Annotated in this window: 42 protein-coding genes, 1 tRNA gene and 2 pseudogenes; 21 read left to right on the forward strand and 24 right to left on the reverse strand. The window is 61.2% G+C overall.

Annotation, left to right across the window (positions count from 1 at the left end; genetic code table 11):
• Window positions 1–256 precede the first annotated feature (256 nt).
• The 4 genes and pseudogenes from hisG to dinD form a co-directional block, all read right to left on the reverse strand.
• The gene (gene hisG, locus BMZ36_RS13020) at window positions 257–907 is read right to left on the reverse strand and encodes an ATP phosphoribosyltransferase (protein ID WP_091197594.1); all 651 of its coding nucleotides are present in this window, start codon (window positions 905–907) and stop codon (window positions 257–259) included.
• A gap of 53 nt (window positions 908–960) precedes the next feature.
• Window positions 961–2211, reverse strand: coding sequence for a UDP-N-acetylglucosamine 1-carboxyvinyltransferase (murA, locus tag BMZ36_RS13025; RefSeq protein WP_091197597.1), 1251 nt, complete (start codon window positions 2209–2211; stop codon window positions 961–963).
• A 10-nt stretch (window positions 2212–2221) separates the two neighbouring features.
• The gene (locus BMZ36_RS13030) at window positions 2222–2401 is read right to left on the reverse strand and encodes a hypothetical protein (RefSeq protein ID WP_091197600.1); all 180 of its coding nucleotides are present in this window, start codon (window positions 2399–2401) and stop codon (window positions 2222–2224) included.
• A 149-nt stretch (window positions 2402–2550) separates the two neighbouring features.
• Window positions 2551–3219 (reverse strand): annotated as a pseudogene (gene dinD / locus BMZ36_RS13035) (DNA damage-inducible protein D).
• Between the two features lie 19 nt (window positions 3220–3238).
• Here dinD and BMZ36_RS14885 point away from each other — a divergent pair.
• On the forward strand, window positions 3239–4441 hold the full coding sequence (locus BMZ36_RS14885) for an HNH endonuclease (protein WP_091197603.1): 1203 nt from the start codon (window positions 3239–3241) through the stop codon (window positions 4439–4441).
• Window positions 4442–4446: 5 nt separating this feature from the next.
• The gene (locus tag BMZ36_RS13045; RefSeq protein ID WP_091197606.1) at window positions 4447–4815 is read left to right on the forward strand and encodes a hypothetical protein; all 369 of its coding nucleotides are present in this window, start codon (window positions 4447–4449) and stop codon (window positions 4813–4815) included.
• A gap of 116 nt (window positions 4816–4931) precedes the next feature.
• Here BMZ36_RS13045 and BMZ36_RS13050 read toward each other — a convergent pair whose 3' ends face one another.
• From BMZ36_RS13050 to BMZ36_RS13090, 9 genes are all read right to left on the reverse strand, one after another.
• Complete coding sequence (locus BMZ36_RS13050; RefSeq protein WP_091197609.1) at window positions 4932–5456, reverse strand: REP-associated tyrosine transposase; 525 nt, start codon at window positions 5454–5456, stop codon at window positions 4932–4934.
• 97 nt (window positions 5457–5553) lie between these two features.
• On the reverse strand, window positions 5554–6306 hold the full coding sequence (locus BMZ36_RS13055; RefSeq protein ID WP_091197613.1) for an ABC transporter permease: 753 nt from the start codon (window positions 6304–6306) through the stop codon (window positions 5554–5556).
• An 89-nt stretch (window positions 6307–6395) separates the two neighbouring features.
• Complete coding sequence (locus tag BMZ36_RS13060) at window positions 6396–7289, reverse strand: ABC transporter ATP-binding protein (protein WP_091197617.1); 894 nt, start codon at window positions 7287–7289, stop codon at window positions 6396–6398.
• Entirely contained in the window at window positions 7286–8092 is an 807-nt protein-coding gene (locus BMZ36_RS13065) for an MlaA family lipoprotein (protein ID WP_091197620.1), read from the reverse strand. The genes BMZ36_RS13060 and BMZ36_RS13065 overlap by 4 nt, the downstream gene beginning before the upstream one ends.
• A 49-nt stretch (window positions 8093–8141) precedes the next feature.
• Window positions 8142–8414 carry an STAS domain-containing protein gene (locus BMZ36_RS13070; RefSeq protein ID WP_091197625.1) on the reverse strand — a complete coding sequence of 91 codons (273 nt, stop codon included), beginning with the start codon at window positions 8412–8414 and terminating at the stop codon, window positions 8142–8144.
• Window positions 8411–9034 (reverse strand): MlaC/ttg2D family ABC transporter substrate-binding protein, encoded by a 624-nt coding sequence (locus tag BMZ36_RS13075; protein ID WP_245747941.1) that lies wholly within the window; start codon window positions 9032–9034, stop codon window positions 8411–8413. The genes BMZ36_RS13070 and BMZ36_RS13075 overlap by 4 nt, the downstream gene beginning before the upstream one ends.
• Before the next feature lie 5 nt (window positions 9035–9039).
• Window positions 9040–9525, reverse strand: coding sequence for an outer membrane lipid asymmetry maintenance protein MlaD (mlaD, locus tag BMZ36_RS13080; RefSeq protein WP_091197628.1), 486 nt, complete (start codon window positions 9523–9525; stop codon window positions 9040–9042).
• 165 nt (window positions 9526–9690) lie between these two features.
• Window positions 9691–10485, reverse strand: coding sequence for a lipid asymmetry maintenance ABC transporter permease subunit MlaE (gene mlaE, locus BMZ36_RS13085; protein WP_091197631.1), 795 nt, complete (start codon window positions 10483–10485; stop codon window positions 9691–9693).
• Window positions 10478–11299, reverse strand: coding sequence for an ABC transporter ATP-binding protein (locus BMZ36_RS13090; RefSeq protein WP_245747943.1), 822 nt, complete (start codon window positions 11297–11299; stop codon window positions 10478–10480). Before BMZ36_RS13090 ends, mlaE begins: the two co-directional genes overlap by 8 nt.
• Before the next feature lie 238 nt (window positions 11300–11537).
• On the opposite strand from BMZ36_RS13090, the gene BMZ36_RS13095 reads away from it, so the two are divergent.
• From BMZ36_RS13095 to BMZ36_RS13145, 11 genes are all read left to right on the forward strand, one after another.
• The gene (locus BMZ36_RS13095) at window positions 11538–13442 is read left to right on the forward strand and encodes a pilus (MSHA type) biogenesis protein MshL (protein ID WP_091197633.1); all 1905 of its coding nucleotides are present in this window, start codon (window positions 11538–11540) and stop codon (window positions 13440–13442) included.
• A 174-nt stretch (window positions 13443–13616) separates the two neighbouring features.
• Window positions 13617–14375, forward strand: a complete 759-nt coding sequence (locus tag BMZ36_RS13100; protein ID WP_091197636.1) for a tetratricopeptide repeat protein — start codon at window positions 13617–13619, stop codon at window positions 14373–14375.
• Window positions 14376–14514: 139 nt separating this feature from the next.
• A complete protein-coding gene (locus BMZ36_RS13105; protein ID WP_091197639.1) occupies window positions 14515–16224 on the forward strand; it encodes a GspE/PulE family protein in 1710 nt (569 codons plus the stop codon).
• Window positions 16224–17417, forward strand: coding sequence for a type II secretion system F family protein (locus BMZ36_RS13110; protein ID WP_218142736.1), 1194 nt, complete (start codon window positions 16224–16226; stop codon window positions 17415–17417). Before BMZ36_RS13105 ends, BMZ36_RS13110 begins: the two co-directional genes overlap by 1 nt.
• Entirely contained in the window at window positions 17414–18859 is a 1446-nt protein-coding gene (locus tag BMZ36_RS13115) for a hypothetical protein (RefSeq protein ID WP_091197645.1), read from the forward strand. Before BMZ36_RS13110 ends, BMZ36_RS13115 begins: the two co-directional genes overlap by 4 nt.
• Window positions 18856–19470 carry a hypothetical protein gene (locus BMZ36_RS13120; RefSeq protein ID WP_091197650.1) on the forward strand — a complete coding sequence of 205 codons (615 nt, stop codon included), beginning with the start codon at window positions 18856–18858 and terminating at the stop codon, window positions 19468–19470. Before BMZ36_RS13115 ends, BMZ36_RS13120 begins: the two co-directional genes overlap by 4 nt.
• Complete coding sequence (locus BMZ36_RS13125) at window positions 19467–19760, forward strand: hypothetical protein (RefSeq protein ID WP_091197653.1); 294 nt, start codon at window positions 19467–19469, stop codon at window positions 19758–19760. The genes BMZ36_RS13120 and BMZ36_RS13125 overlap by 4 nt, the downstream gene beginning before the upstream one ends.
• A complete protein-coding gene (locus tag BMZ36_RS13130) occupies window positions 19757–21031 on the forward strand; it encodes a hypothetical protein (protein ID WP_091197656.1) in 1275 nt (424 codons plus the stop codon). Before BMZ36_RS13125 ends, BMZ36_RS13130 begins: the two co-directional genes overlap by 4 nt.
• A gap of 8 nt (window positions 21032–21039) precedes the next feature.
• Window positions 21040–21852: a type II secretion system protein gene (locus BMZ36_RS13135; protein ID WP_177187887.1), complete on the forward strand. Its 813-nt coding sequence runs from the start codon at window positions 21040–21042 to the stop codon at window positions 21850–21852.
• 68 nt (window positions 21853–21920) lie between these two features.
• Window positions 21921–22652: a pseudouridine synthase gene (locus BMZ36_RS13140; protein WP_091197665.1), complete on the forward strand. Its 732-nt coding sequence runs from the start codon at window positions 21921–21923 to the stop codon at window positions 22650–22652.
• 9 nt (window positions 22653–22661) lie between these two features.
• Window positions 22662–23405, forward strand: a complete 744-nt coding sequence (locus tag BMZ36_RS13145; RefSeq protein ID WP_091197669.1) for a TlyA family RNA methyltransferase — start codon at window positions 22662–22664, stop codon at window positions 23403–23405.
• 1 nt (window position 23406) lies between these two features.
• Here the strand turns inward: BMZ36_RS13145 and BMZ36_RS13150 are convergent, their stop codons facing one another.
• From BMZ36_RS13150 to BMZ36_RS13190, 9 genes are all read right to left on the reverse strand, one after another.
• Window positions 23407–23823, reverse strand: a complete 417-nt coding sequence (locus BMZ36_RS13150) for a bacteriohemerythrin (protein ID WP_091197672.1) — start codon at window positions 23821–23823, stop codon at window positions 23407–23409.
• 11 nt (window positions 23824–23834) lie between these two features.
• Window positions 23835–25433: a methyl-accepting chemotaxis protein gene (locus tag BMZ36_RS13155; RefSeq protein WP_091197678.1), complete on the reverse strand. Its 1599-nt coding sequence runs from the start codon at window positions 25431–25433 to the stop codon at window positions 23835–23837.
• Between the two features lie 128 nt (window positions 25434–25561).
• Complete coding sequence (gene ychF, locus BMZ36_RS13160) at window positions 25562–26653, reverse strand: redox-regulated ATPase YchF (protein ID WP_091197683.1); 1092 nt, start codon at window positions 26651–26653, stop codon at window positions 25562–25564.
• Window positions 26654–26801: 148 nt separating this feature from the next.
• Window positions 26802–27389 carry a 50S ribosomal protein L25/general stress protein Ctc gene (locus BMZ36_RS13165; protein ID WP_091197687.1) on the reverse strand — a complete coding sequence of 196 codons (588 nt, stop codon included), beginning with the start codon at window positions 27387–27389 and terminating at the stop codon, window positions 26802–26804.
• A gap of 103 nt (window positions 27390–27492) precedes the next feature.
• Window positions 27493–28443, reverse strand: coding sequence for a ribose-phosphate pyrophosphokinase (locus tag BMZ36_RS13170; RefSeq protein WP_091197690.1), 951 nt, complete (start codon window positions 28441–28443; stop codon window positions 27493–27495).
• 61 nt (window positions 28444–28504) lie between these two features.
• Window positions 28505–28581 (reverse strand) — tRNA-Gln (locus BMZ36_RS13175).
• A 19-nt stretch (window positions 28582–28600) separates the two neighbouring features.
• Complete coding sequence (gene ispE / locus BMZ36_RS13180) at window positions 28601–29467, reverse strand: 4-(cytidine 5'-diphospho)-2-C-methyl-D-erythritol kinase (protein WP_245747945.1); 867 nt, start codon at window positions 29465–29467, stop codon at window positions 28601–28603.
• Window positions 29446–30009, reverse strand: coding sequence for a lipoprotein insertase outer membrane protein LolB (gene lolB / locus BMZ36_RS13185; protein ID WP_091197696.1), 564 nt, complete (start codon window positions 30007–30009; stop codon window positions 29446–29448). The genes ispE and lolB overlap by 22 nt, the downstream gene beginning before the upstream one ends.
• A gap of 1 nt (window position 30010) precedes the next feature.
• Entirely contained in the window at window positions 30011–31753 is a 1743-nt protein-coding gene (locus BMZ36_RS13190; protein WP_091197700.1) for a tetratricopeptide repeat protein, read from the reverse strand.
• 83 nt (window positions 31754–31836) lie between these two features.
• Here BMZ36_RS13190 and mutM point away from each other — a divergent pair, with 83 nt between their 5' ends.
• The 3 genes from mutM (at window position 31837) to BMZ36_RS13205 (ending at window position 35290) form a co-directional block, all read left to right on the forward strand.
• Window positions 31837–32652 carry a bifunctional DNA-formamidopyrimidine glycosylase/DNA-(apurinic or apyrimidinic site) lyase gene (gene mutM / locus BMZ36_RS13195; RefSeq protein WP_091197704.1) on the forward strand — a complete coding sequence of 272 codons (816 nt, stop codon included), beginning with the start codon at window positions 31837–31839 and terminating at the stop codon, window positions 32650–32652.
• A 121-nt stretch (window positions 32653–32773) separates the two neighbouring features.
• Window positions 32774–34774, forward strand: a complete 2001-nt coding sequence (locus BMZ36_RS13200; protein ID WP_177187888.1) for a dynamin family protein — start codon at window positions 32774–32776, stop codon at window positions 34772–34774.
• Window positions 34775–34837: 63 nt separating this feature from the next.
• Window positions 34838–35290 (forward strand): GNAT family N-acetyltransferase, encoded by a 453-nt coding sequence (locus BMZ36_RS13205; protein WP_091197707.1) that lies wholly within the window; start codon window positions 34838–34840, stop codon window positions 35288–35290.
• Window positions 35291–35457: 167 nt separating this feature from the next.
• Here the strand turns inward: BMZ36_RS13205 and BMZ36_RS13210 are convergent, their stop codons facing one another.
• On the reverse strand, window positions 35458–36066 hold the full coding sequence (locus tag BMZ36_RS13210; protein ID WP_143086068.1) for a hypothetical protein: 609 nt from the start codon (window positions 36064–36066) through the stop codon (window positions 35458–35460).
• A gap of 117 nt (window positions 36067–36183) precedes the next feature.
• Here BMZ36_RS13210 and hemB point away from each other — a divergent pair, with 117 nt between their 5' ends.
• From hemB to BMZ36_RS13235, 5 genes are all read left to right on the forward strand, one after another.
• The gene (gene hemB, locus BMZ36_RS13215; RefSeq protein WP_091197714.1) at window positions 36184–37185 is read left to right on the forward strand and encodes a porphobilinogen synthase; all 1002 of its coding nucleotides are present in this window, start codon (window positions 36184–36186) and stop codon (window positions 37183–37185) included.
• A 129-nt stretch (window positions 37186–37314) separates the two neighbouring features.
• A complete protein-coding gene (locus tag BMZ36_RS13220; protein ID WP_091197737.1) occupies window positions 37315–37782 on the forward strand; it encodes a GNAT family N-acetyltransferase in 468 nt (155 codons plus the stop codon).
• Window positions 37783–37937: 155 nt separating this feature from the next.
• Window positions 37938–39230, forward strand: a complete 1293-nt coding sequence (locus BMZ36_RS13225; RefSeq protein WP_091197718.1) for an Nramp family divalent metal transporter — start codon at window positions 37938–37940, stop codon at window positions 39228–39230.
• Between the two features lie 72 nt (window positions 39231–39302).
• A complete protein-coding gene (gene purE / locus BMZ36_RS13230; protein ID WP_091197722.1) occupies window positions 39303–39788 on the forward strand; it encodes a 5-(carboxyamino)imidazole ribonucleotide mutase in 486 nt (161 codons plus the stop codon).
• Between the two features lie 296 nt (window positions 39789–40084).
• The gene (locus BMZ36_RS13235; protein WP_091197742.1) at window positions 40085–41233 is read left to right on the forward strand and encodes a 5-(carboxyamino)imidazole ribonucleotide synthase; all 1149 of its coding nucleotides are present in this window, start codon (window positions 40085–40087) and stop codon (window positions 41231–41233) included.
• Window positions 41234–41303: 70 nt separating this feature from the next.
• On the opposite strand, the pseudogene BMZ36_RS13240 reads toward BMZ36_RS13235, so the two are convergent.
• A pseudogene (locus BMZ36_RS13240) lies at window positions 41304–41585 on the reverse strand (hypothetical protein); the annotation flags it as partial.

Consider the following 41585-nt stretch of genomic DNA (forward strand, 5'->3'; position numbering starts at 1 on the left):
GAGAAGCACAGCAAGGCGCGGGAATTCGGCGAGCACTGTCTGAGGCCGCAGGCCGAGTTGCGCAGCCGCCGCGTCTTGCGAGCATCGCAGGGAACCCTGCAGGGGCGCCGGAGCGGGCTCGCCTAGGGGTGAAGGGGATTTGGCGAGACAAATCCCTTTCCCGCCTGCCGGGCGGAACCGGCTGTACACCCTGCGCCGCAGGCGCATAAAAATTCTTAAGTGAACGACATTACGGTGCTTGCCGGGGTTTGTTTTGTCAGCGCTGTTGCCGCGCCTGCACCGTGGCAGTAAACGTATCGATGATCGGCTGGATACGATCATGCTTGAGCTTGAGCGCGGCCTGATTCACGACCAAGCGTGAGCTAATTTCGCGGATATGTTCGACGGCGACCAGATTGTTGGCCTTCAGCGTTCCGCCGGTGGACACCAGATCGACAATCGCATCGGCCAATCCCACCAGCGGGGCCAGTTCCATCGAGCCATAGAGCTTGATCAGGTCGACGTGCACGCCCTTGGCCGCAAAGTGCTCGCGCGCGCACTGGGTGTACTTGGTCGCCACGCGCAGACGTGCGCCCTGTTTGACCGCACCTTCATAGTCGAAACCGTTCTGCACTGCGACCATCAGCCGGCACTTGGCGATTTCCAGATCCAGCGGCTGGTACAGGCCGGCGCCACCATGCTCCAGCAGCACATCCTTGCCCGCCACGCCGAGATCGGCCGCGCCGTACTGCACATAGGTCGGCACGTCGGAAGCGCGCACGATAATGAGGCGCACGTCGTCGCGATTGGTGCCGATGATTAGCTTGCGCGAGGATTCCGGGTCTTCGTTCGGCGTGATGCCGGCCGCAGCCAGCAGCGGCAGGGTTTCTTCAAAAATGCGACCTTTGGAAAGGGCGATGGTGATCATGAGGCTTTCCTTGTTTTTCGCGGGTTACGGCCTCAAGCCTAACCCGCGCTACATCAACTGATTCTTTCGATCTGTGCGCCAACACCGTTGAGCTTGGCCTCGATGTGTTCGTAACCGCGGTCCAGATGGTAAATGCGGTCCACGATGGTTTCGCCCTCTGCCACCAGACCGGCAATCACCAGCGAGGCCGAGGCGCGCAAGTCGGTCGCCATCACGGTCGCGCCGGAGAGCTTCTCGACCCCGGTCACGATGGCGGTATTACCTTCAGTTTCGATCTTGGCACCCATGCGGATCAGTTCCGGTGCGTGCATGAAGCGGTTCTCGAAAATGGTTTCCGTCACCACCCCGGTGCCTTCGGCCACGCAGTTGAGCATCATGAACTGCGCCTGCATGTCGGTCGGGAAAGCAGGGTGCGGCGCGGTGCGCACGCTGACCGCCTTGGGGCGGCGCGGCATGTCGAGCGCGATCCAGGTATCGCCCGCTTCGATGACGGCGCCGGCTTCCTGCAGCTTGTCGAGCACGGCATCGAGCAGCCCGGCGCGCGTATTGCGCAACACGATCTTGCCCCGCGCTGCGGCGGCGGCCACGAGGAAAGTGCCCGTTTCGATGCGGTCCGGCATCACGGCATGGTCGGCACCGTGCAACTCCTTCACGCCCTCGATCGTGATCGTGTCAGTGCCGTGACCGTGGATTTTGGCGCCCATCTTGATCAGGCATTCGGCCAGATCAACGATTTCCGGCTCGCGCGCCGCGTTTTCCAGTACGGTCACACCGTCGGCCAGCACTGCGGCCATCATCAGGTTCTCGGTGCCGGTCACGGTCACCATGTCGGTCACGATGCGCGCACCCTTGAGGCGGCCCTTGGCCTTGACGTAGCCATGCTCGATCACGATCTCGGCACCCATCGCGCGCAAACCCTTGATGTGCTCGCCCACCGGCCGTGCACCGATGGCGCACCCGCCCGGCAATGAAACCGAGGCTTCGCCGAAGCGTGCCAGCGTCGGCCCCAGCACCAGGATCGACGCACGCATGGTTTTCACGAGCTCGTACGGGGCGACGAGGTTGTTGACCGTGCTGCCGGTCAGTTCGAATTCGTGCACGTTGTCGGTCATCACGCGCATGCCCATGCCCTGCAAGAGCTTCTGCGTGGTGAGCACGTCGCGCAGTTGCGGCACGTTGGTCAGCCGCAGCGTATCGGCGGTCAGCAGGCTCGCGCACAGGATCGGCAGCGCGGCATTCTTGGCGCCGGAAATGCTGATTTCGCCGTTGAGCGGCAGGCCGCCGGTGATTTTGAGTTTGTCCATTTCTATCCAGTTATTTCTTCAGCCACCAGATGATGAAGGCGACAGCCAGCACGACCCACGGCAGGTTGACCAAGGCGCGACCGAGGCTGGAAAAGCCGTCTTGCGGCAAGGGCGCCGGCTTGTTGGCTTCTTCGACAGCCCGCTTTTGCCGCTCGACACCGTCAAGACCGAAGCGTTCTTCGGGTTTCATTCCCTATCCCCGGATGGAGCGGCAACAGATGGATCGTCGCCTTGATTCTTTGAGAGGGCCGATTGGTCTTGGCGCCTTGATTTGAAGGCGGATTTTAGCACGTCCACACCCACCCTCCAGATGGAATTTCCTTGAACTTCCTTATCCGCTCAGTCATCGGGGAGCATTTTGCTTTTCTTCTGGCGGCTTTCGATTTGCTTGATGCTTTGTCCGGGCGAGGGCAGATCTTTCGGCATCGCGCCGCCTAGCTCGCGAATCGTTTCGCGCACTTTCTTGCCAACCTCATAATGCGTCTTGTTGGCGCGCTGTTTGCCTTGCACGCCCTCGCGACGCAGCTTCTCTTAGGCCTGCGTAGCGCGGAACAGGTTGGCCGCCAGTTCCGTGCTGCCCATGTGGTCCAGAATTTTCTGGCTTTTCTTCAGCCGCTTGCGCGCATGAATTTCCTTTACTCCGAGACCTCCGTACAGCCCCTTGTAGCCGTGGTCCTGGAAAATCGCATAATCCATTGGCATTTCCACGCCAGCGACCTTTGCCGCTGCAGCCAGATACGTGTTGTGCTGCGCCAGCTCATTGCGAATGGCAAGCCGTTTTTCATCTTCGCTTAACCGGGCAAAGCTTGTATCGTCGGCCAACTCCTGCCGCCGCGTCTGCATGGCAAAGTAGGTTTGGCCGTTGGCAATGACCGGCTTCCCAGGATCGCCGTTCTGCACGATCAGGTAGCAGGCATAACGCGAGAGGCGTATATCCGGTAGCTCACGTTTTACTCCGGAACCGATCTCGACCATTTCGAGGACATCCTCGAAATGGTCTTCCTCCATCTATCCACTGTTTTGTGAAATGCGCCACATCCTGCACAACACCGACGGCAGCGAGCCGAAGCTCGCACACGATGGCGACACCTACTTCGACCACAAGGCCAAGGGCAACGGCTTCGGCTTCGGTTTCGGTTTCGGGCTGGTTTACCCGGACAGCATCGCCCGCACCTTGTCCGCCCGTTATTACAAGGACGGCTCGGAAATTCTGGTCTGGCAGGGCGAAGGCAAAAACCCGCGCCGCCTCACCCCGCGCGAATGTGCCCGGCTGATGGGCTGCCCGGACGATTTCCGGATTCCGGTGTCGGATACGCGGGCTTATCGGCTATTCGCCGATGCGGCAATGCCACCGATGATGGCAGCGATAGCGAAACTGGTTTGTCAGCCAAACAAGCCTTCCGCTACAGTGATCGCTTCTTCGGCTGCTTTGCCTGCGGGGTTGATCGTGACGAGTAAAAATTGGACGCGCGAACAGGTGTTGATTGCTCTCAACCTGTATTGCCAGTTGCCGTTTGGCAAACTGCACAAAGGCAATCCACTGATCATTGAAACAGCCAAGCTTATCGGCAGAACGCCAAGCTCGCTGGCCATGAAACTCACAAACTTAGCCAGCCTTGATCCCGCCATTATCGAAACAGGCCGCAAGGGGCTACCGGGTAGTTCTTCGCTGGATAAAGAGATTTGGCAGGAGTTTCAGGCCAATCCGGATGCGGTTGGTTATGAAAGTCAGTTGCTCATGGATGCATTGGCAAAAACAGACCGCATCATCGAACCGTTATCCAGCGAGGCAGAGCCGGATGATGTCCTACCAAGCTTCTTTGCCGAGAACACAACCGCACGAGTACAAATTCGCGTTAGGCAGTCATTCTTTAGAAAAACCATCCTGAGCAGCTATGAGGGACGTTGCTGCATGACAGGGCTGGCCGATCCACGCCTTCTCGTTGCTAGCCATATCGTGCCATGGGCCAAAGATGAGAAAAACCGCCTCAACCCAGCCAACGGCTTGTGTCTATCTTCGCTGCACGACAAGGCCTTTGATCGCGGCCTGCTTACCGTTACTCCCGACTTTGTGATCAAGGTATCACCGCAACTCAATACGCTGGGCGACAACCCATTTACGAAAGACTATTTGATTGGGCTTGAAGGCAGAAAAATTGCCTTGCCCAAAAAATTCTGGCCTTTGCGCGAATTTCTCGATTACCACCACGATGAACTGTTTCTGAGATAAGCCCGATGAATTATTCCGTCTTCGAGTACCTATACCGCGATGCAGGCAATTACAAAGCTTGGGGCGCGTTACTTTTGGAAGGAGAAACGACCGAGGCAGAAATGGCCCGTATACGACGGCATCTTCTGGATAACGAATTTTTTATCGCCGAACAAATTGGTGTTCCAGTGCTTTACGAGCAGCTTTGGCAACAGTGCCAAAGCGAGCCTTCCGAAGAGTTGGATCATGTGTGGCATGAATTCTGCCGCATCCGAGAAGCAACAGCGGAAGACCGCATTCAACTGCCAACTTTTGGAACGACCGCAGCGTTAGTGGCTGCTTTTGAAGCTGTCGGCAAGTGGGATTGGGCACTTTCTCGGAACTACGAACTATAGGCCTGGGCCTGAATTAGTAGCGTAGCCCGGATGGAGGTCATTGACCGGAATCCGGGAATGCTGGTTGAGCGGCACCTCCCCCGGATTTCGCTGCGCTGCATCCGGGCTACGGGGAATTATTCGGGGATGCCGATCTCGTCCTGCAAACCGCCTGCCCAGTCGATGGGCAAAATATGGCGGGCGAGGTACTGGTGGAAACTGGAATATGGCCAATCGGCCACGTGCTGCGCATGCCCGTGCTTTACCGGGTTGAAATGGATGTAGTCTACGTGACGGGCGTAATCCGCCTCGTCGTGAATGGTGTGTTCCCAGAATCGGCTTTGCCACAATAAGGCGTTGCCTTTCCCATCAAGCAATAACGCTTCCCCTTCCTTGCGTATTTTCCGCACGAACGCCGATTTGATTGCCTGCCAACGGCCGGAGTAATCCGCGTCGTCTTCCGGCAAGGTCCAGATTGTGTGCAGGTGTTCAGGCAGAACGACAATCGCATCGATATGAAACGGTTTTTGCCTTTTCACCTCGGCAAATGCCGCGCGCAATGCATCGATATGGCGGGTCAGGCAATCCGATTGCCGATTGCGCAGGGTAGCGGTGAAGAAATAGGTGCCTCCGGGAACATAATTACGCCGATACAAGACCATGTTCACCTCTTGGTGCAAACGGAGCCCGGATGCAATCCGGGATTGGCGTTTTCTGGTATCGCTCCCGGATTCCGCTGCGCTGCATCCGGGCTACGGGCTAATGCCGCAATTTGTACCCCGACCTGAGCATCTGCAGCGTTATCCCCGCGAGCAGCGCGAAAGTCACGCCGACCACCGCGAGGCTCTGCCACGGACTGGCATCGCTGACGCCGAAGCAGCCGTAGCGGAAGCCGTCGATCATGTAGAACACCGGGTTCCAGTGCGAGAGGGCCTGCCAGAACGGCGGCAGGCTGTGGATCGAGTAAAAGACGCCGGAGAGGAAAGTCAGCGGCATGATGATGAAGTTCTGGAAGCCGGCCAACTGGTCAAACTTTTCCGCCCAGATGCCACCGATGATGCCCAGCGCGCCCATCACGCCACAGCCCAGCACCATGAACAGCAGCAGCCAGACGGGATGCGAGAACGGCGGCATGGCAAAGAACAGGGTCACGGCGATTACGCCGATGCCGACCACCAAGCCGCGCACGATGCTCGCCAGCAGGTGCGCGAGGAAGAACTCCAGATAGGACAGGGGCGGCAGCAGGATGAAAACGATGCTGCCCGTGACCTTGGCCTGGATCAGGCTGGACGAGGCATTGGCAAAGCTGTTCTGCAGCATCGACATCATCGCCAGACCGGGAATCAGGAAGGCCGCGTAGCTGACGCCGGGGTAGGGTTCGACATGCTGGCCGATCGAATGAGAGAAAATCAACTGGTAAAGCAGCGCCGTCAGCACGGGCGCGGCCACGGTCTGGAAGGCGACGCGCCAGAAGCGCAGGATTTCTTTCTGGAGCAGGGTGTAGAAGCGCATGGGTTTGTGAGGTGTAAGGGGTCAGGAGGGAGGAGCCGTTTCTGCAATTGCGGGAGCGGGTTTACACCTCACCCCTCACGCCAGACTCCTCACCGATGCATCATGTCGACAAAAATTTCTTCCAGATCGGGCTTGGTCACTTCGATGTCCTTCAGCCCGATCCCGGCCCGGCGCAACTCGCCCAGAATGTCTTCCAGCGCACAGCAATCGGCCAGCTTCAGTTCGAATTCCGGCCCGGAGCCACCGGTCACCAGCGGCATCAGCGAATCGGGTAGCGCTTGCGCGGTGGTGACGATCCGCAGGCTCCGGGCGCTGCCGTGCCCCATCAGCGTATCCTTGTCTTCCAGCGCGATCAACCGGCCCTGCTTGAGCATCGCAATGCGGTTGCACAGGGTTTCGGCCTCTTCGAGATAATGAGTGGTCAGCACGATGGTGTGCCCGGCTTCGTTGAGGCGGCGGATGAACGCCCACAGCGACTGGCGCAGTTCGACGTCGACACCCGCAGTCGGTTCGTCGAGCACGATCACGGGCGGGCGGTGCACCAGCGCCTGCGCCACCATGACCCGGCGCTTCATGCCGCCGGAGAGCTTGCGCATGTTGGTATCGGCCTTTTCGGCCAGACCGATGTTGAGGAGGATCTCGTCGATCCAGTCGTCGTTGTGGCGGATGCCGAAATAGCCGGACTGGAAGCGCAGGGTTTCGCGCACCGTGAAAAAGGGATCAAACACCAGTTCCTGCGGCACGATACCGATGGCGCTGCGCGCCGCGCGGTAATCCTGCACCACGTCGTACCCCATGACGGTCGCAGTACCGGATGTAGCACGAGCCAGCCCGCCAAGGATGGAAATCAGGGTGGTCTTGCCGGCCCCGTTGGGGCCGAGGAGAGCGAAGAAATCGCCTTGCTCGACGCGGAAACTGACCTCGTCGAGCGCAGAGAACGAACCAAACTGCTTGCAGATGCGATCGAAAACGATCGCGCTCACGGCTGTTCGGCCCTGGCTTTGACGGAGGGCTTCGCCGGGTCAGCCGGTTTTACAGGTTGACTGCCCTGTTCCTTCTTGGGTGCGGCTGGAGCAGGATCCTTGCCGTCGGGGTCGTCGTTCCCCATGGGCAGGGGGTAGGGCGGATTGCCGTCATGCACCTTGAACCAGCGCCGCTGCAGGTAGGTATCGCGCACGAAAGCGTATTCGTCGTACTGCTCGGCAAGGGTCTTGTCGAACGGCAGCAACTGGGCACGCTTATCCATCGCGTTCACGCCAATGAACACATAGCGCGCGCTCTCCGGATTGAGATAGGTAGTCGGCCCCGCTGCAAAATAAATGGCTGAATCAACCGAATCACGTACCGTTTTCGGCCCAAGCCCCGGCAACATCAGGTAAGGGCCGGAAGGAACGCCCCAGTAGCCCAGCGTCTGCCCGAAGTCCTCGTCGCTCTTGGGAATCTCGAGCTCGGTTGCGACATCGAAAAGCCCGGCCAAACCAACCGTCGTATTGAGCAACACCCGACCCAAGCCATTGCCGGCATCCTCAAACTTGCCTTGCAGCGCAGCGGCCGGGATCGCAAACAGATCGTAGATATTCTCGAAGAAATTGTGCACGCCCTTCTGGACGGGCTCAGGGGTGACCGTGGTCCAAGTCTGGGCCAGTGGGCGCAGCGCGACCTTGTCGATACCCTTGTTCAGGGTATAGAGCGGGCGGTTGATCGATTCGAGCGGATCATAGTTGTTGCTGGGCGTGGCACATCCGGCCAGCGCCAGCGCAAAAAGACAGGCGATCAGGCGTCGCATGGCAAAAATCCTCGGCAGGGAGTCTCATTGTAGTTCAACAATGTATGCATCACCCGGCCTGCGGCAATATTTCCTTCAGGCCGTAGACGCCCATCAATTGATGCAGGCCGGACGGGACAGCGATGAATTCCAGTTCTGCTCCTGCGGCCCGGGCCTGGCGACTCCAGTGCAGCAAAAGCGCGACCGCGGCCGAATCGACCTCGGTCACCCCGGAGAAATCCACCTGCAGTTTGCTTCCCGGTCCGGGAACGCCCAGCGAATCGAGCTGGCGCGCTGCGGTATCGAATGTCAGCGGACCGGAAATCTGCAGGGAAGTACTCATCGCTTGGAGGCCACTTTATTGCCGCGTGCAGCGGCATTGCGTCCGGAAAGATTCTTGATCAGGCCATCGATGCCTTCCTTCTGCACGATGGCATTGAACTGATTGCGGTGGTTGTTGATGAAGCTGATGCCATCGACCGCGATGTCGTAGACTTTCCAGCCTGCGGAGGTCTTTTCAAAGCTGAAATCGAGCGGAATCGGCTTCTGGCCGGGCAGGAAGACTTCGGTCCGCACATCCAGTTCGTCGGAAGAATTGCCGCCGCGCGAGCCCTTCACGTCGACGCGCGCATTCTTGTAGATCGTGAGCGCGGAAAGATAGGTGCGCACCAGCATCTGGCGGAACTCGCGGACCAGCGCCTGTTGCTGCTCCGGCGTGGCATTGCGCCAATGACGCCCCACAGCCAGCGCCGTCATCCGGTTATAGTTGGCGAGCGGCGCCACACGGGCATCGACCTGATCGCGTACCCGTGCGGAGTCCTTGTCGTTCTTGCGGATGATTTCCAGCACGTCGCGACTGACACTGCGGACAATCTGTTCCGGCGCATCGGCCGGAGCCGCCACGGAACTGCCGGCCACAAGCGCCAGCGACATTGCCACGAACCAGAATTTGATGCTTTTCATTGTTTTCACTTTCCTGCTTCGGTTGAATCCTTGTTACCGCCTTCGGCCTTGCTGAACAGGAAGCGGCTGATCAGCTGCTCCAGCACGATGGCGGAGGACGTAATCTTGAACGTATCGCCGGACTTGAGCATCTTGTCGTCCGCGCCCGGGGTAATACCGATGTACTGCTCGCCCAGAAGGCCGGATGTCAGGATCTCGGCCGAGCTGTCGCGGCTGTACTGGTAGCGGGCATCCATCGCCATGTGCACCCGTGCCACATACCGCTGCGGATCGAGTTCGATGGCATTCACCCGCCCCACGACCACGCCAGCACTCTTGATCGGTGCACGCACCTTGAGCCCGCCAATGTTGTCGAAGTTCGCGACCAGCTCGTAACTCTGGTTCACCGCCAGCGTGCTCTGGCTGCTGACCTTGAGCGCCAGGAACAGCAGTGCAGCAGCGCCGGCAACGGCAAACAGCCCAACCCAGAAATCGATCATTCCCCGTTTCATTAGCTTATTCTCCAGACAGGGTTTGTTGTGTAACGCATTTATTCCAATTCGCCTTGGAAACGATAATTTTGTCGGCTACGCCACGCAGGGCTTTGCCGTACTACTTGTACTGTCCGCAGCCCTGCTCGCTTGCCTTCGCATTCTCGTTTCCAATGCTTTTTGGAATTACACGCCCCGAAACATGAATGCGGTCAGCACGAAATCAAGCGCCAGGATTACCAGCGCCGAAGTCACCACCGTGCGCGTGGTCGCGCCGGATACACCCTCGGCCGTCGGCGGTGCATCGTAGCCCTCGAACACGGCGATCAGCGACACGGCCACGCCGAAAAAGGCGCTCTTGATCACGCCGTTCATTACGTCGAGACGGAAATCGACTGCCGCCTGCATCTGCGACCAGAAGCTGCCTTCGTCGAGCCCCAGAAGCTGCACGCCGATCAGGTAGCCGCCGAAAATGCCCATCGCGCTGAACATCGCCGCCAAGAGCGGCATGGAAATCACGCCCCCCCAGAACCGCGGCGCGACCACGCGCGCCACCGGATTGACCGCCATCATTTCCATCGCCGCCAGCTGTTCGGTGGCCTTCATCAATCCGATCTCGGCGGTAATGGCCGATCCCGCACGACTGGCGAACAGCAGGGCGCCGACCACCGGGCCGAGCTCGCGCACCAGAGACAGGGCCACCAGTACGCCCAGCGACGAAGACGCGCCGAAGCGCACCAGCGTTTCATAGCCTTGCAGCGCCAGCACCATGCCGACGAACAAGCCGGATACGACGATGATCAGCACCGACAGCACGCCGGCAAACCAGATCTCGCGCATCGTCAACCTGAAGCGGACCAGTGAAACCGGCGAATGGCGCAGGATCGCGATGAAGAAGCGGCAGGCAAACCCGAGCTTGACGATGCCGCGGGTCAGCGGCGCACCGATGCGGGAAAACAGGTTCACCAGAACATTAACCATTGGCCGCCTCCAGCCCCAGATCGGCCGCATAGGGCGCTGCCGGCTTGTGGAAAGGCACCGGACCGTCCGGCTCGGCATTGATGAACTGGCGCACAAAGGGATGTTCCGAGGCCCGCACTTCGTCGGGCGAGCCCTGCGCCACGACCACGCCGTCGGCCAGGAAATAGATGTAATCCACGAGCGCCAGCGATTCGGCGACATCGTGCGTCACAACGATAGACGCGGTTCCGAGCGCATCGTTGAGCTCGCGGATCAACTTGCCGGTCGTCGCCAGCGAAATCGGGTCGAGGCCGGTAAACGGCTCGTCGTAAAGCATCACGCGCGGATCGAGCGCAATCGCCCGCGCCAATGCCACACGCCGTGCCATGCCCCCGGAAAGCTCGGCCGGCATCAGTCTGGCCGCGCCGCGCAGGCCCACGGCTTGCAATTTCATCAGCACCAGGTCGCGGATCATCGATTCCGGGAGGTTGGTGCGCTCGCGCAGCGGGAAGGCTACGTTGTCGAACACCGAAAGATCGGTGAACAGCGCGCCAAACTGGAACAGCATGCCGAGCTTGCGGCGCAGGCGGTACAAATCGCGTTCGCCGAGATTGCCGACGTTTTCGCCATCGACCAAAACTTCGCCGCTGTCCGGCCGGATCTGCCCGCCGATGAGCTTCAGCAAGGTGGTCTTGCCCGAGCCGGACCCGCCCATGATAGCCACTACCTGGCCGCGCGCGACCGTCAGCGACACATCCCTGAGGACGATCTCTTCTTCGTAGGCAAAGCTGACATTGCGGAACTCGACCAGCGGAGCGGACATGACGAAAGTCATTGCGATTCGGGAAAACGCTTGATTTTACAGGGATCGAAACCCGCTAGCCAGCCAAATTGTTGCCAGGATGCAACACGGAGGATCTGCGCACACCCTCTTCACAAAACCACGCCACACAATGTAAATTACTTCAAAAATAAGTTACACGAATTAATAATGAACGAATTCGGTAAGCGTATGACAAAAATCCCCTTGCATCTGCGAGGTAGTCCCGTACTTTCATGCCGGAAGGAATGACATGCCAAAATCGATTTTCCGGCGCCTGTTTTTGGCCTCCATGGCGATGATTCTCGCCGCCTGCGGGGCTGCACCCGGACTGCCGCAGACGGCGGGCCGCCACACTGCGCCAGCATCGCCAGCACCTGTCGGCATTCCCAAACCGGTCTCCGTCGCACCCTCTCTTCCCAAGCCCAAATCCGTGCCGCGCACTGAAACCTACAGCGTGGTTGTCAGCAAGCTCGACGTGCACAGCCTGCTGTTCGCGCTGGCGCGCGATGCCAGGGTCGATCTCGACATCCACCCCGGCTTGACGGGCGAGGTCACGCTCAATGCGATCAACCAGACCCTGCCGCAGATTCTGGAACGCATCGGCGGGCAGATCGACATGCGCTGGCGCATGGAAAACGGCACGCTAACGGTCATGCCGGATACGCCGTACCTGAAAACCTACCGGATCGATTATTTCAATCTCGCGCGCAACGTCAAATCGACCGTAAGCATCGCCAACTCGGTCGACTCGACCGGCGGGTCGCCAACGGGTGCGGGCTACACCGGCGGCGGCAATACCAACAGTTCCAGCACGGTCATCGACAGCGAAACCCAGAACCAGTTCTGGAAAAAACTCGAAACCAATCTCAAGGAGATGCTGGGCATCCCGCCGGACAACCGCCAGCCTGCCTTGCAGCCCCCGCTCTACGCCATGGGCGCCACCGCGCGGCAGGCCGGCCAGATCGCGCGTCCGGCCATGTCGGCAGGAGACATCAACGCAGCGCTGGCCATCGCCGACCGCCTGACCAGGATCGAGAAAAATGCGGCGTTGGCGGAAAAAGCCGCCACGCAAATCGCGGCACTGCAAGCAAGGGTGGACAAGACGGCGCATCCCGAACCCGCTCCCGGCAAACCGGAAACAGCAAACCAGGTCATCCTGCACCCGGAAACCGGCACGCTGACCGTGCGCGCCAGCCACAAGGATCAGCAGAAGGTGGCGGAATATCTGGCGTCGGTTCAGTCTGCCGCGCTGCGGCAGGTGCTGATCGAAGCCACCGTCGTCGAGGTCACGCTGGGCGACCAATACCAAGCCGGCGTCGACTGGAGCCTGCTGACCGATTCGCGCAACTGGTCGCTCAGGCAGCAATTGACTTCGACGCGCTTCAACGCCGCCTCGCCGGTCAATATCGTCGGCTACGCGGGCGGCATGTTCACGGCCACGATGACCTTCCTCGAACAGTTCGGCCGCACGCGCGTGTTGTCGAGCCCCAAGGTCATTGCGCTCAACAACCAGACCGCCGTCATGAAAGTCGTGGACCAGCAGGTCTACTTCAGCCTGAGAATCGAGGAAGACAAGAACGAGAACGGAGTCATAACCAACCGCACCTACACCAGCGAGATCCGCACCGTCCCGGTCGGGCTGGTCATGCAGGTCACGCCGCAAATCGCCGAATCGGGCGTCGTCACGCTCAGCGTGCGCCCCACGATCACCAAGATCAGCAGCTATGTGGAAGACCCGGCCGTAGCCATGCTCGCGGCAACCAACAATCTCAACGTGAAGAGCCTCATCCCCAACCTGCAGGTGCGCGAATTCGATTCCACGCTCAAGGTGCCGAGCGGTCAGGTCGCCGTGCTGGGCGGGCTGATCCAGGATTCGCAACTCAACGAGCGCAACGGCGTACCGGGGCTGTCGCGCCTGCCCGTTCTGGGCGACCTCTTCAGCTACCGCGACGACAGCGTCAGAAAAACCGAGCTCGTCATTTTCCTGAAGCCGGTCGCCATCCGGGAAAGCGGGCTGGACGGGCAACTCGCCCACCTGCGGCAATTCGCCGCGGACCGGGATTTTTTCGAGCGCGGCGAAGAACACGAGTTGTCCGCCTTCCGCAGCGGCAACCTGCCCGCCGAGAACGCGTCCATCCCCGTTCGGCTGGAGTGAAAGATGAGCCTGAATTTCTCACCACAGAGACACGGAGGCACGGAGAAAAGCGGGCACGGGGATGAACGCGAGCTTCCGGCAAGCGGGCTGGCATTGCAAGTCGAGCCCGGCATACCCCGGACGTACATCGACCCGTCACAGTCCGCGCCCGCTTCTCCCCCTCCGCCACCGCCCGTGTCAAAAAGAGCTGCGACCAAGAACCTGCTACCCTGGCTGGTTCTCGGCGCCTGCCTGGCTCTCGGCGGCACGGTCGGCTGGATCTGGCGGCAATCGCAGCACCCCGTCCCGCAGCCCGAACCGGTACCGATGAAGGCATCGGCCAGCCGTGGCGCCCCTGCTGTGGCCGTTCCGATGCAAACCGCAGCCCCGCTTCCACAGCGCTCCCGCCGTGACGATCCCAAACCGCGCACCGAAACCCGCACCGTCGCCAGCCAGCCCGTCATCGTACGCAGGCACCGCGACACCGCCGTTCCTCCACAACTGGAAGAAGCCTGGCAAGCCTTCCAGCGCGACGACTTCGCAACGGCAGAGAGACTGTACCGCAACGTGCTGGGCGCTGACCGGAACAACCGCGACGCCCTGCTCGGTCTGGCGGCCATCGCCATCCGGCAAGACCGCAAACCGGAAGCCGCTGGTCACTACCAACATCTCTTGACGCTCAACCCGCGCGACGAAGCTGCCCAGAGCGGCCTCCTGATGCTGGAACCGGAGCAGTTCAACGAGGCGACCGAAGCGCAGGAACAGTATTTCCGCGCCTATTCCCGCGATCCCGGCAACGCCGATCTGGCATTCAACCTGGCAGTGAGTCTGGAGCAGATCCGCCAATCCAGCCTCGCCGCGGAGTATTACCGCAAGGCGTTGGCTCTGGGCGGCAACTTCGACCGCGCAACCGCAGAAAAGCGGCTTGCGGAAATCACGGGAGAAACCCCATGAACCTGAAACCCTTGGTTAAACCACAGAGGCACAGAGAACACAGAGGAAAAATCGGCAGTTATGGCTTGATGCCGCAACCCACACGCAAGATTTCTTGTTCTTCTCCCGACCTCCGTGTCTCTGTAGTGAGGAATTCAAGATGAACGCACCGCTGCGAACCTGCCCACCCTTGGGCACACAACTCGTTGCCATGGGGCTCGTCACTCAGGATCAGCTGAACATTGCCCTGCGGGAACAGCGCCATACCGGAACCCTGCTCGGCAAGACGCTGGTGTCGCTCGGCTTTGTTTCTGAAGCCGTCCTGCGCGATGCGCTCGCACAGAATCTCGGCCATGCCTGCACCGACCTGACCCGCGTCATCGCCAACCCGGCCGCACTCCGGCTGATCCCCAAGGAAATGGCCAAACGCCTGCAGGTTCTGCCGTTGGCGGTCAATGCCGATACCGGAAAGATCGTGCTCGCCATGGCCCATCCGGACGATCTGGTGACACTCGACCTGCTGTACCGCCACTTGGGAAACCACCATGCGCTGGAGCCGCTGCTGGCCGGCGAATCGGAGCTCGCAGAGGCGATAGACCGGCATTACGGCCACGAACTCTCAATCGACGGCATCCTGCACGAAATCGAAACCGGGGAAATCGACTGGTCCAGCATCCAGTCCTCGTCCGCCGGCTACAGCCAGCCCGTGGTGCGCCTGATCGACGCCCTGCTCGCCGACGCCGTGGCCTGTGAAGCCTCCGACCTGCACTTCGAGCCCGAGCAGGGTTTCGTGCGCATCCGCTACCGCATCGACGGTGTGCTGCGCCAGATCCGCGCGCTGCACCGGGCCTACTGGCCGGCGATGGCCGTGCGTCTCAAGGTCATGGCGAACATGAACATCGCCGAAACCCGCGCGCCGCAGGACGGGCGCATCACGCTCGCGCTCGCGGGCCGCCCGCTCGATTTCCGCGTCTCGGTCCAGCCGACGACGTGGGGCGAGAACATCGTGCTGCGCATCCTCGACCGCCTGAAAGGGCTGATGCCGCTCGACGGTCTGGGGCTGACCGCGGAAGCGCATGATCTCCTGCAGCGGATGATTTCCCGGCCCGAAGGCATCCTGCTCGTGACCGGCCCCACCGGTTCGGGCAAGACCACCACGCTGTATTCGATCCTCAGCCACCTCAATTCGCCGGCGATCAACATCATGACGCTTGAAGACCCGGTGGAATACCCGCTTCCGTTCATCCGCCAGACTTCGGTCAACGACGCGGTCAAGCTGGATTTCGCCTCCGGAATCCGCTCGATGATGCGCCAGGACCCGGACGTGATCCTCGTCGGCGAGATCCGCGACCGGGACACGGCGGAAATGGCCCTGCGCGCGGCCATGACCGGGCATCAGGTCCATGCCACGCTGCACACCCACTCGGCCATCGGCGCCATTCCGCGCCTGCTCGACCTGGGTATCCGGCCAGACATTCTGGCCGGCAACATCATCGGTATCGTCGCGCAAAGGCTGCTGCGCCGGCTCTGCCCGCATTGCCGCATGCCCGACGTCGCCAGCGACCTCGAATGCCGTCTGCTCGGACAGCCCGAAGCGGGCGGAGCCATCCCGGTTTTCCGGGCATCGGGCTGCCCGCATTGCGGCTACACCGGCTACCGGGGCCGGCTGGCGGTCATGGAACTGCTGAAAATGGATGCCGACCTCGACGACCTGCTGGCCCGGCGTGCCACGCCGCACGAACTTCTGCAAACGGCGCGCAGCAAGGGCTTGCGCCCGCTGGCCGACGACGCCTGCCGCCGCGTGCTGTCCGGAGAGACCTCGCTTGAAGAGGCCGCCCGGGTGGTCGATCTCAGCGGACGGACCGGCTGATGCGCTACCGCTATCGCGCCGTCGACAGGCAGGGCCGCATCGAGTGCGGGCACCTCGATGCCGACAACCTGCCCGATCTGGAACTTCGCCTCGCCCGCATCGGCCTCGCGCTGATCCGCGCCAGAATGGCAGCCGCTCCGCTCCTGTCCCTGCGCCGCGCCAAACGGCGCGAGCTGGTCGCCTTCTGCTTCCATCTCGAACAGCTCACGCACGCGGGCGTTCCGCTCATCGAAGGACTAACCGATCTGCGCGACAGCCTCGACGACCCGCATTTTCGGCGCGTCGTCGCCAGTCTGGTCGAAGAGGTCGAGAGCGGGCAGACGCTGTCGCAGGCGCTTGCGGCCCACCCCGACGTTTTCGATGCCGTTTTCGTCGGGCTCGTCAGGGCAGGGGAGGCGAGCGGCGAGTTGCCGGAAATCCTGAAGCGCCTCGGCGAGGCGCTGAAATGGCAGGACGAGCTCGCGGCCCAGACCTGGAAAGCGCTCACCTACCCGGCTTTTGCCGGCTTGCTGGTTTTCGGGGTGCTCGGTTTCCTGATGACCTACCTCGTTCCCAAGCTGGCCGAGTTCATCGCCACGCTGGGCCAAACCCTGCCGCTCGGCACGCGCCTCCTGATCGCGGCTTCCGCTTTCTTCGCCACTTACTGGTGGTTGATCCTCGGCCTGCCGGTCGCGATTTTCGTCCTCGTCCGGTTCCGGGCGGCGGTCAACCCCGCCTTCCGCCAGAGACTCGACGGCTGGAAAATTCGCCTGCCGCTGATCGGCCCGCTGCTGCACAAAATCGTGCTCGCGCGCTTGGCCGGCTTTTTCGCACTGCTCTATGCCGCCGGGATTCCGGTTCTCGAATGCCTGCGCCTGCTGGAAGGCATCGTCGGCAATGCCGCCATGGCCGCTGCATTGTCCCGGCTGGGCGCGCAGATCGGCGCAGGCCAAAGCGTGAGCGAAAGCTTTGCCCAAACACGGCTCTTCCCGCCGCTGGTCCTGCGCATGCTGCGTGTCGGCGAGCAAACCGGTCGGCTGGATACGGCGCTGCTCAACGTCTCGTATTTCTACGACCGGGATGTGAAGGAATCCGCCGAGCGCCTGCAACGCCTGATCGAACCCGCGCTGACCGTGATTCTCGGCCTGCTGCTGGCTTGGATCATGTCCGCCGTACTCGGGCCGATCTTCGACACCATCGGCAGGATCAAATGAGCGCACCCGTTCTCGTACTGTTCCTGACCGACGGGGGGATCTCCGCCTACCGCGCCACGCGGCGTGAAGCCGTGCATCTGGCCGATTTCCCCGTCAGCCCGCAACCGGACCTGCGCGAGTTCATCCGCGAATGGCAAACCGCAGAATTCCACCTTCTGGTCGATCTGGCCGAAGAGGCATTCCATCCCGAATCCGTGCCGCATCTGGCGCGCGCCGACCGGGAAGCGCTGTTGCTGCGCAAGCTCGAACAGGCATTCCGCCAGACGCCGTATCGCCGCGCGGTCGTGCAGGTCGCCGGCAAGCGCGGCGCGCAGGACAAGCTGCTGCTATCGGCGCTCACCGCACCGGAGAAGCTCGATGCGCTCGTCGAAACATTGCTGCAAGCGCAATGCGCAATTGCCGGAATCCATTCCGTCGCGCTGACCGCCGAGGCGCTGCTGGCAAAAAGAATCTCGCTCATGCCGCATTGCCTGCTGGTCACGCCCTCGCCGGGCAACGGCCTGCGGCAAAGCCATTTCACGCAGGAAGGCTTGCGCTTCAGCCGCCTGACGCACTGCACCGCAAACAATACGGCGGAGGAAGTGCGCAAAACCCGCCAGTTCCTCACCACGACACGGCAAATGCTGCGCGACGAGCCGCTGGAAGTCCTGCTGCTCGGCGATGCCGGTGTAGCAACACAACTGCCAGCCGACACACCGCAGATCAACGCCCGCCATGAAAGCATCGCCGACTTCGCCGCCAAGATCGGACTTCCAAGCCAGACCGACAATTGGGCCGGCCTGCTCTGCACCGCGATTGCGCGCGGCCTGATCCCGGATCACTACCGGCCCGCCTCTGCCGCGCGTTACCAGCGCCTGCACAAGCTGGGGCAGACACTGCAGTGGAGCGCCGCACTGCTTCTCCTGCTGGCCATGGTCGCAAGCCTTTTCACGTTCCACCAATCCCGCCAGCAGCAGGAAGAAAACCGACTCGCGGAACAAAAGCTACAGCACCCGCTTCAACGCCAGCGCGAGTTCGAGGGCAAGCTCAAGGCGCTGGACATCGGCGCGCCCGGACAGATCGGAGAGGTGGTTGAACTGCATCGCCGCTACATCGCAGGCTGGCTGGACGTCGAAACCACGGCGCAGGCCGTCAGCCTGATCTTCGCCGATTACCCGCAGCTTCAACTGGAGCGCTTTGACTGGCAGCTCGCAAACGCCGGGCATCGCTCACAAATGGTCGATCTTGCCGGGCGCCTGCGGCCTGACCGGCAAGCGCAGGGACAACTCGAAGCGTTCGCAGCCCGTCTGGGCCAATTGCCGCGCGCCACGGTCAGTATCCCCAAGCGCCCGCTCGACCTTTCTCCGCACGGCGAATTGGGCGGCGGGGAAAACCGCGCCCCTGCGGCGTCCGACTTTCTGATCCGCCTGGTCATCGCTCCGGAAGAGGCAGCCAAGCCATGATCCAGTTACCCGACATTCCCCGCAGCGACTGGCGCCTGCTCCGCGCGCCGTTGCTTTGCCTTGCCGGCGCGCTGTTGCTGGCCGGGCTGGTATTGGCTTTCTGTGCGCAAGTCTGGCAACGCAGTACAGAACAATGGGCACAAGCGCAAACCCGACTGCAACAGGCCCAAAGCGCGGCCGATGCCATCGAGCGCGAATACCGGGCCGCCGAAGCAGGCAAGGCGCATTTCCTGAAACTGCAAGCCAGCGGCATCGTCGGCAAGGAACGCCGGGGCGAATGGCTGGAACTCTTCGACCGCGCCAATGCTGCCGGCGTCATGCCGCAACTGCGTTACCGAATCGAGGCGCAAAGGCCGTTGGAACATGCCTCGCCGATCGGCAACTCGATGGTCTACGCCAGCCACATGACGCTGCAATACCGCGCCCGGCATGAGGCAGCTTTTTCCGCCGCGCACCGGCTCCTGGCCGAGGCGCCCGGCCACGCCGTCCCCGTGCGCTGCCGGGTCGGCCGCGTTTCGGAAAACGAGCCGGGGCTGGCCGTCGATTGCGACTACCTCTGGCTGACCATCGCCCCGGTCGCGCGCCCCACCGGCAAGGGATCGGCACCATGAACCCGCGACTGCTGTTTTTCTTGCTGCTTCTGCTGGTGGCTCTGCCCAGCTCGGCCGAGTGGGGCCGGCTGTTCTACAGCCCCGCCGAGCGCACAGAGCTCGACCGCAACGCCACGCCGCTTACGCACCGCTTCGACGGCGAAGCCCGCAACAGTCGCGGGCGCACGCTACGCTGGGTGGATGGGCAACTCAATGCCAGCAGCCCGCCGACCAAGGTCAAGCCCGGCGAGCGCTGGGATCCGCGCACGGGTGAAGTCCATCCGGATCGGCAAAGGTCTACCACCCCATGAGCCGGGCTCCCCAGCGCGGCAGCGCACTTCTGCTGATCCTGCTGCTCTCGGGAACCGTGCTCGCCACGGCGTTGCTGGCGGCCAAACTGAAGCGCAACGACGAAACGCAGCGGGAACAAAAAACGCTGATCGCGCTGAACAAGGCCAAGGCAACGCTCGTCGCCTGGTCGGTAGCACGCATCGAGGACACGGGGACGCTCGTTGCCGAATCGCCGGGCGAATTGCCGTGCCCCTCGCCGTATGCGCCGGGAACGCCCGAGGAAGGGCAGGCCAACCCCAACAACTGCCAGCATGGTGCCATCGGCCTCTTGCCGTGGCGGCAACTCGGCAGCGAGCGCATCGTCGACGGCTGGGGGCAGCCGCTATGGTACGCACTCGACAACGCCTTCAAGGTCCGCCGCAATGCCAACGAGTTGCGCCGCGTCAACAGCGACAGCCGGCCTTCGCTGCTGGTCTACGCCGCTGATGGCCAAACCCTGCTGACGCCACCGGGTGAAGAAGCCGCCGCGGTGATTTTCTCTTCCGGCCCGCCGCTTGCCGGACAGGTCCGCACCGCCCATGCGCCGGGAACGCATATCGACGCCGCCATCCTCTCCACCCACCTCGATTCTGCCCATGGCCGCAACAATGCAGCGCAAGGTGGGCCATTCATCGCCGGCCCGGTCATCGCCAACCGCGGCGCGCCGGCAGAAACCTCGCGCCTGAACGACCGGCTGCTGATTCTGGGCGGGAGGGAGCTGCTCGATGCCGTCGCGCCCCGGATCGCGGCAACCGTGCGTTCGGCACTGGCCGCCCGATTGCAGGAAACCGGAAGCTACCCGCGCCCGGCTCTGATCACCGCCCTCGGCTGCCGCGACAACGATCCCGCCACGCCCTGCCTGCCATCGGCCTCGGCCTGTCGCGGCATCCTGCCCGCCGATGTTCCGGCCGGAAGCTGGCTGCCCGCCTGGTTCCGCGAAAACCAGTGGAACCGGGCCATCTATTACGCACTGGGCAGCGGCGGATGCGGTCCCTCGCCGATCCACCTCGCCGCCGCGCCGGGATGGCCGGCCCAGAACCACGTACCGGCGCTCTTCATCCTGCCTGGCGCTGCGCTGGGTAGCGCCGCACGGTTGAACCCGCCCCAGCCTCCCTACGCCACGAACAGTCTCGCCAGCACCCGGCTTGCCGACTATCTCGAACAAAACCAGTCCGGCTGGACTTTGCCCGACCAGAGCGTTTTCGTCCGCCCCGGTCCGGGCAGCAACGACCGGCTCTACACCCTGCCCTGAGGAAAGACATGCCCGCACCCATGCAAAATCGGGGATTCACGCTGGTCGAAATGGCCGTAGTCCTGTTCGTGATCGGCCTGCTGATGAGCGGCCTGCTGGGCGGGCTCTCGCTGCAACAAGAAAGCCGCCGGCTCGCAGAAACACGCGATGCGCTGGAACAAGCCAGGGAAGCGCTGCTCGGCTATGCGCTCACCCACAACCGCCTGCCGTGTCCGGCTGACGGATCGCTCGCGCAAACGCATCCCGCCGCAGGACGCGAACTCGCAGCCCGCACGGCACAAGGCCGATGCCAGACGCTGCAGGGCGTACTGCCCTGGGCCGATCTGGGGCTCAGGCAGACCGATGGCTGGGGGCGACGCTTCACCTACCGGGTTTCGGCGGCCTTCACCGAATGCCAGGGGCCGGCCGTCGCCCCGCCCGGCGATCCCCCCGTCTTGCCAACCGGATGCCAGACGGCCATCACCGCCTGCGGCGTCAGCGGCACGCGCCCCTGCTTCACGCTCGCGACCACGCCGGACCTGCGGGTCTACCGTTCCGCGCCAGCCGCCTGTCCAACCCCTCCGGCCACGCCTCCAACCGGCAACGTTGCGAACAACGTTCCGGCGATCATCGTCTCGCACGGGCGCCAATTCCACGGCTCGTTCGGCCCGGAAGGCGGAGCGCCGGCCCCCGGCGCCAGCGGCGACGCAGCGGAAAACAGCGACGACAACCGCTGTTTCGTCAGCCGGTCGGACGGTGCGAACGGCTACGACGACGAAACCTTCTGGCTCTCCCCGGCGATCCTCTTTTCCCGGCTGGTCGGCGCCAGCCGTTTGCCCTGATTTTCAAAAACTGTTTCACCATGCGCTTTTTTCTTGCCCGCCACCGCGCTTCCTGCTGAAATGCCGCCATGGAACCCATCAGACTATCCAAACGCATGGCCGAACTCGGGCTGTGCTCCCGCCGCGAGGCGGACGAATACATCGCCAAGGGCTGGGTCAAGGTCGACGGCAAGATCGTCGACGTGCTCGGCAGCAAGGTCACACCCGACCAGACCATCACGCTCGAACCGTCCGCCAAGGCCGCGCAGGCCGACCGCGTGACTGTCCTCATCAACAAGCCGGTCGGCTACGTCTCGGGGCAAGCCGAGGACGGCTACCAGCCGGCCGTCGTGCTGTTCAAGCCGGAAAACCAGTGGGAAGGCGACGACAGCGGCATCCGCTTTGCGCCGGCGCACCTGCGCGGGCTGGCTCCGGCCGGGCGGCTCGATATCGATTCGGTCGGCCTGCTGGTACTGACCCAGGACGGTCGCGTCGCCAAGCACCTGATCGGCGCGGATTCGCAGGTCGAGAAGGAATACCTGGTGCGCGTATCGGGCAAGCTTTCCGAAGATGGTCTGCGCAAGCTCAACCACGGTCTGTCGCTCGACGGCGAAAAGCTCAAGCCGGCGCGGGTGTGGTGGCAGAACGAAGACCAGTTGCGCTTCATCCTCAAGGAAGGCAAGAAGCGCCAGATCCGCCGCATGTGCGAGCTGGTTGGCCTGCAAGTGGTCGGCCTCAAGCGCATCCGCATCGGCAGAATGATGCTGGGCAACCTGCCGACCGGGAAGTGGCGTTACCTCAAGTCGGGCGAAACCTTCTGAAACCGGCCCATGAAACGCGCTGATTTATTGCTCGTCGAACTCGGCCTCGCACCGTCACGCACCGCGGCCCAGAACCTGATCGAGGCCGGGCGCGTAGCAGCGGACGGCAAGCCGGTCGTCAAACCAAGCCAGAAACTCGATCCCGATGCTGTCCTGCATGTCGAGCCCGACCCTGCCGACCGCTTCGTTTCGCGCGGCGGGCTGAAACTCGCCGGAGCGCTGGAGCACACCGGGCTGGATGTCCGCGGCATGACCGCACTTGATGTCGGCATCTCCACCGGGGGCTTTACCGATTGCCTGCTGCAGGCCGGCGCACGCAAAGTCGTCGGGGTTGAAGTCGGTCACGACCAATTGCATCCGCGCCTGCTCGCCGATGCGCGTGTAGCCCAGTTCGAAGGCGTCAACGCTCGGCATCTCACCCCGGAACTGATCGCCCCGGCACTGGATGCGCCGCTCGATCTCGTGGTCGGCGACGTCTCATTCATCTCTCTGACACTGGTCCTGCCGGCGCTGCGCGCCGTGCTGCCCATAGGCGGCAAGCTGCTGTTCCTGGTCAAGCCGCAGTTCGAAGTGGGGCCGGGCAATCTCGGCAAGGGCGGGATCGTGAAAAACGAAGGCCTCTACCCGGAGGTCGAGGCCCGTATCGTTGAAACCGCGCGTGCTTGCGGCTTCGAAGTGCTGGATTATCTGGAAAGCCCGATCAAGGGCGGCGACGGTAATCGCGAGTTTTTCCTGTTCGCTGTTGCAGTCTGAGTCACGGTTTGTCGTTGCGCCCGGCCGCCCGCAGGGCGACTCCCAGATTCGCGTCGCACACCTTGATGTGATGAAACAGCCATTCTTCAAGTGAACAGAACACGCTCATGGGCGAAACCATCAAGCCGGCATCATGCTGCGACCGCCACTCCATGACTTCGGTGATCAGGTCATCGTGCGCGGCTTTGTGCCATTCGTAATCCGGGTAATCGATCTGCTGCATCAGCGCCTCTTCGCGCTGGAAATGGGCTTCCACATAGCGCAGCAATTCATCCAAAACTTCGCCCAATACCTGATCACCCTGTCCGGACGAGATGCCCGCAAACAGCTTGTTGATCTGCCCGATCAAATGCTTGTGATCGTCGTCGATCTGTTCGTTGCCGATTGCGATGGCATCGGACCATTCGAAAAGCGGCATGGCATGCCTGGCTACTTATTGAACAAGCGGAATACGTTGACGGTTTCGTCGACGTGCGCCGTGGCCGTGCGCAATTCATCCATGGATTGCCACAGCTTGCGCAACAGCGCCTGATTTTCCTCGGAAAGCTGAGAAATCACTTCCATGTTGCGCGCTACTTCCTGCCCGGCGATGCTCTGCTGATCCGAAGCGCTGGCGATGTGCTCCGCGAGCCCCACGGTCTGCCGGCTCGCAATCGCAACGTCGCCGAGACGGTCCACGCTTTCGTGCATCTTGCCGGAACTGGTTTCCACCGCTTGGGCGGCTTCGCTCATGGAAGTCACTACCCCACCTGCCAGCGTCTGGATATCGGAAACCATCTTGTTGATTTCCTGCGTACTGCCGGACGTGCGCTCAGCCAGCTTGCGCACTTCGTCCGCGACCACGGCAAAGCCGCGGCCCGATTCGCCTGCGCGCGCGGCTTCAATCGCCGCATTCAGCGCCAGCAGGTTGGTCTGTTCGGCGATTTCCTTGATGACCTGCGTGATGTCGCCGATCTTCGCCACGGCGCGATCGAGTTCGGTGATCGTGGAATGCGACTTGTTGACTGCGCCGACTACCATTTCAGCCGCAGCCATTCCGTCCTGGACGGTCTTCTGCCCCTCGGCCACACGCTGTTCGGATACCGCCGCAGCCTTGGCTGTTTCCCCGGCGCTACCGGCAACTTCAGCGACCGCCTGGCAGAATTCCTCGGTCGCCGCCGCCACCGAGGCCACGCGATCATGTTGAGAATTGATATGGTGGTTGATGGTGTCGGCCTGCTGGTTCGCAGCCTGAATGCTCTGCCGCGCATCGCGCAGGGCATCCTTGATATGGTCGATGCTCACCAGCCACTGGGTCTGCATGACCTGCAGGCCATTGGCGATCTTGCCCAGCTCGTCCGGCGGATAAATCGGATTACGGTGCGCCAGTTCGCACTGCGTCATCTGCAGTATCTGCTTGCCAAGGTCGGCGGCCCCGCGCACACGGCGCACATAGAACAAACCGGCCAACCCGATCACCGACAACAACGATGCGATGCCGAACACGTTTTCCAGGGCAGGGTAGATCGCCAGGTTGTGCAGGGCCAGGTTGGCAACCTGTGCCGCAAGAACAAAACCGGTAATGGAGAAAAACGCTGTGGTGAACGGAACGGGATGACGGTTGATGCTCTTGAATTTGCCCGTCTTGCGAACGTGCTCGAACAGCGCCTCGGACTCCTGGATTTGCTGCCGCGTAGGCTCGCGGCGTACCGACATGTAGCCCACGATCTGGTCATTCTTGAAGATGGGAACGATCTGCGCATCGACCCAGTAATGGTCACCGTTCTTGCAGCGGTTCTTGACCACGGCGCGCCAAGGCATTCCGGCCTTGAGGCTTGCCCACATGTCCGCGAAGATCGCTGGCGGTACATCCGGATGGCGCACCACGTTGTGGCTCTTGCCGATCAACTCTTCGCGGGTGAAGCCGCTCAGTTTGACGAACGCTTCGTTGGCATCGGTAATCACACCCTTGAGGTCGGTCTGGGAAACCACATACATGCCCTGAGGATATGGCACCTCTTGCTGGGTAACGGGCAGATTGACTTTCATTGCGAATCCTCCACGGGTTATCCCTTACATGTTAACAGAGAATGATTACAAATAATTTTGACAGCAGACAAAAAGACAGGGGGCCTGCTAAACAGGCCCCCTGCCGAAAAAATTGAAGCTTCAAACGCTCAGACGTTGAACAGGAAATTCAGTACGTCACCATCCTTGACCACATAATCCTTGCCTTCGGCGCGCATCTTGCCGGCTTCCTTGGCGCCCTGTTCGCCCTTGTAGGCGATGAAGTCTTCAAACGAGATCGTCTGGGCGCGGATGAAGCCTTTTTCGAAATCGGTGTGGATCACGCCGGCGGCCTGCGGGGCGGTGTCGCCCTTGTGGATCGTCCAGGCACGGACTTCCTTTACGCCTGCGGTGAAGTAGGTCTGCAGACCAAGCAGATCGTAACCGGTGCGGATCAGGCGATTCAGGCCCGGTTCTTCCAGACCGATGTCGGCAAGAAAGGCGAGCTTGTCTTCTTCTTCCAGATCGGCCAGTTCCGCTTCGATCTGGGCACACAGGACCACAACCGGAGCGCCTTCCTTGGCGGCGTGTTCGCGCAGGCGGTCGAGGTGCGGGTTGTTCTCGAAGCCGTCTTCTTTCACGTTGGCCACGTACATGGCGGGCTTGAGCGTCATCAGGCACAGCGGCTTGAGCTGAACCAGATCTTCTTCGGAAAGCTTGAAGGTGCGCGCCGGCTTGCCTTCGTTCAGGTGCGGCAGCAGTTTTTCGAGAACGGCGACAAACTTCTGCGCATCCTTGTCACCAGCGCGCGCCTTCTTGTTCTCGCGCTGAATCGCCTTTTCGACCGCGCTCATGTCAGCCAGCGCCAGTTCGGTCAGGATGGTTTCAATGTCGGCGATCGGGTCGACACGGCCGGAAACGTGGACGACATTTTCGTCGTCGAAGCAGCGCACGACGTTGACGATGGCATCGGTTTCGCGGATGTTGGCCAGGAACTGGTTGCCCAGGCCTTCGCCTTTGGAAGCGCCAGCAACCAGACCGGCAATGTCGACGAACTCGACAATCGCGGGCTGCATGCGTTGCGGCTTCACGATTTCGGCGAGTTGTTGCATGCGGGGATCAGGAACTTCGACGATGCCGACATTCGGTTCGATCGTGCAGAAGGGATAGTTGGCCGCTTCGATGCCGGCCTTGGTCAAGGCATTGAAAAGCGTGGATTTGCCGACATTGGGCAAGCCGACGATACCGCATTTGAGACTCATGATAATCCTTTCACCGCCGCAAACAGGGTACGGCTTGCTGCAAAAAACGGAATTTTACTCCGAACCGTTATGATCCGCATTTTGCCGATATATGGCACAAAAAACCCGCCATCGAAACGGCGGGTTTTTATCAGACCGGGGAAGCGACTCAGGCTTCGACAGCCTTGGCGCCGTTCAGGATGGCGACGGCGAGGTCGTTGCCGCGCAGCAGCGCGACCAGGTCAGCGCCTTCCGGCAGCTTGAGGTCGGACAGGTGGACGGAGCCGTGAGCCGCGCTCAGTTCGCCCAGATCCACTTCAACGAATTCCGGCACCTTGGTAGCCGAGCAACGTACCATCACTTCGTTCAGCACATGGCTGATCGTGCCGCCTTGCAGCTTCACGCCCACAGCGGTGTCGCCGTTCTTGAAGTGCAGCGGAACCTTGATTTCCACCTTGGTGGAAGCGTCGATACGCTGGAAGTCCACATGCAGGACTTGTTGCTTGAAGGAGTGGTATTGCACGGCACGCAGCAGCACTTGCTCGGCCTTGCCACCGTCGATGGACAGGTTGATCACGCCGGTGTGAAAGGCTTCTTCCTGCAGTTGGTAGTACATGCTGTTGTGGTCCAGGGAAATCACCAGCGGGGCCTTGTCGCCACCGTAGACGATGCCCGGCAGTTGGCCGGCCTTGCGCAGGCGGCGGCTCGCTCCGGTGCCCTGTGCTGCACGGCTTTGTGCTTGAATTTCGAAAGTCATGTTTATTGCTCCATATTGCGCTTTTTAGCGCAGTAAAAAAGCATCGCCCGCGACCAGGCGATGCGCCATCAAGCCTGCTGTAGATGCAGCAGGCAGAATTCGCTTAATCGACAAACAGCGAGGAAACCGATTCCTCGTTATTGATCCTGCGCATGGTTTCGGCAAGCAGGTTGGCGATCGATACGCAGCGGATACGCCCGCAATTCTTCGCGGCCTCGGAAAGAGGAATGGTATCGGTGACGACGACTTCATCAAGTTCGGATTGCATGATGCGCTCGACCGCCGCGCCGGAGAACACCGGATGGGTAGCGTAGGCCAGCACGCGCTTGGCACCGAACTTCTTCAGGGCCTCGGCAGCCTTGCACAGGGTGTTGGCGGTATCGATCATGTCGTCGACAATCAAACAGGTACGGTCGCGCACATCGCCGATGATGTGCATGACTTCGGAAACGTTGGCCTTGGGGCGACGCTTGTCGATGATCGCCATGTCGGTACCGAGCTGCTTGGCCATGGCCCGGGCACGCAGGACGCCGCCGACATCGGGGGAAACAACCATCAGGTCGTCGATCTGGCGGGATTTCAGATCATCCAGCAGAACCGGCGTGGCATAGATATTGTCAACGGGGATATCGAAGAAACCCTGGATCTGGTCGGCATGCACGTCCACGGTCAGCACGCGGTCCACGCCGGCAATGGTCAGCATGTTGGCGACCACCTTGGCGGAAATCGGCACGCGGGCGGAACGCGGGCGGCGATCCTGACGGGCGTAGCCGAAATAGGGAATCGCAGCGGTAATCCGGCTAGCGGACGCGCGCTTCAGGGAATCCACCATCAGGAGGATTTCCATCAGGTTGTCATTGGTCGGCGCACAGGTGGGTTGCAGCACGAACACATCGTGGCCGCGCACGTTCTCAAGAATTTCGACGGTCACCTCGCCATCCGAGAAGCGACCGACCGAGGCACGCCCCATACTGAGGTCGAGGTGATTGACTACATCTTCAGCAAGCTTGGGGTTGGCATTGCCGGTAAAAACCTTGAGGCTGTCGTAGGCCATTTTCGTATCCCGAAAAAACGAAAAGCGTGTAATCGCAATTACACGCTTTTCTGTCTTAGACTGGCAGGGGAAGAAGGATTCGAACCTTCGCATGTCGGAATCAAAATCCGATGCCTTAACCAACTTGGCGACTCCCCTATTTTCGAATCAACCACTTTCAATCAGCGGCAAATTCACGTAACGGGTGCTGTTCCAGCGCGGCAGCAACAAAGCCACGCCAAGAATCAGGAAGCCGTAATATTACACGCTTCGCATCATCTTGTGAAGCATGTCGTGAAAAAACACAGCTTCCGGAGCCTGTCATCCGCGCCGCAGCGTACTGATTCAACCAGTTCACATGCTCGGCAATCTGCGGATAGAGGCGGCAGGCCACGGGCTCCATGTCGTTACGGGTGTCCGTGGCAGCAAGGTCGCGCACTTTAATGGGGGGCGAATCTCGTGTCAAGTCGGGCGCTCGGAAAATATCCAGCGTCGGCACGTGCACCGGGGGATGCAGCACCACGAACCAGCCCGGCTCCGTTTCAACCGGCGTCATGATCTCGCCGATGCCTTCGACGAAGGCATTGCGCCCGTAAATGAAGAACGGCACATCTGCGCCCAGCTCCAGGCCCAGCGCCATCAGGTCGTTGCGGGGCAGGTTCAGGCCCCAGAGCCGGTTGAGTGCCAGCAGCACCGTAGCCGCATCGGAACTGCCGCCGCCCATGCCGCCGCCCATCGGTATGCGCTTGTCGAGATCGAGCGCCACGCCCTTGCGGCATCCGGTTCGGGTCTGGAGCAGCTTGGCCGCACGCCAGATCAGGTCGGATTCGGCGGGCACGCCCGGCAAGGGATTGTTGCGCACGATCTCGCCAGAATCGTCCACCTTGAGCCAGACCGTGTCGCAAAGATCGACGAGCTGGAAAACCGATTGCAGCAGGTGATAGCCGTCGGCACGACGGCCGACGATATGCAGGAAGAGGTTGAGCTTGGCTGGCGCGGGATACCCCAGGAAACCCTCCGTGTTCATTGCCGGGGTGTAGTCCATTGCCACTCCGATATCACGATGCGTACACTGATCTCGCCGCGGGAGAGTTCGATCCGGCGCGGCCCGCGCTTCACCGGCACGGCCTCGGCATAATCACTGGTCGCGATATGCCAGCCGTCCTGTTCGATTACCCGACCGTCTTCCGTATCCCGGCTGATCGCAACGCCCGGAGCTGGCTTGCCCTGCAACCACCAGCGCAGCCCCGTGACCGGTAGTTGCATGCCGGTGGTTTCCAGCAGCAGCGCTTCGGGCTTGCCTTCTCTCGAAGCACCGCTGGACTCGCGCAGCACGGCACGAACCGGCTGGTTGTTCCGGTAATCAATTTCCAGCTCGGCAAGCGTCTGGCCCAGCGGGTTGTCCAGCGAGAGGCGGTCCATACCCTGAGCCGCCTGCCAGCCAAAATTGGCGTAATGGGCTTCGTTGCCGGCACGCACGACGACGCGTCCGCTTGCCGAAAAACCGTTCAGCGGCGGGGGCGGAGGCTGAAGTCCGGCGCAGGCGGCCAGCAGCAGGCAGATCGACAGCAACAGGCAACGTTTCACGTCACAACCCCAAGCGCCGGCTCACGTCGACAATGGCCGGATGCTCGGGATCGAGCTTTTGCCCCGTCGCAAAAACTTCGCGCGCTTTATTCTTGTTCCCACTGGTCCAAAGCACTTCGGCGTAGTGCGCCGCCACTTCCGGATCGCGCACCTTGGCGTAGGCGCGCGCCAGCCAGTCCAGCGCCTCCTCCAGTTTGCCCTGACGGAAACGCAGCCAACCCACGCTGTCGATAATCACGGGGTTGTCCGGCTCGGCGGCAATGGCCTTCAAAAGCAGGGGTTCAGCATCGGCCAGTCGGTCAGTGCGGCTCACCAGCACATAGCCAAGCGCATTGAGTACCTGGACCGAATCGGGCTGGATCCCGAGCGCCCGGCGCAAGTCGGTTTCTGCCGCGGCGATATCGCCCTCCAGATCGGCCAGCAACGCGCGGTCATACAGCAGATCGACGGAATCGGGGTGCTGTTTCAGTGCGAGGGTCAGTATTTCACGTCCCTTGGCCGGCAGCTTCAAATCGCGCCAGACCTGCGCCTCCATCTGGATCTTCGCGATTTTTTCCTCTTCGCTCGCCTGCGGCAACTTTTCCAGCGCCTTCAATGCCGCCTCGCGCTCGCCGAGCCTGGCCAGCACCCGCGGCAACCTCATCTCGGCCTTGGGCATTTCTTCGCCGGTGACTTGTCCGTACCAGCCCTGCGCCTCGCGGAAACGGTAGCGCTCTTCCTCGATTTGCCCCAGATAGAGACGCAGCAGATTGGCATTGCGCGGCTCCTGTTTGACTGCCGCAGAAAGGAAACGATACGCGGCATCTATCTCGTGATTCTGCAGCGCCAGGAGCCCCGCGCTGACCAGCGATTCCAGGTTGTCCGGCGTAATGGCCAGGATTTCTTCGTAAACAGCACGGGCCTCGGTCTCGCGCTTCGCATCGGCCAGCGTGCGCGCCAGCGCCAGGCGGAAAGAAAGCAGACCCGGTTTCTTTTCGACGGCCTGCTGCAAGAAAATGATCGCCTGATCGGGCTTCTTGCCCTGCGTCAGGAGCTGTGCGCGGTACAGCACGGCCGGTTCCCACCAGGCGCGCGAATCCAGCGCTGCTTCCAGCTCGGCAAGCGCCGTCGCCTCACGGGCCTGCATGGCATGGGCCACTGCACGGGCAAAGCGCGCTTCAGGCATGGAATCCTTGCCCGCAGTGAGTTTTTCGGTCAGCCGGATCACGGCTTTCGGATCCGCCCCCCGATCCCAGAGCAGGTGCAGTTGCATGTAAAAACCGGCCAGATCGGGCGGCGGATTTTTCAGGAAGGGGTCGATCAGCGCTTCGGCCTCGTCGAGCTTGTTGGCCCGGATCGCCAGCGACAGCGCCAATTGCCGCGCCACGCCGGACGAAGGCGCGGCATCGCTCCAGATTTTCGACAATTCCTGGGCTTGGGCCACCTGACCCGTCGCCACGGCCATCTCCAGTGCGCGGCGCGCGATGCGTGGGTCTTTTGTCCGGCGGGCGAGATCGAGCCAGGTTCGCGCCGCAAGCGCCGGTTGTCCACGCTGCAATGCCACGTCACCGACCAGGAAGCGAATCAGCAAATCGGCGCTCAGTTCCGTCTTGGGAAGCTCTTCCGGACGCCAGCCTTCTTCGCGCACCACCTCCTGCTGTTCGACGACGGCCATCTCTGCCGACTCGTCCGGCGCCTGCTGCAAGCTGGCGCAGGCGGAAAACAGCAAGGACAACGGTATTAACAAGAACAGGCGGGAACGCATTGCGGTTTCCAGTCGAAGAACCAAGAAAAAGCATTATTAGGTAAACTGGGCTGCGTTGTCCAAGCCATGATTCACGGAAAACCATGCCGGAGCTGCCCGAAGTCGAAACCACCCGCCGCGGCATCGCTGGACGCCTGACCGGCGCGGCAATCTGCGAAGTGATCGTTCGCAATCCGAAATTGCGCTGGCCCGTACCGGGCAATCTTGACGAAATCCTGGCCGGGCAAACCCTGCAGGCCATTGAGCGCCGCGCCAAATACCTGCTGTTCCGCTTCAAACATGGCACCCTGATCGTGCATCTGGGCATGTCCGGTAGCCTGCGGGTTTTGAGCACCGACACCCCCGTGGAAAAACACGAACACATCGACCTGGTTTTCAGCAACGGCCAGCGCCTGCGCTACCGCGATCCGCGCCGTTTCGGCGCGTTCCAGTGGACCGTCGAGCCGCCCGAAAAACACCCGCTGCTATGCAAGCTGGCACCCGAGCCGCTCTCCGGCGAATTCAATACGGACTACCTCGCCAAAGCGCTGGCTGGCAAGAAAATAGCGATCAAACCCGCCATCATGGACCAGCATCTCGTCGTCGGCGTGGGCAACATCTATGCCTCCGAAGCACTGTTCCGCGCCGGAATCGTTCCGCAACGCCCGGCGAATCGCCTGTCGGCTGAAGAAATCCTTCGGCTGGTCGACGCCATCCGCGCCGTACTGAAGGAAGCGATTGCCGCCGGTGGCAGCACCTTGCGCGATTACGTGGACAGCGACGGCAATGCCGGTTATTTCACGGTCAACAGTTACGTCTATGGCCTTGCAGGCAAGCCCTGCCGTGTCTGTGGTTCGCCGATCCAGACCCTGCGACAGGGACAGCGGGCGACCTTCTGGTGCCCGCACTGTCAGCACTAATTCGATCAGACCGGGTGAAATTCGAATTTTTGTCGTCATAACGGTGTCTCTGACTAACAGGTTACATTTCGCAAACTGGTGCTAGAATCAACGCATTGGATACGCCGACCAAGGAATTCTCATGATTGCCGATTACCTGCATCAGGACGCCTTCGCTGCCAACGATCATCTGGTCAACGAATTTCAGGCTTACAGCTCCTGGCGCGGCAACCTCACCCAGTCGATCATCCGCCTGTCGCGCTGGCTTTCCGAACAGGATCTGGAAGACGCGCAGACCGCGCTGCGCATTCAGGGGCTGGTCGAAAAACTGCGCGAGGACAAGCTCAACATCGCCTTCGTCGCCGAGTTTTCGCGCGGCAAGTCCGAACTGATCAACGCGATCTTCTTTGCCCATTTCGGCATGCGCATCCTGCCCTCCAGCGCGGGGCGCACCACCATGTGTCCGACCGAGCTGTTGTACGACGAGGCCCAGCCGCCCGCGCTCAAGCTGCTGCCGATCGAAACCCGCGCCAACGATACGCCAACGCAGGAATACCGCCGTTATCAGGAAGAATGGAAAGTCTTCCCGCTCGATTTGAACAACCCGGATTCGATTCAGGAAACCTTCAAGGAAATCGGCAAGACCCGGCTGGTTCCGGTCGAGGAAGCCAAGCAATACGGCCTGTTCGACGAAAACGATCCGGACCAGAAAGCCGCCGCGGCCTCGGGGCAGCTGGAGATCCCGTGCTGGCGCCATGCCGTCATCAATTTCCCGCATCCGCTGCTTGAACAGGGGTTGGTAATCCTCGACACGCCGGGGCTCAACGCCATCGGTACCGAACCGGAACTGACGCTGAGCCTCTTGCCTAACGCCCACGCGATCCTGTTCATCCTCGCCGCCGACACCGGCGTCACCAAATCCGATATCGAAGTCTGGCGCAACCACATTGCCCGCAGCCAATCCGGCAAGCGCGGCCGTCTGGTTGTGCTCAACAAGATCGACGGCATGTGGGACGACCTGAAAAGCGCGACCGAGATCGAAGGTGAAATTCAAAAGCAGGTCAAAACGACGAGCGACCTTCTCGGCGTTCCTGCCGCGCATGTCTACCCGGTTTCCGCGCAGAAAGCACTGGTCGCCAAGGTGCAATCCGACAACGCCCTGCTTGAACGATCAAGACTGGCCGAACTGGAACGCGCGCTGTCCGAAGACCTCCTGCCCGGCAAGCAGGACATCGTGCGCGACACCACGCACAGCGAAGTCGAAGACATTGTCGTCGCCATCCGTTCCCTCTTGGCCGCGCGGCGCGACGGTGTGGGCGAACAGCTCACGGAACTTACCGGACTGCGCGGCAAGAACCAGGATGTCGTCGCACAGATGATGCAGAAGGTGCAGGCCGACAAGGTGCGCTTCGAACAGGGCTTGGTACGCTTCCAGGCGCTGCGCAGCGTGTTCAGCCAGCAGACCAACAAGCTCTACTCGCTGCTGGGCCGCGAAGCGCTCAATGGCGAGATCATCCGCATCCGCACCGAAATGGAAAAAACCTTCTTCTCCTTCGGCGCCAGCGGCCTGCGTTCGATCATGGATCGTTTTTTCCAGGACACCAACCAGTCGATCACCAAGGCCGCCGAGCAGGTTGCGGAAATCCAGGCCATGATGTCGGCCATGTACCAGAAGTTCAGCGAGGAACACGGTCTGGGCCGCGTCACCCCGCCGCCTTTTTCCACGCTCAAGTACCACAAGGAACTCACCCGGCTGGAAAAGACCTTCCGCGAGCACTTCAACACCGTCGGCAATCTGCTCACCACCAGCCAGAGCCGCATCACGCGCAAGTTCTTCGAAATCGTCGCCAGCCGTGTGGTCTACGTATTCGAAGTCGCCAACCGCGACGTGGAAAACTGGCTCAAGGCCGTGATGGCCCCGATGGAAACCCAGGTGCGCGAGCACCAGATGCAACTGCGCCGCCGACTGGAAAGCATCAAGCGCATCCACAAGGCCACCGACACGCTGGAAGACCGCATCCGTGAACTGGAAGAAATCGACCGTCAGCTCACCGCCCAGATGCGCGAACTCGACAGCCAGTTGCACGCCATCTACAGCGCGCTCAACGCCGACTTCGAATCGTTCGTCAGCAAAGCGGCCTGAAATTCAAAACCTTCCCGCCGGCCACCGCAGGGTGGCCGGTTTTCTTTTGCACCGGGCTCCCGCATGAACATCCACTGGCAATGGTTCACCCTCGACACTTTCGATACCCGCACCCTGCTCGCCTACCTGCGCCTGCGGCAGGACATCTTCGTGGTCGAACAGAAATGCACCGCGCCGGAAATCGATGATTACGACCCGCCCGCGCAGCATCTTGTCGGGCGCGACAAACAGGGCAGAGTCATCGCCGCCCTACGTCTGGTACCGCCGGGCTTGAAGTTCCCCGAACCTTCGCTCGGTCGCGTCGTGGTGCATCCGGACTCCCGCCGTGGCGGCACCGGCAGCGCATTGCTGCGCGAAGCATTGGCAAAATCCGATGCGCTCTGGCCCGGTCAGGGCAACCGCATCAGCGCCCAATCCCACCTGCAGCATTTTTACGGCAATGTCGGATTCAAGACGGTCAGCGAGGAATACGAGGAAGACGGGTTGCCGCATGTGGAGATGTGGCGGGAATCGTAGGAGCGAATAGCACCGCGTATTCGCCCGATCAATGACTTGGATGCAATCACACCATGCGTGCGATTACGCTTTGCTAATCGCACCTACGCGGACTACTTGGCTGCACCGTTTCCACGGAGAAAACCCAGTTGGCAGGTCTCGCCGCACAGCGGCAGCCGCCGAATCAACTATTTCTCCATCAGCTTGTAAGTACAGCCCAGCAAGGTTTTGTCCCGGTGCGACGAAACCGTAGACAGATCCTGGCTGATTTTCCGCCAGACCTTCATGGAACCAATGGTTTCCGGCTTTGTTTCAGATATCGTCCTGGTCGCCAATATTTTGGTTCCGGTGTTTACCACCACATTCAGCCCCAGCTTTTCTGCAAGCGGCAAGGGGGCCTTTTCATCCAGTACCGCCATGATCCCGGCGGAATTGAACACGACGCGCCGGGTTTCATGCCCATAAACCTTGATGGGTTGCGAAAGCTCGTATTCGTGCAGAAATGGATTGTCTTGCTGAATCTTCTTTATCCCCATTTTGGCCTTGAGTTTTTCATCCTGAAAATCGCCTAAAACGAAGGACATGTAATCTTCAAACGCGACCTTGCACTCGATCATCTTTACCCATTCCGGCAGCGTCTCGCTGGCAAGACTGGGTCTGTCCAGAAACAGGGAAACAACGATTGCGGCCATGACCACCGAAAAATACTTCGTTCTGTTCATACTGGAATGCTCCATTTGTAACGGTTTCCCAAAAATGTGACCCGGCCATGCCGGAAATCGCACCAATGCCAACATCTGGCTTTCTTGAAATTACGCCAACGAAAGCATAGAACATTCCCTCGTGATTACACACACCCACATGCCCTCCTTCCAGCGCTAGAATGAGATCATTCTCATTTGCCGGCTACCGCCATGACCTTCGACCGCCGTTTTCCTGCCACGCGCCTGCGCCGTATGCGCCGCGACGATTTTTCCCGGCGTCTGATGCGCGAAACCCGCCTGAGCGCCGATGACCTGATCCTGCCGGTGTTCGTGCTCGACGGGCGCGGGCGGATCGAGCTGGTGGCTTCGATGCCTGGCGTGGCGCGCCAATCGCTCGACCATCTGTATGCCACCGCCGAGGAAGCCCTGAAGCTTGGCATCCCGGCGCTGGCCCTGTTTCCGGTGATTGAGCCGGCGCTGAAAACCGCGGGCGCGGAAGAGGCCTGGAACCGCATGGGGCTGATTCCCCGCGCGGTACGGGCGCTGAAGGAGCGCTTCCCGGAACTCGGGATCATCACCGACGTGGCACTCGACCCCTACACCAGCCACGGGCAGGACGGACTGATCGACGAGACCGGGTATGTGCTCAACGACGAAACCGTCGCGGCACTGATCCGCCAGGCGCTGAGCCATGCCGAGGCCGGCGCGGACGTGGTGGCACCTTCGGACATGATGGACGGGCGCATCGGCGAGATTCGCGCCGCGCTCGACCGCGACAACCATATCCATACGCGGATTCTGGCCTATTCGGCCAAATACGCCTCCGCCTTCTACGGCCCGTTCCGTGATGCGGTGGGTTCGGCAGCCAACCTGGGCAAGAGCAGCAAGGAAACCTACCAGATCGACCCGGCCAATTCGGACGAAGCGCTGCACGAGGTGGCGCTCGATCTGAACGAGGGCGCTGACATGGTCATGGTCAAGCCGGGCCTGCCGTATCTGGACATTGTGCGCCGGGTGAAAGACGAGTTCGCCGTGCCGACCTTCGTCTATCAGGTATCCGGTGAGTACGCGATGCTGAAGGCCGCGAGCCAGAACGGCTGGCTGGAAGAAAAGAAGGTGGTGCTGGAAAGCCTGCTGTCGATCAAACGCGCCGGGGCGGATGGCATCCTGAGTTATTACGCGCTTGAGGCGGCACGCTGGTTGAAGGAATAAACCTTCAAGGCATTCACCACGAAGCACACCAAGAACACGAAGAGCCCCCCCGGGTTTGTATATCACCCGTTTTTCTTTGCATTTCTTGGTGATCTTCGTGTGCTTCGTGGTTAAAAATTGGACATTGGCATGAAACAAATTATCCGCGCCGACCTGCAAAACGCCATCCATCAGCAAGGGTTGATTGCCTGTCTGGATGCCTACGCCCGCGACCCGATGGGCGGCGGAGAGCCGCTTGCCGAAGACGCCAAACTCCGCCTGATCAATGGCCTGCTCCGCCAGCCAGCCAACGTCAATTTCCTGGCGCAGCACGGCACTGACATCGTGGGGGCTGCGGTCTGCTTCATGGGGTACTCCACTTTCCGCGCCCGACCACGCTTGAATATCCACGATCTGTGCGTGCTGCCGACGCATCGCGGCCAAGGCTTGGGGCGTTTACTCCTGCAAAGCGTGGCCGACTATGCACGGGAACAGGATTGCTGCGCGGTATCGCTGGAAGTCCGTACCGACAACCGGACGGCGCAAACACTCTATCGCTCACAAGGGTTCGGCCATCTGGATAGCCCGATGGAGTTCTGGGTCAAACCGCTTTGCTGATTTCACATTTGAGGCATGCGGGTACTTGGCCTCCCCCTTTGTCAAAGGGGGGAATTTCATCCCGCCGCATTGGCACTGTTTCTTGATCGCATGCCGATCCATGAACGGAATCGGCCCACTTGGGCCGCCTTGCTTCAAGAAAGGATCGAACATCCATGAGCCTGCTCGCCCGTCTCAAACACAGGATCGCGGCATTCAACCGCGAAACCCGTCCACCCGCACTGACCGCGCTGGAGCTGTTCCGCTACGTCGGCCCCGGCCTGCTGGTGACGGTCGGGTTTATCGACCCCGGCAACTGGGCGGCCAATATTTCCTCCGGTGCCCAATTCGGCAACACGCTGCTCTGGGTCATCACGCTCTCAACCCTGATGCTGATCGTGCTGCAACACAATGCCGCACATCTGGGTATTGCCACGGGGCTGTGCATTTCCGAGGCAGCGACCCGGCACTTGCCACCGCTGCAATCGCGGTTACTGGTCGGCTCGGCGGTGCTCGCGGCAATTTCCACCGCCGTGGCGGAAATACTGGGCGCAGCGATTGCGCTCAACATGTTGTTTCGGCTTCCGATCAAACTCGGCGCATTGCTGACCTCGCTGGTCGTGGCGGCCTTCCTCTTCACAAACAGCTACAAGCGCACCGAAACCGTGATCATCGGGTTTGTCTCGATCATCGGGCTGGCATTCATCTATGAGCTTTACCTGATCCCGGTCGACTGGCCCGACGTAATGCGAAGCTGGATCACGCCCTCGATTCCAGACGGCTCAATCCTGCTGATCATGAGCGTGCTGGGCGCGGTCGTCATGCCGCACAACCTATTTCTGCACTCGGAAATCATCCAGAGCCGGCAGTGGAACCTGGAAGACGAAGCCACGATCCAGCGCCAGTTGAAGTATGAATTCCTCGATACGCTGTTTTCGATGGGCGTCGGCTGGGCCATCAACAGCGCCATGATCATCGTGGCGGCCACGACGTTTTATGTTGCCAAAACGCCGGTGACCGAGCTGCCGCAGGCGGCCGATTTGCTGAAACCGCTGGTCGGCCACGGCGCAGCGCTGGTATTTGCCTTTGCGCTGCTCTGTGCGGGTATCGCTTCGTCGATCACCGCCGGCATCGCTGGGGGCAGCATTTTCGCCGGCCTGTTCCATGAGCCCTACGATATTCGCGACAAGCATTCGCGCTTGGGCGTGGGATTGGTACTGGGTCTGGCGCTCGTCGCCATCCTGCTGATCGAAAACACCCTGCAGGGGCTGGTGCTGTCGCAGGTCATGCTCTCGGTCCAGTTGCCGTTCACCATCTACCTCCTGGTGCGCCTGACCTCCTCTGTCGAAGTCATGGGTGCACGAGCCAACAGTCCGGGCACCCGCTATCTGCTGGTCTTTTTCGGTGCGATCGTTACCTTCCTCAACCTCTATCTGCTGTTCGACCTTGCCAAAGGCGCGCTCCAGTAGGACTATCCGCACAACGGTTTTGGTCAAGTCGCCATTTTTCGTTAAAATTCAATCTTTTTGCGGGGAAGCCCCATGGTTCAGGTCGGCGTGGTAATGGGTAGCAACAGCGACTGGGAAGTGATGCAGCACGCAGCCCGTCAACTCAAGGATTTCGGCATCGAGTTCGAGTGCAAGGTGGTTTCTGCGCACCGTACGCCCGATCTGCTGTTCGAATACGCAGAAACCGCGCATGAACGCGGGCTGGTCTGCATCATCGCCGGTGCAGGCGGCGCCGCGCATCTGCCAGGCATGCTGGCCGCCAAGACCACCGTTCCGGTACTGGGCGTTCCGGTGCCGTCGAAATACCTTCGCGGTGAAGATTCGCTGCTCTCCATCGTCCAGATGCCCAAGGGCATTCCGGTTGCGACCTTTGCAATCGGTGAGGCCGGTGCAGCCAATGCGGGCCTCTTTGCCGTGGCCATGCTGGCACACCAGAATCCGGAAATCGCGGCCAAGCTGGTCGCCTTCCGCCAGCGCCAGAAAGATACGGTTCTGGCCATGGAGTTGCCGGAAGTTTGATGCTCACCCAAGAGCAGTTGCGCTGGCAGCGGATACGCCAACATGGCCCGTGGCACAGCATCCTGCAGGTAGGGGCTCTGGCCTGGGGCTGCGCTTTCTGCCTGTTGTTCGCTACGGCGCAAGGCTTGTTTGGCGATGCGCCCAATTTCTGGCTGAGTGCACTGGGAGCATTGCCGACCGGGCTCGTGGCCGGCGGCATTTTCGGCTGGGCCCGTTGGGGCTATGCCCTGCTTGAAGGACGTCGCACCCGTCGAGCAGAAGAGTTGGATGAAGAAGAACCGAAGAGAACCATCAAGATGACCGTAAAGAAAAGCAAACCCATCCTGCCGCCCGCCATGCTCGGCATTCTGGGGGGCGGGCAACTCGGCCGCATGTTCACCGTGGCCGCCAAGACCATGGGCTACCGCGTAACCGTGCTCGATCCCGATCCGCACGCTCCCGCAGCCGAATTTGCCGACGTGCACCTGTGCCTGCCCTATACCGACCCGCAGGCGCTGCAGCAGCTTGCGCAAACCTGCGCGGCCATCACTACCGAGTTCGAGAACGTCAACGCCGATTCGATGCGCTGGCTCGCCAAGCAGGGCGTTCCCGTCTGCCCGTCCGGCGACTGCGTGGCCGTGGCCCAGGACCGCATCGTCGAAAAAACCTTCATCCGCGATGCCGGATTGTCGGTAGCGCCTTTCATCGCAGTCAAAACAGCGGCCGATCTGGAAGGCGATCTTTCCCCCTACCTGCCCGGCATTCTGAAAACCGCGCGTCTTGGCTACGACGGCAAGGGCCAGATCCGCGTCAAAACCGCCGAAGAAGCGCATGTCGCGCTCAGTGAATTCAAGCACCAGCCCTGCGTGCTGGAAAAGATGATGCCGCTGGTCTGCGAGGTATCGGCCATCGTAGCCCGTACCGCCTCGGGCGGAATCGCCTGCTTCCCCGTAGCCGAAAATGAGCATGCCAACGGCATCCTCGATGTCTCGATCGTCCCGGCCAGAGTCAAACCGGAAATCGCCGAGCGCGCCCAGGTCATGGCACAGCAACTCGCAGCGGCGCTCAATTATGTCGGCGTCATGGCCGTTGAGTTTTTCGTGCTGGAAGACGACGAGCTCGTCATCAACGAAATCGCACCGCGCCCGCACAATTCCGGCCACTACACGCTGGACGCCACGCTCACCGACCAGTTCGAGCAGCAGGTGCGCGCCATGTGCAACCTCGCGCCGGGCAAGACCGATCTTCTGAGCCCCGTGACCATGCTCAACCTGCTGGGAGACGTCTGGAAACAGGATGGCGGCGAACCGAACTGGGGGCCGCTGCTCAACACCCCCAATGCCAAGCTGCACCTCTACGGCAAGAAAGAAGCCCGTCCGGGTCGCAAGATGGGGCACTACAACGTGCTGGCGACCACTGCGGAACTGGCTCTCGAACAAGCCAGGGCCTTGCATAAGACACTGTAAACGTCTTGCTTTTCAAGCCGTCATACCAACAAAAAAGCCGGGAACCCCCGGCTTTTTTGTTGGTATCAACTCACAACCTGAACCTTGTCGCGACCTGATTAAGCTCGCGCGCCAGTTCATCGAGTTGCCGCACCTGATCGTGCGCGGCCTGCACGGCAGCGTCGGATTCTTCGACCATCTGGGCGATGCGTTCGACGTTGCCGGCGATGCTGTTGCTGACCTGGCTTTGTTCCTGGGCGGCGTTGGCGACTTCTCGGGTCTTTTCCAGGGTGGCGCGGGCGCCTTCGTTGATGTCGCGCAGGGCTTGGGCGGCCTTTTCGGCGAGTTCGACGCCGAGGGTGACCTGATCGCG

This window comes from Formivibrio citricus, assembly GCF_900115065.1.
Lineage (GTDB): Bacteria > Pseudomonadota > Gammaproteobacteria > Burkholderiales > Chitinibacteraceae > Formivibrio > Formivibrio citricus.

Excerpts from the sequence above, each read along its gene's own strand:
- BMZ36_RS13120 (WP_091197650.1), top strand. The coding sequence starts at position 18,856 with ATGATCCAGTTACCCGACATTCCCCGCAGCGACTGGCGCCTGCTCCGC.
- BMZ36_RS13030 (WP_091197600.1), bottom strand. The coding sequence starts at position 2,401 with ATGAAACCCGAAGAACGCTTCGGTCTTGACGGTGTCGAGCGGCAAAAG.
- BMZ36_RS13210 (WP_143086068.1), bottom strand. The coding sequence starts at position 36,066 with ATGTTGGCATTGGTGCGATTTCCGGCATGGCCGGGTCACATTTTTGGG.
- BMZ36_RS13125 (WP_091197653.1), top strand. The coding sequence starts at position 19,467 with ATGAACCCGCGACTGCTGTTTTTCTTGCTGCTTCTGCTGGTGGCTCTG.
- mlaD (WP_091197628.1), bottom strand. The coding sequence starts at position 9,525 with ATGAAACGGGGAATGATCGATTTCTGGGTTGGGCTGTTTGCCGTTGCC.
- BMZ36_RS13070 (WP_091197625.1), bottom strand. The coding sequence starts at position 8,414 with ATGAGTACTTCCCTGCAGATTTCCGGTCCGCTGACATTCGATACCGCA.
- BMZ36_RS13205 (WP_091197707.1), top strand. The coding sequence starts at position 34,838 with ATGAACATCCACTGGCAATGGTTCACCCTCGACACTTTCGATACCCGC.
- BMZ36_RS14885 (WP_091197603.1), top strand. The coding sequence starts at position 3,239 with ATGCGCCACATCCTGCACAACACCGACGGCAGCGAGCCGAAGCTCGCA.
- BMZ36_RS13190 (WP_091197700.1), bottom strand. The coding sequence starts at position 31,753 with ATGCGTTCCCGCCTGTTCTTGTTAATACCGTTGTCCTTGCTGTTTTCC.
- BMZ36_RS13055 (WP_091197613.1), bottom strand. The coding sequence starts at position 6,306 with ATGCGCTTCTACACCCTGCTCCAGAAAGAAATCCTGCGCTTCTGGCGC.
- BMZ36_RS13145 (WP_091197669.1), top strand. The coding sequence starts at position 22,662 with ATGAAACGCGCTGATTTATTGCTCGTCGAACTCGGCCTCGCACCGTCA.
- BMZ36_RS13130 (WP_091197656.1), top strand. The coding sequence starts at position 19,757 with ATGAGCCGGGCTCCCCAGCGCGGCAGCGCACTTCTGCTGATCCTGCTG.
- BMZ36_RS13105 (WP_091197639.1), top strand. The coding sequence starts at position 14,515 with ATGAACGCACCGCTGCGAACCTGCCCACCCTTGGGCACACAACTCGTT.
- murA (WP_091197597.1), bottom strand. The coding sequence starts at position 2,211 with ATGGACAAACTCAAAATCACCGGCGGCCTGCCGCTCAACGGCGAAATC.
- BMZ36_RS13115 (WP_091197645.1), top strand. The coding sequence starts at position 17,414 with ATGAGCGCACCCGTTCTCGTACTGTTCCTGACCGACGGGGGGATCTCC.
- purE (WP_091197722.1), top strand. The coding sequence starts at position 39,303 with ATGGTTCAGGTCGGCGTGGTAATGGGTAGCAACAGCGACTGGGAAGTG.
- BMZ36_RS13135 (WP_177187887.1), top strand. The coding sequence starts at position 21,040 with ATGCCCGCACCCATGCAAAATCGGGGATTCACGCTGGTCGAAATGGCC.
- BMZ36_RS13065 (WP_091197620.1), bottom strand. The coding sequence starts at position 8,092 with ATGCGACGCCTGATCGCCTGTCTTTTTGCGCTGGCGCTGGCCGGATGT.
- BMZ36_RS13075 (WP_245747941.1), bottom strand. The coding sequence starts at position 9,034 with ATGAAAAGCATCAAATTCTGGTTCGTGGCAATGTCGCTGGCGCTTGTG.
- hisG (WP_091197594.1), bottom strand. The coding sequence starts at position 907 with ATGATCACCATCGCCCTTTCCAAAGGTCGCATTTTTGAAGAAACCCTG.
- hemB (WP_091197714.1), top strand. The coding sequence starts at position 36,184 with ATGACCTTCGACCGCCGTTTTCCTGCCACGCGCCTGCGCCGTATGCGC.
- mutM (WP_091197704.1), top strand. The coding sequence starts at position 31,837 with ATGCCGGAGCTGCCCGAAGTCGAAACCACCCGCCGCGGCATCGCTGGA.
- BMZ36_RS13110 (WP_218142736.1), top strand. The coding sequence starts at position 16,224 with ATGCGCTACCGCTATCGCGCCGTCGACAGGCAGGGCCGCATCGAGTGC.
- BMZ36_RS13090 (WP_245747943.1), bottom strand. The coding sequence starts at position 11,299 with ATGACTTTCGTCATGTCCGCTCCGCTGGTCGAGTTCCGCAATGTCAGC.
- BMZ36_RS13050 (WP_091197609.1), bottom strand. The coding sequence starts at position 5,456 with ATGGTCTTGTATCGGCGTAATTATGTTCCCGGAGGCACCTATTTCTTC.
- BMZ36_RS13235 (WP_091197742.1), top strand. The coding sequence starts at position 40,085 with ATGACCGTAAAGAAAAGCAAACCCATCCTGCCGCCCGCCATGCTCGGC.
- BMZ36_RS13220 (WP_091197737.1), top strand. The coding sequence starts at position 37,315 with ATGAAACAAATTATCCGCGCCGACCTGCAAAACGCCATCCATCAGCAA.
- BMZ36_RS13150 (WP_091197672.1), bottom strand. The coding sequence starts at position 23,823 with ATGCCGCTTTTCGAATGGTCCGATGCCATCGCAATCGGCAACGAACAG.
- mlaE (WP_091197631.1), bottom strand. The coding sequence starts at position 10,485 with ATGGTTAATGTTCTGGTGAACCTGTTTTCCCGCATCGGTGCGCCGCTG.
- BMZ36_RS13045 (WP_091197606.1), top strand. The coding sequence starts at position 4,447 with ATGAATTATTCCGTCTTCGAGTACCTATACCGCGATGCAGGCAATTAC.
- BMZ36_RS13200 (WP_177187888.1), top strand. The coding sequence starts at position 32,774 with ATGATTGCCGATTACCTGCATCAGGACGCCTTCGCTGCCAACGATCAT.
- BMZ36_RS13170 (WP_091197690.1), bottom strand. The coding sequence starts at position 28,443 with ATGGCCTACGACAGCCTCAAGGTTTTTACCGGCAATGCCAACCCCAAG.
- BMZ36_RS13095 (WP_091197633.1), top strand. The coding sequence starts at position 11,538 with ATGCCAAAATCGATTTTCCGGCGCCTGTTTTTGGCCTCCATGGCGATG.
- BMZ36_RS13165 (WP_091197687.1), bottom strand. The coding sequence starts at position 27,389 with ATGACTTTCGAAATTCAAGCACAAAGCCGTGCAGCACAGGGCACCGGA.
- ispE (WP_245747945.1), bottom strand. The coding sequence starts at position 29,467 with ATGGACTACACCCCGGCAATGAACACGGAGGGTTTCCTGGGGTATCCC.
- BMZ36_RS13140 (WP_091197665.1), top strand. The coding sequence starts at position 21,921 with ATGGAACCCATCAGACTATCCAAACGCATGGCCGAACTCGGGCTGTGC.
- BMZ36_RS13155 (WP_091197678.1), bottom strand. The coding sequence starts at position 25,433 with ATGAAAGTCAATCTGCCCGTTACCCAGCAAGAGGTGCCATATCCTCAG.
- BMZ36_RS13225 (WP_091197718.1), top strand. The coding sequence starts at position 37,938 with ATGAGCCTGCTCGCCCGTCTCAAACACAGGATCGCGGCATTCAACCGC.
- ychF (WP_091197683.1), bottom strand. The coding sequence starts at position 26,653 with ATGAGTCTCAAATGCGGTATCGTCGGCTTGCCCAATGTCGGCAAATCC.